51 protein-coding genes and 2 pseudogenes (1 of these 53 running past the window's edge) are annotated in these 57,671 nt (G+C 74.1%); 32 read left to right on the forward strand and 21 right to left on the reverse strand.

Annotation, left to right across the window (positions count from 1 at the left end; translation table 11 throughout):
• Positions 1–359: 359 nt before the first annotated feature.
• From nirB to ACZ402_RS19070, 6 genes are all read left to right on the forward strand, one after another.
• Positions 360–3,008, forward strand: a complete 2,649-nt coding sequence (gene nirB, locus ACZ402_RS19045; RefSeq protein WP_375825725.1) for a nitrite reductase large subunit NirB — start codon at positions 360–362, stop codon at positions 3,006–3,008.
• Positions 3,005–3,391 carry a nitrite reductase (NAD(P)H) small subunit gene (locus tag ACZ402_RS19050; RefSeq protein ID WP_375825724.1) on the forward strand — a complete coding sequence of 129 codons (387 nt, stop codon included), beginning with the start codon at positions 3,005–3,007 and terminating at the stop codon, positions 3,389–3,391. Before nirB ends, ACZ402_RS19050 begins: the two co-directional genes overlap by 4 nt.
• Before the next feature lie 155 nt (positions 3,392–3,546).
• On the forward strand, positions 3,547–4,779 hold the full coding sequence (locus tag ACZ402_RS19055; protein ID WP_375825723.1) for a glycosyltransferase: 1,233 nt from the start codon (positions 3,547–3,549) through the stop codon (positions 4,777–4,779).
• The gene (locus ACZ402_RS19060) at positions 4,769–5,443 is read left to right on the forward strand and encodes a lysophospholipid acyltransferase family protein (protein WP_375825722.1); all 675 of its coding nucleotides are present in this window, start codon (positions 4,769–4,771) and stop codon (positions 5,441–5,443) included. The genes ACZ402_RS19055 and ACZ402_RS19060 overlap by 11 nt, the downstream gene beginning before the upstream one ends.
• Positions 5,444–5,514: 71 nt before the next feature.
• Positions 5,515–6,237, forward strand: a complete 723-nt coding sequence (locus ACZ402_RS19065; RefSeq protein ID WP_375825721.1) for a lysoplasmalogenase — start codon at positions 5,515–5,517, stop codon at positions 6,235–6,237.
• Positions 6,222–6,548 (forward strand): hypothetical protein, encoded by a 327-nt coding sequence (locus ACZ402_RS19070; protein ID WP_375825719.1) that lies wholly within the window; start codon positions 6,222–6,224, stop codon positions 6,546–6,548. The genes ACZ402_RS19065 and ACZ402_RS19070 overlap by 16 nt, the downstream gene beginning before the upstream one ends.
• Before the next feature lie 3 nt (positions 6,549–6,551).
• Here ACZ402_RS19070 and ACZ402_RS19075 read toward each other — a convergent pair whose 3' ends face one another.
• The 9 genes and pseudogenes from ACZ402_RS19075 to ACZ402_RS19115 all read right to left on the reverse strand — a co-directional run bounded on the left by ACZ402_RS19075 (position 6,552) and on the right by ACZ402_RS19115 (position 13,456).
• Positions 6,552–7,121, reverse strand: a complete 570-nt coding sequence (locus ACZ402_RS19075) for a DapH/DapD/GlmU-related protein (protein ID WP_375825718.1) — start codon at positions 7,119–7,121, stop codon at positions 6,552–6,554.
• 9 nt (positions 7,122–7,130) lie between these two features.
• Positions 7,131–8,009 carry a helix-turn-helix transcriptional regulator gene (locus ACZ402_RS19080; RefSeq protein ID WP_375825717.1) on the reverse strand — a complete coding sequence of 293 codons (879 nt, stop codon included), beginning with the start codon at positions 8,007–8,009 and terminating at the stop codon, positions 7,131–7,133.
• A gap of 86 nt (positions 8,010–8,095) precedes the next feature.
• Complete coding sequence (locus ACZ402_RS19085) at positions 8,096–8,503, reverse strand: (R)-mandelonitrile lyase (protein ID WP_353709395.1); 408 nt, start codon at positions 8,501–8,503, stop codon at positions 8,096–8,098.
• A 25-nt stretch (positions 8,504–8,528) separates the two neighbouring features.
• Positions 8,529–9,119, reverse strand: a pseudogene (locus ACZ402_RS19090) (zinc-binding dehydrogenase); the annotation flags it as partial.
• 57 nt (positions 9,120–9,176) lie between these two features.
• A pseudogene (locus tag ACZ402_RS19095) lies at positions 9,177–9,572 on the reverse strand (alcohol dehydrogenase catalytic domain-containing protein); the annotation flags it as partial.
• Positions 9,573–9,736: 164 nt separating this feature from the next.
• Positions 9,737–10,162: a type II toxin-antitoxin system VapC family toxin gene (locus tag ACZ402_RS19100; protein ID WP_375825716.1), complete on the reverse strand. Its 426-nt coding sequence runs from the start codon at positions 10,160–10,162 to the stop codon at positions 9,737–9,739.
• Positions 10,159–10,386, reverse strand: a complete 228-nt coding sequence (locus tag ACZ402_RS19105; protein WP_087471891.1) for a FitA-like ribbon-helix-helix domain-containing protein — start codon at positions 10,384–10,386, stop codon at positions 10,159–10,161. The genes ACZ402_RS19100 and ACZ402_RS19105 overlap by 4 nt, the downstream gene beginning before the upstream one ends.
• Before the next feature lie 59 nt (positions 10,387–10,445).
• Positions 10,446–10,940, reverse strand: coding sequence for an endonuclease V (locus ACZ402_RS19110; protein WP_375825715.1), 495 nt, complete (start codon positions 10,938–10,940; stop codon positions 10,446–10,448).
• 65 nt (positions 10,941–11,005) lie between these two features.
• Positions 11,006–13,456, reverse strand: a complete 2,451-nt coding sequence (locus ACZ402_RS19115; RefSeq protein WP_375825714.1) for a DNA gyrase/topoisomerase IV subunit A — start codon at positions 13,454–13,456, stop codon at positions 11,006–11,008.
• Positions 13,457–13,671: 215 nt separating this feature from the next.
• On the opposite strand from ACZ402_RS19115, the gene ACZ402_RS19120 reads away from it, so the two are divergent.
• From ACZ402_RS19120 to ACZ402_RS19135, 4 genes are all read left to right on the forward strand, one after another.
• Positions 13,672–16,476, forward strand: a complete 2,805-nt coding sequence (locus tag ACZ402_RS19120; RefSeq protein ID WP_375825713.1) for a bifunctional acetate--CoA ligase family protein/GNAT family N-acetyltransferase — start codon at positions 13,672–13,674, stop codon at positions 16,474–16,476.
• A gap of 72 nt (positions 16,477–16,548) precedes the next feature.
• Positions 16,549–17,142: a DUF5998 family protein gene (locus ACZ402_RS19125; RefSeq protein WP_375807624.1), complete on the forward strand. Its 594-nt coding sequence runs from the start codon at positions 16,549–16,551 to the stop codon at positions 17,140–17,142.
• The gene (locus ACZ402_RS19130; RefSeq protein ID WP_375825712.1) at positions 17,139–18,335 is read left to right on the forward strand and encodes an alkaline phosphatase family protein; all 1,197 of its coding nucleotides are present in this window, start codon (positions 17,139–17,141) and stop codon (positions 18,333–18,335) included. Before ACZ402_RS19125 ends, ACZ402_RS19130 begins: the two co-directional genes overlap by 4 nt.
• 111 nt (positions 18,336–18,446) lie before the next feature.
• The gene (locus ACZ402_RS19135) at positions 18,447–19,088 is read left to right on the forward strand and encodes a thymidine kinase (RefSeq protein WP_375825711.1); all 642 of its coding nucleotides are present in this window, start codon (positions 18,447–18,449) and stop codon (positions 19,086–19,088) included.
• A 68-nt stretch (positions 19,089–19,156) separates the two neighbouring features.
• On the opposite strand, the gene sepH is transcribed toward ACZ402_RS19135, so the two are convergent.
• Entirely contained in the window at positions 19,157–20,278 is a 1,122-nt protein-coding gene (gene sepH, locus ACZ402_RS19140; protein ID WP_375825709.1) for a septation protein SepH, read from the reverse strand.
• A gap of 256 nt (positions 20,279–20,534) precedes the next feature.
• Between sepH and ACZ402_RS19145 the strand changes: the two genes are divergently transcribed.
• The 3 genes from ACZ402_RS19145 (at position 20,535) to ACZ402_RS19155 (ending at position 22,666) form a co-directional block, all read left to right on the forward strand.
• Positions 20,535–21,188, forward strand: a complete 654-nt coding sequence (locus tag ACZ402_RS19145) for a trimeric intracellular cation channel family protein (RefSeq protein ID WP_465272303.1) — start codon at positions 20,535–20,537, stop codon at positions 21,186–21,188.
• Positions 21,189–21,191: 3 nt separating this feature from the next.
• Positions 21,192–22,043 (forward strand): inositol monophosphatase family protein, encoded by an 852-nt coding sequence (locus ACZ402_RS19150; RefSeq protein ID WP_375825707.1) that lies wholly within the window; start codon positions 21,192–21,194, stop codon positions 22,041–22,043.
• Positions 22,044–22,366: 323 nt separating this feature from the next.
• Positions 22,367–22,666, forward strand: coding sequence for a DUF4193 domain-containing protein (locus ACZ402_RS19155; protein ID WP_047234722.1), 300 nt, complete (start codon positions 22,367–22,369; stop codon positions 22,664–22,666).
• An 82-nt stretch (positions 22,667–22,748) separates the two neighbouring features.
• Here ACZ402_RS19155 and ACZ402_RS19160 read toward each other — a convergent pair whose 3' ends face one another.
• Entirely contained in the window at positions 22,749–23,264 is a 516-nt protein-coding gene (locus ACZ402_RS19160) for a DUF3093 domain-containing protein (RefSeq protein ID WP_375825706.1), read from the reverse strand.
• Positions 23,265–23,340: 76 nt separating this feature from the next.
• Between ACZ402_RS19160 and dut the strand changes: the two genes are divergently transcribed.
• The 4 genes from dut to ACZ402_RS19180 all read left to right on the forward strand — a co-directional run bounded on the left by dut (position 23,341) and on the right by ACZ402_RS19180 (position 26,159).
• Positions 23,341–23,817, forward strand: coding sequence for a dUTP diphosphatase (gene dut, locus ACZ402_RS19165; RefSeq protein WP_375825705.1), 477 nt, complete (start codon positions 23,341–23,343; stop codon positions 23,815–23,817).
• Positions 23,818–23,977: 160 nt separating this feature from the next.
• The gene (locus ACZ402_RS19170) at positions 23,978–24,727 is read left to right on the forward strand and encodes a DUF3710 domain-containing protein (protein ID WP_375825704.1); all 750 of its coding nucleotides are present in this window, start codon (positions 23,978–23,980) and stop codon (positions 24,725–24,727) included.
• A 1-nt stretch (position 24,728) separates the two neighbouring features.
• Positions 24,729–25,103, forward strand: coding sequence for an OB-fold nucleic acid binding domain-containing protein (locus ACZ402_RS19175; protein WP_087471902.1), 375 nt, complete (start codon positions 24,729–24,731; stop codon positions 25,101–25,103).
• Between the two features lie 117 nt (positions 25,104–25,220).
• Complete coding sequence (locus ACZ402_RS19180; protein ID WP_375825703.1) at positions 25,221–26,159, forward strand: DUF3159 domain-containing protein; 939 nt, start codon at positions 25,221–25,223, stop codon at positions 26,157–26,159.
• A gap of 27 nt (positions 26,160–26,186) precedes the next feature.
• Here the strand turns inward: ACZ402_RS19180 and ACZ402_RS19185 are convergent, their stop codons facing one another.
• Both ACZ402_RS19185 and ACZ402_RS19190 read right to left on the reverse strand, forming a co-directional pair.
• Complete coding sequence (locus tag ACZ402_RS19185; protein ID WP_375825702.1) at positions 26,187–26,915, reverse strand: potassium channel family protein; 729 nt, start codon at positions 26,913–26,915, stop codon at positions 26,187–26,189.
• Positions 26,915–27,568: a potassium channel family protein gene (locus ACZ402_RS19190; protein ID WP_375825728.1), complete on the reverse strand. Its 654-nt coding sequence runs from the start codon at positions 27,566–27,568 to the stop codon at positions 26,915–26,917. Before ACZ402_RS19190 ends, ACZ402_RS19185 begins: the two co-directional genes overlap by 1 nt.
• Before the next feature lie 94 nt (positions 27,569–27,662).
• On the opposite strand from ACZ402_RS19190, the gene ACZ402_RS19195 reads away from it, so the two are divergent.
• From ACZ402_RS19195 to ACZ402_RS19215, 5 genes are all read left to right on the forward strand, one after another.
• Entirely contained in the window at positions 27,663–29,666 is a 2,004-nt protein-coding gene (locus ACZ402_RS19195; RefSeq protein WP_375825701.1) for an APC family permease, read from the forward strand.
• 106 nt (positions 29,667–29,772) lie between these two features.
• Positions 29,773–31,161, forward strand: a complete 1,389-nt coding sequence (locus tag ACZ402_RS19200; RefSeq protein WP_375825700.1) for a class I SAM-dependent RNA methyltransferase — start codon at positions 29,773–29,775, stop codon at positions 31,159–31,161.
• Positions 31,162–31,261: 100 nt separating this feature from the next.
• Positions 31,262–31,525: a hypothetical protein gene (locus ACZ402_RS19205; RefSeq protein ID WP_375825699.1), complete on the forward strand. Its 264-nt coding sequence runs from the start codon at positions 31,262–31,264 to the stop codon at positions 31,523–31,525.
• Positions 31,526–31,733: 208 nt separating this feature from the next.
• Positions 31,734–34,487: an aconitate hydratase AcnA gene (gene acnA, locus ACZ402_RS19210; protein ID WP_375825697.1), complete on the forward strand. Its 2,754-nt coding sequence runs from the start codon at positions 31,734–31,736 to the stop codon at positions 34,485–34,487.
• 208 nt (positions 34,488–34,695) lie between these two features.
• Positions 34,696–35,157, forward strand: a complete 462-nt coding sequence (locus tag ACZ402_RS19215) for a DUF1801 domain-containing protein (protein ID WP_375825696.1) — start codon at positions 34,696–34,698, stop codon at positions 35,155–35,157.
• Between the two features lie 23 nt (positions 35,158–35,180).
• On the opposite strand, the gene ACZ402_RS19220 is transcribed toward ACZ402_RS19215, so the two are convergent.
• Both ACZ402_RS19220 and guaB1 read right to left on the reverse strand, forming a co-directional pair.
• Positions 35,181–35,903, reverse strand: coding sequence for an NUDIX hydrolase (locus ACZ402_RS19220; RefSeq protein ID WP_375825695.1), 723 nt, complete (start codon positions 35,901–35,903; stop codon positions 35,181–35,183).
• Between the two features lie 29 nt (positions 35,904–35,932).
• On the reverse strand, positions 35,933–37,384 hold the full coding sequence (gene guaB1, locus ACZ402_RS19225; protein ID WP_375825694.1) for a GMP reductase: 1,452 nt from the start codon (positions 37,382–37,384) through the stop codon (positions 35,933–35,935).
• Between the two features lie 202 nt (positions 37,385–37,586).
• Here guaB1 and ACZ402_RS19230 point away from each other — a divergent pair, with 202 nt between their 5' ends.
• The 3 genes from ACZ402_RS19230 to ACZ402_RS19240 all read left to right on the forward strand — a co-directional run bounded on the left by ACZ402_RS19230 (position 37,587) and on the right by ACZ402_RS19240 (position 41,802).
• Entirely contained in the window at positions 37,587–39,062 is a 1,476-nt protein-coding gene (locus ACZ402_RS19230) for an RNA-guided endonuclease InsQ/TnpB family protein (protein ID WP_375825693.1), read from the forward strand.
• A gap of 99 nt (positions 39,063–39,161) precedes the next feature.
• On the forward strand, positions 39,162–41,075 hold the full coding sequence (gene dxs, locus ACZ402_RS19235; RefSeq protein WP_375825692.1) for a 1-deoxy-D-xylulose-5-phosphate synthase: 1,914 nt from the start codon (positions 39,162–39,164) through the stop codon (positions 41,073–41,075).
• 64 nt (positions 41,076–41,139) lie between these two features.
• Positions 41,140–41,802, forward strand: a complete 663-nt coding sequence (locus ACZ402_RS19240) for an HAD family hydrolase (protein ID WP_375825691.1) — start codon at positions 41,140–41,142, stop codon at positions 41,800–41,802.
• 42 nt (positions 41,803–41,844) lie between these two features.
• Here the strand turns inward: ACZ402_RS19240 and ACZ402_RS19245 are convergent, their stop codons facing one another.
• Complete coding sequence (locus ACZ402_RS19245; RefSeq protein WP_375825690.1) at positions 41,845–42,942, reverse strand: carboxylate-amine ligase; 1,098 nt, start codon at positions 42,940–42,942, stop codon at positions 41,845–41,847.
• A 377-nt stretch (positions 42,943–43,319) separates the two neighbouring features.
• Between ACZ402_RS19245 and pflB the strand changes: the two genes are divergently transcribed.
• The 7 genes from pflB (at position 43,320) to ACZ402_RS19280 (ending at position 51,087) form a co-directional block, all read left to right on the forward strand.
• Complete coding sequence (gene pflB, locus ACZ402_RS19250; RefSeq protein ID WP_375825689.1) at positions 43,320–45,632, forward strand: formate C-acetyltransferase; 2,313 nt, start codon at positions 43,320–43,322, stop codon at positions 45,630–45,632.
• 20 nt (positions 45,633–45,652) lie between these two features.
• Positions 45,653–46,645, forward strand: coding sequence for a pyruvate formate-lyase-activating protein (gene pflA, locus ACZ402_RS19255; RefSeq protein ID WP_375825688.1), 993 nt, complete (start codon positions 45,653–45,655; stop codon positions 46,643–46,645).
• Between the two features lie 131 nt (positions 46,646–46,776).
• Positions 46,777–47,400: a GrpB family protein gene (locus tag ACZ402_RS19260; RefSeq protein ID WP_375825687.1), complete on the forward strand. Its 624-nt coding sequence runs from the start codon at positions 46,777–46,779 to the stop codon at positions 47,398–47,400.
• 60 nt (positions 47,401–47,460) lie between these two features.
• Entirely contained in the window at positions 47,461–47,658 is a 198-nt protein-coding gene (locus ACZ402_RS19265; protein WP_108047630.1) for a CopG family transcriptional regulator, read from the forward strand.
• A 2-nt stretch (positions 47,659–47,660) separates the two neighbouring features.
• Positions 47,661–48,047 (forward strand): type II toxin-antitoxin system death-on-curing family toxin, encoded by a 387-nt coding sequence (locus tag ACZ402_RS19270; protein ID WP_175008631.1) that lies wholly within the window; start codon positions 47,661–47,663, stop codon positions 48,045–48,047.
• Positions 48,044–50,095, forward strand: coding sequence for a DEAD/DEAH box helicase (locus ACZ402_RS19275; protein WP_375825686.1), 2,052 nt, complete (start codon positions 48,044–48,046; stop codon positions 50,093–50,095). Before ACZ402_RS19270 ends, ACZ402_RS19275 begins: the two co-directional genes overlap by 4 nt.
• A gap of 221 nt (positions 50,096–50,316) precedes the next feature.
• Complete coding sequence (locus tag ACZ402_RS19280) at positions 50,317–51,087, forward strand: PIG-L deacetylase family protein (protein WP_375825685.1); 771 nt, start codon at positions 50,317–50,319, stop codon at positions 51,085–51,087.
• Between the two features lies 1 nt (position 51,088).
• On the opposite strand, the gene ACZ402_RS19285 is transcribed toward ACZ402_RS19280, so the two are convergent.
• From ACZ402_RS19285 to ACZ402_RS19305, 5 genes are all read right to left on the reverse strand, one after another.
• On the reverse strand, positions 51,089–51,661 hold the full coding sequence (locus ACZ402_RS19285) for a hypothetical protein (RefSeq protein WP_375825684.1): 573 nt from the start codon (positions 51,659–51,661) through the stop codon (positions 51,089–51,091).
• A 116-nt stretch (positions 51,662–51,777) separates the two neighbouring features.
• A complete protein-coding gene (locus tag ACZ402_RS19290; RefSeq protein ID WP_375825683.1) occupies positions 51,778–53,943 on the reverse strand; it encodes a 3-hydroxyacyl-CoA dehydrogenase NAD-binding domain-containing protein in 2,166 nt (721 codons plus the stop codon).
• Positions 53,944–53,945: 2 nt separating this feature from the next.
• Entirely contained in the window at positions 53,946–55,241 is a 1,296-nt protein-coding gene (locus tag ACZ402_RS19295) for a thiolase family protein (RefSeq protein WP_375825682.1), read from the reverse strand.
• Between the two features lie 192 nt (positions 55,242–55,433).
• Positions 55,434–56,477: a lipid II:glycine glycyltransferase FemX gene (locus ACZ402_RS19300; protein WP_313663928.1), complete on the reverse strand. Its 1,044-nt coding sequence runs from the start codon at positions 56,475–56,477 to the stop codon at positions 55,434–55,436.
• Between the two features lie 21 nt (positions 56,478–56,498).
• Positions 56,499–57,671: the 3' portion of an HRDC domain-containing protein gene (locus ACZ402_RS19305; RefSeq protein WP_375825681.1), read on the reverse strand. Its footprint extends 102 nt past the window's final position; the window shows 1,173 of its 1,275 coding nt (coding positions 103–1,275); its start codon lies off the right edge, out of view — the gene reads right to left on this strand; the stop codon is at positions 56,499–56,501.

The raw sequence follows: 57,671 nt of genomic DNA on the forward strand, positions 1-57,671 counted from the left end.
GGCAGGGCAATCTGCTCGGTAACCCACGACCTTCATAGCGAGGCCCCGCCCGCGCGACCCGGGCCGACCCGGGAGCTACTCATACCGTCTGACCCACGGCGTCGCGCCACTCGTCCGGCCACCGTGGCCGACGTCTGACGCGCCCATCGCCCGACGCCGCGCCCCCGTCCCCGGGGCGCGGCGTCGTGCCGTCCTGACCGCACCGGGGCAGCGCGTGATGGCCTTCGATGGGGGTATTGGGGACCTTGGTCCCAGACGGCCGATGTGGCCGGACCGCCTCCCCTAGGGTCGGGAGCAGGGTACCGGTCGCACCCGGACCGGGACCTCGACGCAGCCCCCGCCTCTCGAAAGTGCTCCCCGTGGCCTCCCTCTCTCACTCCCCGTCGGACGCGGACGCTCCCGCCGCCGGCGGTCCCCTGGACGGCGACCGGATCGTCGTCGTCGGCGCCGGCATGACGGCCCACCGCCTGGTCGCGGGCCTGCGCTCGCGCGACCCCGAGGGCGGCTGGTCGCTCACGGTGATCGGCGACGAGCCGCACGAGCCGTACGACCGCGTGCACCTGTCCGAGTGGTTCGACGCGCGCGACGCCCAGGCGCTCACCCTGGACCGCGGCGTGTGGGACGACCCGCGCGTCACCCTCGTCACGGGTGACGCGGTCGCGACGCTCGACCGCACGGCGAGCGTCGTGACGACGCGGTCGGGCCGCCAGGTCCACTACGACCGCGCGGTGCTCGCGACGGGCTCGTGGGCGTGGACGCCGCGCGCGGAGGGCACGGACCTGCCGGGCCTGTTCACCTACCGCACGCTGGACGACGTCGAGCGGCTGGCCGAGTGGGTGCGCCTGCGCGAGCGGACGCTGGGCCGGGCGGTGCGCGGCGTCGTCGTCGGCGGTGGCGTGCTGGGTCTCGAGGCCGCAGCGGCGCTCCAGCGGCTGGGTGCCGAGGCCACGGTCGTGGAGTTCGCCGACCGGCTCATGAGCGTCCAGCTCGACCAGGGCGGCGGCGAGATGCTGCGCCTGCTGATCGAGGACCTGGGCGTCACGGTGCGCACGGGCGCGGGCGCCCACCGGTTCCTGCCCGCGGGCGACGGGTCCGTGGGGTCCGTCGAGCTCACCGACGGGTCCGCCCTGCCGACGGACGTCGTCGTCTTCTCCGTGGGCATCCGCCCGCGCGACCGCGTGGCACGTGAGGCCGGCCTGGCCATCGGCGAGCGCGGCGGCGTCGTCGTCGGCGAGGCGTGCCAGACCTCCGACCCGGGCGTGTGGGCGATCGGCGAGTGCGCGTCGGTCGACGGCGTGTGCGCGGGCCTGGTCGCGCCGGGGAACGACATGGCGGACGTCGTCGTCGACCGCTTCCTGGGCGGCGAGCGGGTGCACCGCCGCGCCGACGACGGCACCAAGCTCAAGGGCGTGGGCGTCGAGGCGGCGTCGTTCGGCGACGTGAACGCCGTGAGCGCGGGCGCGCTGGAGGTGTCGTTCGTCGACCCGATCCACCGCCGCTACCGCAAGCTCGTGCTCTCGGACGACGCGACCACGCTGCTCGGCGGCGTGTTCGTCGGCGACATCGAGCTCTACTCCGCCCTGCGGCCCCTGCTCGGCCGCCCGCTCGGCGCCGACCCCGCCGCCGTCATCGCGCCCGACGGCGAGGGCCTGGCCGAGACCGAGCTGCCGGACGAGGCCGTCGTCTGCTCGTGCAACAACGTCGACGCCGGGACGGTCCGCTCGGCCGTGACCGAGCACGGCTGCCGGACGATCGGGCAGGTCAAGGAGTGCACGACGGCCGGCACGGTGTGCGGGTCGTGCGTGCCGGCGCTCACCAAGCTGCTGAACGCCGAGCTCTCCCGGGCGGGCGTCACGGTCTCGGACGCGCTGTGCGAGCACTTCGCGATGTCCCGCGCCACGCTGTACAGGCTCGTCCGCGAGGAGGGCCTGCGGACGTTCACCGAGGTCGTCGCGGCGCACGGGACAGGGCGCGGGTGCGCCGTCTGCCGCCCGACGGTCGCGTCGATCCTCTCGACGCTGCGTCGCGGGCACGTCCTGGAGGGCGAGCAGGCCGCGCTGCAGGACACCAACGACCACGTCATGGCGAACCTGCAGAAGAACGGCACGTACTCGGTGATCCCGCGCATGCCCGGGGGAGAGGTGCGTGCCGACCAGCTCCTGGAGTTCGCGAAGGTCGCCGACGACTTCGGGCTCTACGTGCGCGTGACCGGCGGCCAGCGCCTCGCGATGTTCGGCGCGCGGCTCGACCAGCTCCCGGAGATCTGGCGGCGCCTGACGGCCGTCGGCTTCGAGTCCGGGCACGCGTACGGGAAGTCGCTGCGCACGGTGAAGACGTGCGTCGGGCGCACGTGGTGCCGGTTCGGCGTGCAGGACTCGTCGGCGATGGCGGTCCGGCTCGAGCTGCGCTACCGCGGGCTCCGCTCGCCGCACAAGATCAAGTTCGGCGTCTCCGGCTGCGCCCGCGAGTGCGCCGAGGCGCGCGGCAAGGACGTCGGCATCATCGCCACGCACAAGGGCTGGAACCTCTACGTCGGCGGCAACGGCGGGGCCCAGCCGGCGCACGCCCAGCTCCTCGCCGAGGACCTCGACGACGAGACGCTGGTCCGCTACGTCGACCGGTTCCTCATGCTCTACGTCCAGGAGGCCGACCGCCTGCAGCGCACGGCGCCGTGGGTCGCGGAGCGCGCGGGCGGGCTGGAGGAGCTGCGGCGCGTCGTCGTCGAGGACTCGCTCGGGATCGCGGACCAGCTCGAGGCCGCGATGGCCGAGCACGTGCGCGACTACGAGGACGAGTGGGGCGCGACGCTCGCCGACCCGGCCAAGCTGCGCAAGTTCACACCGTTCGTCAACGCGCCCGAGGCGATCGACGGCGACCTCGCGTTCGTCCCCGAGCGCGGCCAGGTCCGACCCGCAGCCGAGGGCGACGCCGACGCCTACCCCGACCCGCGCGCCGCGCGCGACGTCGCGCTCGCCGCGGCCCGCGCCGAGCTGGAGGACGCCCGATGAGCACGTTCGTCGACATCTGCGCGCTCGACGACCTCGACCCCGAGCGCGGGGCCGGCGCGCTCCTGGGCGACACCCAGGTCGCCGTCTTCCGGCTCGCCGACGGCACCGTGCGCGCCGTCCAGCAGCGGGACCCGTACTCGGGCGCCAACGTCATGTCGCGCGGCCTCGTCGGCACGCACCGGGTGACCGCCGACGACGGCGCGGAGCGTGACGTCAACACGGTCACCACCCCCATGCTCAAGCAGGTGTGGGACGTCGACACCGGCGAGGTGCTCGACGCCGGTGGCAAGGACCGCAGGCCGCTGACGGTGTTCGCGGCGCAGGTGCGCGACGGTCGCGTCCTGGTCGCCGACGCGCCCGGGGCGTCCGCGCCGTCGCCCTGACCGGCGGGCACGCGGGCGGAACATCGCCCGGTGAGCACGGCACGGCGGCACGACACGCGCCCGGCGGTCCGGCCCTGGTCACCCGCGATCCCCTAGCCTGACGGCATCCCGTCAGCAGGCGCGACCACGCGCCGCGCGTCGCAAGGGAGCCGCGGGTGCGCGTCCTGCTCGTCATCGACCAGTTCGAGGATCCCACCAACGGGACCACGATCTCCGCGCGTCGCTTCGCCGTCGCCCTGCGTGAGCGCGGCCACGAGGTGCGCGTCGCGTGCTGCCGAGGCGCGGCCCGCCCAGGTGGTGCCGACCCCGAGGACCGCGCGGACGGCGTCGTGCACTACCGCCTGGAACCCCGCGGTGTCCCGGGCTTCGACCGGGTGATCGCGGGGCAGGGCTGGGTCCTCGCCAAGCCCGACGACGACGTGCTGCGCGACGCCCTGCGCTGGGCCGACGTCGCGCACGTCATGTCGCCGTTCTGGCTCGGCTCCCGGACCAAGCGGCTCGCGGACGCGCTCGGCGTCCCGTCCACCGCCGCGTTCCACGTGCAGCCGGAGAACGTCACCTACAGCCTCGGCCTGGGGCGGGTCGCGCCGCTGAACCACCTCGTGTACGCGGTGTTCCGGCCGTTCTACGACCGGTTCGGGCACGTCCACTGCCCCAGCCGGTTCATCGCCGGGGAGCTGCGCGACCACGGCTACCGGGCGGCCCTGCACGTGGTGTCCAACGGCGTCGACCCCGGGTTCGTCCCGCGCACGCTGCCCAAGAGCGCCGACCTGGCCGGCCGGTTCGTCATCACCATGACCGGGCGGCTCTCGCGCGAGAAGCGGCAGGACGTGCTCCTCGACGCCGTCGGCCGGTCCCGGCACGCCGACCGCATCCAGCTCGTGCTCGCCGGGCGCGGTCCGCTCGCGGAGAGGTACGCCCAGCAGGGCGCGAGCCTGCCGCACCCACCGCGGATCGGCTTCCTCGCCCAGGACGAGCTCCGGGACGTGCTGGCCATGAGCGACCTGTACGTGCACGCCGCCGACGCGGAGATCGAGGCCCTCGGCTGCCTCGAAGCGGTCGCCACCGGCCTCGTCCCGGTGATCTCCGACTCCCGCGCGTCGGCGACCGGGCAGTTCGCGCTCGACGAGCGCAGCCTCTTCCGCGCCGGGGACGCCGCCGACCTCGCGCGCGCGATCGACTACTGGATCGAGCACGACGACGAGCGGGCCCGCATGGGTCCGGCCTATGCCGAGGTCGGCCGGGAGCACGCGCTCGAACTGTGCGTCCCCCAGATCGAGGACATGCTGCGCCAGGCGGTCGACGACGGTCAGGACGCGGTGGCCCTCAGGGCCACCGACCGGGACGACCCCGAAGGCAGGGCGCGGGGGCGCGCGCATGGCCGCTGACCGCGCGACCAGGCGCGCGACGCCGCGGCTCTGGAGCCGCTTCGACGCGGTGTTCTTCGACGTCGCGATGGCCGTCGTGCGGGGGTACGGGTACGTCGTCCACGGGCTGCGGGTCACGGGGCGCGAGCACCTCGTCTCCGAGCGCGGTGGGGTCGTCTCGATCGCCAACCACGTGCACTACCTGGACGGCCCGTGGGTCGCCGGACAGTTCCGCGGCCGTCGCGCCGCCGTCGTCTCGCAGCCCTCGAACTTCCACCTGCCCGTGGCGGGCCTCCTGGTCAGCCACCTGCTCGCCGTCCCGCTGCCCCGCGGGCCGGGAGAGCTCTCCGCGTTCGAGGCGCGACTGCGCCGGACCGTCGACGCGGGCCAGGGCGTGCACTTCTTCCCCGAGGGCGTGCTCGTCATGTACGACACGACCCTGCGCCCGTTCCAGCGCGGCGCGTTCGTGTACGCCTGCCGGCTGGGCGTGCCCGTCGTGCCGATGGTCTTCACCTACGGCCGACGGCCCTGGTGGCGCCCCCGGCCGCCGATCCACCTGACGATCCTCCCGGCCGAGCATCCCCGCGGCGCCGCTCCCGCCGACGTCGCGGAGCTCCTCACCCGCTGCCGGTCCGCGATGGAGGCGGTCGTCGCAGGGGCTCCCGACGACGTCGCCCGCCGGTGAGGACTCCCGGGCCTACAATCGCTCGTCCCGGCAACGGTGCCGGCAGCACGACCGAAGGAGTCCCGACACCCATGCTCGCCGCGTGGGGCGCGCTCGCCCTGCTCACCCTCGTCCACCTCGCCGCGCAGCTCGCGGGCGCCTCGACGCTCGCCGACGCGTCACAGTGGTTCCTCATGCCCCTCCTCGCGGTCTGCCTGTGGCTCGCCACGCGACGACGCGACGGCGGACGACGCGACGGCGGCGGTCCCGCCCGGCGCTCGCGGCTGGTCCGCCTCACGCTCGTCGCGCTGGGCTTCTCGTGGCTCGGCGACACGGCCCCCGACCTCGCCGACGGCGACACGCCGTTTCTCGTCATGGTCGGGTTCTTCCTGTGCGCCCAGGTGACGTACACGCTCGCGTTCTGGCCCTTCCGCGCGGGGTCGGTGCTGCGTCGCCCGCTCGCGCTCGCGCCGTACCTGCTCGCCTTCGTCGCACTCGTCGTCGCGTGCACGCCCGGTGCCGGGACGCTGCTCGTCCCGGTCGTCGTGTACGGCGCGTGCCTCGTGCTGATGGCCGTGACGGCGACGGGCGTCGACCGCCTCGCGGCCGTCGGCGGGGCGGTGTTCCTCGTGTCCGACGCGCTCATCGCCCTCAACGCGTTCGCGCCGTGGTACGCCCTGCCCGCGCACGGCTTCTGGGTGATGCTCACCTACGTCGTCGGGCAGGTGCTCCTCGTCCTCGGGGTGCTGCGCCGGGAGCGCGCCGCAGCGGCTCCCGTCGAGGAGAAGGGCAGCGCCGCGTGGGCGTCGACGTGACGCTTGCGCGGATCGTCCAGGAGGGGACGAGCCCGCGACGTCGTTCGACGACGTCGATCGCCGTGGTGCTCGACGACGGCGACGTGCTGGCCCGCCTCCTTCCCGCCAGCGGGTTGCCGATGCTCGCGCGTGTCGACCCCTACGGTGACGTCGTCCTCAGCGGCTCAGAGATGGAGCAGCTCCTCGACGAGTTGCACGTCCTGAGGTCCAGATCGGATCGGTCCGAAGCCGCCGTCATCGACAAGGTCGTCGCGCTGGCCGAACGGTGTCGTGGGGAACCTGGATGGGAGCTGCGGTTCGAGGGCGACTGACCCTCAGGCCTCGAGCGAGCGGACGACGCGCGCGGGCGTGCCGACGACGACGGTGCAGGCGGGGACGTCCCGGGTGACGACGGAGCCGGCCCCGACGACGGCATCGTCCCCGATGCTGACGCCGGGGAGGACGGTCACGTTCGCCCCGAGCCACACGTTGCGGCCGAGGACGACGCGCGCGGGATGCATGTCGGCGCGTCGGGCGGGGTCGAGGTCGTGGTTGAGCGTCGTGAGGACGGCGCTGTGACCGATGAGGCAGCCGTCCCCGACGACGATGCCGCCCTGGTCCTGGAACCGGCAGCCGGAGTTGATGAAGACGTCCCGGCCGAGGGTGAGGTTCTTGCCGAAGTCGGCCGTGAAGGGCGGGAAGAGGTTCACGGACTCGTGCACGGGCCTGCCCGTCAGCTCCGCGAGCAGCTCGCGGACGCGCTCGGGCGAGCGGTAGGCGCCGTTGAGCTCGCCGGCGATGCGCAGCGCCTCCTGGCTCGTGCTGTGCATGACGGCGTGCAGCGGCGAGCCGCCGGGGATCGTCCGCCCGGCGTCGAGCTCGGCCAGCAGGTCGTCCAGGTCCACGGGTCCCTCTCAGTCGGTGCGCGACGGCGCGGCGGCCGCGGTCGCGGTGGCCGCCCACGACGCGAGCAGGCGCAGCGACTCCTCGGTCGGGGAGCCCGGCGTCGCGGTGTACACGGTCATGCCGAGCCCGGGGTCGCCGTGGAGCTCGAGCGTCTGGTAGTGCAGCTCGAGGTTCCCGACGACGGGGTGGCGGAACGTCTTCTGCCCGGCGTAGTGCCGGCGCACGTCGTGGGACGCCCACAGCTCGCGGAACCGCTCGCTCCGCGTCGAGAGCTCGCCCACGAGGGCCTGGAGGCGCCAGTCGTGCGGGCTGCGGCCGGCCTCGCGGCGCAGGATCGTGACGTTCGTCCACGCCGCGCGGTCCCAGTCGGGGTAGAAGTCGTGCGACGCGGGGTCGAGGAAGATGTGCCGCGAGAAGTTCGCCGGGCCCGCGGAGCCCGCGGTCATCGGCGCGTACATCGCGTACCCGAGCGCGTTGGCTGCGACGAGGTCCATGCGGTTGTTCTGGATGAACGCGGGCGCCGTCGTGATCGCGTCGAGCAGGTACTGCAGCTCGGGGCGCACCGGGGTGTCGCCGTGGCCGCGCTGCGGGCGGGCGCCGACGGGGTTCGCGGTGCGCGCGAGGTCGAGCAGGTGCTCGCGCTCGGCCGCGTCGAGGAGCAGGGCACGCGCCACCGACTCGAGCACGACGTCGGACACGCCCCGCAGGTTTCCGCGCTCGAGCCGCGTGTAGTAGTCCACGCTCACGCCGGCGAGCCGCGCGACCTCGTCGCGGCGTAGTCCCGCGACGCGGCGACGGCCGCCGAACGTCTCGATGCCGGCCTGCTCGGGGGTCACCCGGGCCCGGCGGCTCATGAGGAACTCGCGCACCTCGGAACGGTTGTCCATGGCCTCCACGTCTTTCACGGTACGTCGGGACGACGGCGGGCCGCGCGGGCGGGAGTGCCGTGGCCTCCCACCCGCGCGGGGGCACGTCAGCCCGGGTACTCCTCGGGGGCGAGGAGGTCGCCCCACGTCGTCTCGGGCTCGTCGACGCCGGGCGCGGGCGCCTCCCACAGCGCGAGATGGCACAGGAAGCTGTCACCGCTCGCGCCGTGCCAGTGCCACTCGCCCGGGGGCGTGTAGACGGTGTCGCCCGGCCGGAGCTCGACGACCTCCTCGCCCCGCGACTGCACGTAGCCGAACCCCTCGGTGACGTGCAGCGTCTGCCCGACGGCGTGCCGGTGCCACGCGGTGTGCGCGCCGGGGGCGAAGCGGACGAGATTCAGGCGCGCCCGCGACGGCTCCGTGCCCGCGTAGTAGGAGTTGAACCAGACGTCACCGGTGAACCACGAGGCGGGTCCCTTCACGGTCGGCGTCGTCGGTTGCCTCTCGGTGCTCATGTCTCTCCTCCTGTCAGGACGTCGTTCAGAACGCGACGAGCGTCTTGAGGGACTCGCGGCGGTCCATCGCGGCGTAGCCCTCGGCGATGTCGTCGATCGCGACGGTCTTGTCGAACACCCGGCCGGGGTCGATCTCGCCGCGGAGCACCTGCGGGATCGCATCCTCGAGGTACGCGCGGACGGGTGCGGGCCCGCCGGTGAGCGTGATGTTGCGGCCGAAGAGCGAGCCGAACCCGACCGGTGCGTCCTCGTACTGCTGGACGCCGACGCGGCTGATCACGCCCCCCGCGCGCACGACGCCGTAGGACTGCTCGTAGGCGGGCATGTGCCCGACGGCCTCCAGCACGACGTGGCTGCCCAGGCCGCCGGTGAGGTCACGGACCCGCTGGATCCCCTCGGCGCCCCGCTCGGCGACGACGTCGGTCGCGCCCCACTCGCGCCCCAGGTCGGTCCGCGACGTGTGGCGGCCCATGAGGATGATGCGCTCGGCGCCCATCTGCCGTGCGGCGAGCACGGCGGACAGCCCGACGGCGCCGTCGCCGATGACGGTGACGGTCGTCCGCGCGGAGACGCGTGCCATGTGCGCCGCGTGGTAGCCGGTGAGGTACACGTCCGAGAGGGTGAGCAGCGAGGGGAGGAGCGGGCTCGTCTCGTCGACGTCCGGCACGGCGACGAGGCTGCCGTCCGCGAGCGGGATGCGCGCGAGCTCGGCCTGCTGGCCACCGACGTCTCCGGGGTTGCCGTAGAACCCGCCGTGCGGGCACGCGGTCTGGAAGCCGTCGCGGCACACGGGGCACGTGTTGTCCGACCACGCGAACGGCGCGATGACGAGGTCGCCCGTGCGGACGGTCGTGACGGCTGACCCGGTCTCCTCGACGACGCCGAGGAGCTCGTGCCCGATCGGGACGCCCTGGTCGGTGTGCGCCATGGAACGGTAGGGGTGCAGGTCGGACCCGCAGACGCACGCGCGCACCGTGCGCACGATCGCGTCGGTCGGCTCGACGATCGTCGGGTCGGGGCGGGTCTCGACGCGGACGTCGCCCGCGCCGTAGATGACGGTGGCCTTCAAGGAGCTCTCCGTTGCCGGTGGGGATCAGGTGCGATCACCATTCGACACCCGGTGCGCGACCACCTGGGAGTCCCGCTCCAACAGGGTCCTGGCAGTACCTGGTTCGGGATCGGTGACGAGGATCCCGAGCGGCGCCTCGCCGCGGCCCGGATGTCAGACAGGCCTCAGCGCCAGGTCGTCGGATCCCACGGGTTGACGGTCTCGACCTCGAGCGGAGCGAAGTGCCTGACGTTGCGTGTGGCGACCACCGCTTCCCGGGATCGTGCGGTCGCGGCGATGACGGCGTCGTCGAGAGGGGCGTGCTCCGGCACGCGGAAGGTGGCGAGGACTCGTGCCGCGGCGAGATCAAAGGGTGCGACGCGCTCTGCGAAGGCGGGGAGGACGTTCTCCTCGAACCATCGGCGCAGGATCATGCCCTGAGCGGCGTCCTCCCGTCCCTTGGCAACGATCCCGCGCTCGATCTCGGCGATCGTCGGTGCAGCGACGTACTGGTCGCGGACCGGGATCGAGGACGCCCAACGCTCGACGGTGGGATGGCGTCCTCGAACGCGCAGCGCCGACACGACGTTGGTGTCGAGGAGATACCTCACAGGTCGACGTCGCGCGACGTCAGGCCGACGCGCTGCGGCTCGAACTCGATGTCGGCGCCCTCGTCCGTCCCGAGCAGGTCGACCATGGTCACCGGGTCGCGGGCAAGTGCCGTCGTGAGCAGACTCCGGGCCTCTGCCTCCACTGAACGGTGGTGCTGCTTCGCGCGTGCGCGGAGGGCTGCTTTGGTGCCGGCAGGGAGATTGCGGATGAGGACCTGTTCCATGGATCACCTCCGATATCATTGACACGATATCACCCGCGGCCCACGGGCTTGACAAGGCCTCAGGCGCGAGCAGGGGCGGAGCGCGCGATCCGGTCGACGAGCTGCAGCGGGTCAGGGATGCGCCCGCCGCCGGGGAGGTCCGTGACCAGTCGTGCCGCGGAGCCCAGGTCGATCCCCGTCGCGGTGACGTGGAGCGGACGGGCACTCGCGCCGCGCAGGACGTCAACGGCGTGCGCCGCGGACCGGAACGGCGTCTTCGCGACACCGATCACCGTCGGAGCAGCACCCGACCGCGCCACGTGTGCCCCCAGGCCCGGAGTTCCGTCCGCGTCGAGCGTCACGTAGCCGTCGATGATCAGCAGGTCGAGAGCAGGGACCTGCGAGAGTACGGCGAGCAGCGGCGGGAGCTCGCGCTCGAAGAACCGTCCGGGCACGTACGGCGCGACGGTGGGTACCCAGACCGTCCGTGTCTCCAGCACGTTCCGGAACGTCGGGTCCGCGGCGACGACGACCGCGGCGTTCGCCCCGCCGTCGGGCGGGTAGTGGACGTCCACCGCCGCCGAGAGTCCGTGCCGGAGGGAGGCGCGGTCCGACGGCGGCGGGCGCATCGGCTCGTGCCTCAGCCGACGGCCGTGACCGGCGAGGCGAGCGGCGTGCCCGACCCGTCGCGGCGCTGGTCGACCTCGGGCAGGTCGACGGCCTGGCCGCCGGAGCCCGTGGCACGGGCGGGGCCCTGCCCCACCCACGCGAGGATCAGCGCGTCCTCGCCCTTGAGGAACCGCTGGGCACGGACGCCGCCGGTGCCGCGGCCCTTGCCGGGGTAGAGCTCGTACGGCGTGACCTTGCCGGCCCCGGTCTGGGTGCCCGCGAGGGCGCCCGACGACCCGGCGACGGTGACGACGACCCCGAGGTCGCGCACGTCGGCCGGTACGACGCCGAAGAACGCGACGCGGTGGCCGTCGGCGAGCCGGATCCCGGCCATGCCGCCGGCCGCGCGTCCCTGCGGTCGCACGGCCGACGCGTCGAAGTGCAGCAGCGACGCGTCGGTGCTGATGAACACGACCTCGTCCGCGTCGGTCGCGGGCGCCGCGCCGACGACGGTGTCGCCGTCCTTGAGGCCGATGACCTCCCAGTCGTCGCGGTTGTTCGGCACGTCGCCCGGGGTGACGCGCTTGACGACGCCCTGCGCCGTGCCGAGGGCGAGCGGGGGAGCGTCCGCGTCGAGCGACGCGATCGTCACGGCCTCCTCGCCGGGATCGAGCGCGACGACCTCGCTGAGCGGCACGCCGCCGGACAGGCTCGGCGCGTTGTCGGTGGGCGGCAGCGCGGGCAGGTCGAGCACGGACACGCGGACCATGCGCCCGCGGCTCGTCACGAGGCCGACCTCGCCGCGCGCCGTCGTGCGCACGACGGCCCGCAGCACGTCGTGGGCGGCGCGGGGCCCGCTGCGCGCGGGCTCCGTCTCGTCGCTCGTGCGCGCGAGCAGACCGGTGGCCGAGAACAGCGCCCAGCAGGGCGTGTCCGCGACCTCGAGCGGCACGGCCGCGGTCGTGGTCGGCGCAGCGCCGGCGGACTCCAGGAGGATGGTGCGGCGCGGCGTCCCGTACGTCTTGGCGACGTCCGCCATCTCGCCCGAGACCACGGCCCGGAGCTTCGCGTCGCTGCCGAGGATCTCCTGCAGCTCCTCGATCTCGCGGCGCAGCGTCTCCTGCTCCTTCTCGAGCTCGATGCGGGAGAACTTGGTGAGGCGGCGCAGCTGGAGCTCGAGGATGTACTCCGCCTGCGGCTCGGACAGGTCGAACACGGTCTGGAGGCGTCCGCGGGCCGTCGCGGTGTCGTCCGAGGACCGGATCACCTGGATGACCTCGTCGATGTCGACGATGGCGATGAGCAGGCCGTCCACGAGGTGGAGCCGCTCGGACCGCTTGCGCAGCCGGTGGGCCGAGCGCCGGCGGACCACGTCGATCCGGTGGTTCACCCACACCGTGAGCATCTCGCGCAGGCCGAGCGTGCGCGGCTGCCCGTCGACGAGCGCGACGTTGTTCATGCCGAACGAGTCCTCGAGCGGCGTGAACTTGTAGAGCTGCTCCAGCACCGCCTCGGGGTTGAAGCCCGTCTTCACCTCGACGACGATCCGCAGCCCGTGCTCGCGGTCCGTGAGGTCGGTCGCGGCGGTGATGCCCTGGATCTTCTTGGTCTTGACGCCCTCGGCGATCTTCTCGATCACCTTCTCCGGCCCGACGAGGTAGGGCAGCTCGGTGATGACGATGCCCTTGCGGCGCGGGGTGAGGTTCTCCACCCGCGCGGTGGCGCGCGTGCGGAAGGTGCCGCGGCCGGTGCGGTAGGCGTCGCGCACGCCGTCGAGCCCGACGATCTTGCCGCCCGTCGGCAGGTCGGGGCCGGGGACGAACCGCATGAGCGCGTCGAGGTCGGCGTCCGGGTGCGCGACGAGGTGGCGTGCCGCGGCGACGACCTCGACGAGGTTGTGCGGCGCCATGTTGGTCGCCATGCCGACCGCGATGCCCGACGCCCCGTTGACGAGCAGGTTGGGGATCGCCGCCGGCAGCACCTCCGGCTGCTGGAGCTTGTTGTCGTAGTTCGGGACGAAGTCGACGACGTCCTCGTCCAGCCCGGCCGTCATCGCGAGCGACGGGGGAGCGAGGCGCGCCTCGGTGTACCGGGACGCGGCGGGGCCGTCGTCGAGCGTGCCGAAGTTGCCGTGCCCGTCGACGAGCGGGAGGCGCAGCGAGAAGTCCTGCGAGAGGCGCACGAGCGCGTCGTAGATCGCGGCGTCCCCGTGCGGGTGCAGCTTGCCCATGACCTCGCCGACGACACGCGCGGACTTCACGTGCGCGCGGTCGGGGCGCAGCCCCATGTCGGCCATCATGTAGAGGATGCGGCGCTGGACGGGCTTGAGGCCGTCACGAGCGTCGGGCAGCGCGCGGGAGTAGATGACGGAGTAGGCGTACTCGAGGAACGACGTCTCCATCTCCGCCTGGACGTCGACGTCGACGATCTTCTCGTTCACCTCGGCCGGGTCGAGCGAGGGGGTCGAGGACTTGCGCGCCATGTGCCTGCGGGCTCCTGCCGTTCGGTGCGCCGCGAGGGCGCGGGATCTGTGCCGGCGTGCGCCGGGGGTGGCGTGCTGCGGTTGCGCGCCGCACGCGAGGGTACGCCAACCGTCCGACACGCCGCGTCGCGATGTCTGTCGAGGGACCATTGTCCTCCCAGGTCGGGCCGGGGTGGCGCAGGCGCACCGCGCCGGGGACCGCATAGCCTGGGGGCGTGAGCGACGGCGGCGCAGCCGGGCGGGGCCCGGACCGGTACCCGGTGGAGTGGGAGGCGGACGTCGTCCTGCGCGACGGGACGACGACGCACGTGCGCCCCATCCGTCCCGAGGACGCCGACGCGCTGCAGCGGTTCCACGTGGGCCAGTCCGAGCGCTCGACCTACCTGCGCTTCTTCGCCCCCATGGAGCGGCTGTCGGAGCGCGACCTGGACCGGTTCACGCGCGTCGACCACGTCGACCGCGTCGCGCTCGTCGCCGTCCGTCCGCGCGACGGCGCGGACGGCGGTGCCTCGGACCCGGCAGCCGAGGAGCGGGCCGACGACGTCGGCGAGGACATCATCGGCGTCGCGCGCTTCGACCGCACGGGCACGAGCGAGGCCGAGGTCGCCTTCAACATCGCCGACTCGGCCCAGGGCCGGGGGCTGGGCTCCGTGCTGCTCGAGCACGTCGCGGCGGCCGCGCGCGAGCGCGGCGTGCGGCGCTTCACCGCCGAGGTGCTGCCGCAGAACGGCAAGATGCTTGCCGTCTTCCGTGAGGCCGGGTACGACGTGCGCCAGCAGATGGACGACGGGTTCGTCCAGGTGAGCGTCGACCTCGACCCGACGGAACGGTCCCGGGCCGTCATGGCGGACCGCGAGCACCGCGCGGAGGCGCGGAGCATGCAGGGGCTGCTCGGGGCGACGAGCGTCGTGCTCGTGGGGCCCGGCGTGCCGCCGGGCGAAGGGCCGGACCACGCCGGCGCACCTCTCGACCGCGTCCTCGCGCACCGTGCCCTGGCCGCGCTCGTGCGCAGCCCGGACGTGACCGTCCACGTGGTGGGGGGCGCGGGCGTGCCCGACGGCGGGGCGGCGGCCCGTGCCCACGCCACCCTCGCCGACGTCCCCGGCCCGGTGGACCTCGCGGTCGTCGCGCTGCCGCCGCCGGACGCGATCGAGGCGGTCCGCCAGCTCGCGCGCCTCGAGGTGCGCGGCGTCGTCGTGCTGTCCGCCGGGTTCGCCGAGACCGGGCCGGACGGGCTCGCGCTCCAGCGCGAGCTCCTGCGCGTCGCCCACACGGCGGGGCTGCGCGTCGTCGGGCCTGCGAGCTACGGCCTGCTGCGCACGGGCGAGACCCGCGAGCGGCCCGCGCTCGCGGCGACGCTCGCCGAGGACCTGCCGCTGCCTGGCGTCGTCGGGCTGTTCAGCCAGTCCGCGCCCATGGCCGTCACGCTGCTCGCCACGACGGCGCGACGCGGGCTGGGCGTGTCGTCGTTCCTGTCCGCGGGCCACCGCGCGGACGTGTCGGGCAACGACCTCATGCAGTACTGGCAGGACGACGCCGCGACGCAGGTGGTCTGCCTGTACCTCGAGTCGATCGGCAACCCGCGCAAGTTCTCGCGCATCGCGCGCCGCCTCGCGTCGGTCAAGCCCGTCGTGGTCGTCACGGCCGGGCGCTCGGGCCAGGTCGTGCCGCCGGGCCACGCCGTGCGGTCGACGCGCGCGCCCCGCCGCACGCTCGAGGAGATGCTGCGCCAGTCGGGCGTGATCCGGGCCGAGAACACGCACCACATGATCGACATCGCCCAGCTCCTCGCGCACCAGCCGCTCCCGGGCGGGCGCCGCGTCGGCATCCTCGCCAGCTCGGCGTCGCTCGCCGCGCTCGTCGCGGAGGCGTCGTCGTCGGCGGGCCTCGTCGTCGCGCGGTCGGACTTCCTGCCCGAGGACGCGTCGTCGGACGAGCTCGCCGCCACGGTCGACGCGCTCTACGCGCCGGACGCGTGCGACGTCGTCGTGGTGGTCCAGGTCCCCGTGGTGCACCCCCGCCGCGCGGACCTCTCCCGGGCCGTCGCGCTCGCGGCAGCGCGCACCGGCCGCACGACCGTCGCGAGCATGCTGGGGCTCCACGGCCTCACCGACGAGCTCTCGGCCCCGGCACCCGACGGCGGCGCGTCCGACACCCTGCTGCGGGTCCCCGCCTACTCCACGCCCGAGGACGCGGTCGCCGCGCTCGGCGCCGTCGTGCGCTACGCCCGCTGGCGCGAGGCGGACCACGGGACGCCCGTGCGCCCCGCGGGCGTCGACGCGGGCCGCGCCCGCGCCCTCGTCGAGGGCGCCCTGGCGGGCCGGGACGCCGTCGACCTCGACCCGGCGACGACCGCCGACCTGCTCGCGTGCTACGGCGTCCGCGTGTGGCCCGCCCGCCGCGTCCGGACCGCCGACGAGGCCGTCGCGGCCGCGCGCGAGATCGGCTGGCCCGTCGCGCTCAAGAGCACGGCGGCCGGGCTGCGCCACCGGGCGGACCTCGGCGGCGTGCGCCTCGACATCGCGGACGAGACGGAGCTGCGGTCCGACGTCGCGCAGATGCGCGAGGCGCTCGCGGCCGTGCTGCCGGGCGCGGCCGACCAGCCGTTCGAGGTGCAGGCGATGGCCGACGCGGGCGTCGCGTGCGTGGTGCGCTCGACGGAGGACCAGCTCTTCGGGCCCGTCGTGTCGTTCGGCCTCGCGGGCGACGCGGTCGACCTCCTGGGCGACGTCGCGTACGGGGTGCCGCCGCTGACCGACGTGGACGTCGCGGCCATGGTGCGCTCGGTGCGCGCGGCACCGCGGCTCTTCGGGTACATGGGCACGCACGTCGTGGCCACGGCCGCGCTCGAGGACGTCCTGGCGCGGGTGTCCGTGCTCGCGGACGACCTGCCCGAGGTGCGCAGCCTCGAGCTGTACCCCGTCGTGGTGTCCGAGCACGAGGCCGCGGTCCTCAGCGCGCGCGTCACGCTCGCAGACGCCCAGCGCGCCGACGCGCTGCGCCGCGCCCTGCCCGGCTGAGGTCCGCCCCGGCCGTCCACAGGTGGCGAGGGCGGGTGGCCGCAGTCGCTCCCCGGATGGGAGAATGCGCGGGTGCCCTCAGCAACCTCGAACCCCTGGACCGACCTGACGACCCAGCTCCACCGCGCCGGCTACTACCCGGAGCTCGTCGCGGACGTCCTCGACCTCGCGGTCGCGGGGGAGGAGATCGTCTCGCACCTCGTGCTCCCGGAGACGACGTTCGACGCGTCGGAGGTACGGCGTCACCTCACCGTGCTCGTCCTGACCCCCACGCGGCTCGTCACGGCGCACGTCGACGACCACCCGGCGGACAGCGAGAACCCATCCGCGTCCGCCGCCGCCACGACCGAGTCGGTGCCGCTGGCCGAGGTGCGGTCGGTCTCGCTCACGCACGTCGTGGCCGAGCCGCACGAGCACCGCGCGGGCACCGCGCCGCTCGAGGTGACGCTCGCCCTCGGCTGGGGCGCGGTCTCGCGCGTCGACCTCGAACCGGCCGGGTGCGCGGACCCGAACTGTGACGCCGACCACGGGCTCACAGGGCAGATCACGCCGGACGACGTCGTCGTCCGGGTGAGCGCAGAGGCGGAGGGCCGCGACGCCGTGCGCGCCGCGGTCGACTTCGCGCGCGCCCTCTCGCGCGCCACCGCGAGGCACAGCGCCCGGTGAGCGAGGCACGCACGGACGAGGCCCCTGCCACCCCCGCGCTCCCCGCGGGCCTGCTCGCGCCCGACCTCGGGCTCGGCGGCCTCGCCGCCGTGCTCCCCGGGGCGGCGGGCGCGCTCGGCGCCCGGTTCACGACCGCCACGGGCATCGGCAGCGAGGAAGCGCGCGCGGCGCTCGACCTGCCGCGCGCCGAGCGCGTGTGCGTCGTCCTCGTCGACGGGCTGGGGCACGTCAACCTGGCCGAGCGCGCCGGGCACGCGCCGTTCCTGCGCTCGCTCCTGCCCGACGCGCGGGCTCTCACCTCGACCTTCCCCAGCACGACGGCCGCCGCGATCGGCGCGTTCGGCACCGGCACCGCCCCCGGGCGCACGGGCATGCTCGGGTACACGCAGCGCAACCCCGCGACGGGCGGGCTCGCCAACATGGTGTCGTGGGACGGCGCCCCGCCACCCGCGGAGCTCCAGCGCGAGGCGCCCGTGCTCGAGCGGCTCGCCGGAGCGGGCGTCGCGGTGACCTCGACGGGCCCGGCGCGGTTCGCCGGGTCCGGCATGACGGTCGCGGCCCTGCGCGGCGGGTCGTACGCCGCCGCCGAAGGCCTCGGGGCGCGCGTCGACGCCGCCGTGCGGACCCTCAAGCGGCCGGGCCTCGTCTACCTGTACTGGGGCGAGGTGGACAAGGCGGGTCACCATCACGGCAGCACGTCCTGGCAGTGGGGCGACGAGCTCGAGGCGCTCGACCGCGAGCTCGCCCGGCTCGCCCGGTCGGTCCCGCGGGGCACCCTCGTGCTCGTCACCGCCGACCACGGGATGGTCGACGTCGACCCGGGTCTGCGCCGCGACGTCGCCACCGACCCGGTGCTCGCACGGGGCATCGCGCTCGTCGGCGGCGAGCCGCGCGCGGTGCACGTCTACACGGAGCCGGGGGAGACGACCGCCGTCGCGGCCCGCTGGCGCGACGTCCTGGGCGACGACGCGCTCGTCCTCGAGCGCGAGGACGTGCTCGCCCGCGGCCTCCTCGGGCCCGACCCGCGGCCGGAGGCGGTCGCGGCGGCGGGCGACGTGATCGTCGCGCTGCGCGGCCGCGCCACCGTCGTCGACTCGCGCACCCAGACGCCCGCGTCCCTCGCGCTCGTCGGCGTGCACGGCTCGCTCACGGAGCGCGAGATGCGCGTCCCGCTGCTCGTCGCCGGTACCTGACCACCCGCGACGCCCGGCGCCACGACGCGGCCCGCCCGCGACCCCGCACCGACCGACCGCGCACCGACCGACCGCGCACCGACCGCGCACCGACCTCGCGAAGGAACGCCGATGGCCGAGCTCGTCTTCTTCTCCGGGACCATGGACTGCGGCAAGTCCACCCTCGCCCTGCAGCTCGACCACAACCACGCCGCTCGTGGCCGCCGGGGGCTCATCTTCTCCCGCAACGACCGGGCCGGGTCCGACCGGCTCTCGTCGCGGCTCGGGCTCGAGGTCGTCGCGCGCGAGGTGGGGGACGACACGGACTTCTGGTCGCTCGTCACGGCCGAGCCGGACCCGGTGGACTACCTGGTCTGCGACGAGGCGCAGTTCTACTCCCCGGCGCAGGTCGAGCAGCTCGCACGGCTCGTCGACGAGACCGAGATCGACGTCTTCGCGTTCGGCATCACGGCCGACTTCCGCACCCGGCTCTTCCCCGGCTCGGCCCGGCTGATCGAGCTCGCCGACCGGGTCGAGGTGCTGCAGGTCGAGTCGCTGTGCTGGTGCGGCCGGCGCGCGACGCACAACGCCCGCACCGTCGACGGCAGCATGGTCGTCGAGGGCGACCAGGTCGTCGTCGGGGACGTCGGCGCAGGCTCGGGGGAGGTCGGGTACGAGGTGCTCTGCCGTCGCCACCACATGCGCCGCATGACCACGGCCGTCGCGCGCCGCCAGGCCGCGGCCGACGGGCTGCCGTTCGACCTGCCGCACTGAGCCGGCGCGCCGGGACGGTGCGTCAGGACGGTGCGCCCGGTCGGCGCCCTCGGTTCGGCGCGCGGCGCCTACTCCGGGCGAGCCCCGAACACGATCTCGTCCCAGCTCGGGACCTTCGCGCGCGAGCGGTTCTTGCCCTTGCGGGGCTCGCGCGCGGCCTGGGGCGGCGCCGCGCGCGGCGGCTCGTCCGCGTCCGCGGAGCCGGTGCCGTCCGAGCGTTCCTCGCGCGGCGGACGGCCGGCCGGGCCGTCCTCGGAGCCTGGGTCGTCCGGGGCGTCGTCGGGCGTCGGGTCCGGGAGACGCACCGCGTCGAGCGGACGGACGGTCGGGAGGTGGACGACGGTCGCCCCCGCGGGCGCGATCGTGTCGTCCGGGGAGCCCTGCGACTCGTCCTCGTGCCTGGCCCCCACCTGCGGGCCGAACCCCTCGAACGGCTCCTGCCCCTCGACCTCGACGGGACCCGCAGGGGCCTTGCGCGGGCGCACGCCACGGCGCTGGCTCAGGTCGTCGAGGAGCTCGGCCGTCCCGTCGTCGGGCGGGGTCGGGGGAGCGGCACGGAGCGCCCGGCCCCGCCCCGTCGCGTCGACGTCGAACACCGCGACGGCGCCGGGCGTCGGGTCGCGCGGGGCGTCGGTCCCCGAGAGCCAGCGGGCCTCGTCGTCGAGCGCCTGGAGCGCCCGCGTCACCGCGTCGTACTCCCAGCGGGCCGTCCGGCTGCCCGTCCCGACCTCGAACGCCGCCGTCACGACCCACGACGCCCCGGGCTGGCGAGCGGCGCTCCACTCCACGGCGTCGGGCTCGACGTCGCGCGCGGCGAGCCGCTGCGCGACGAGCTCCCCGACGGTCGGCGAGTCCTCTTCGTGCCCCTGACGGGAGGCGCGGACCCGGTCGACGACGTACTCCTGCTCGGCGACGACCGGGCCCGCGAAGCGGCGCACGTGCTCGACCCCGAGGCCGGCGGCCTCGGCGACCGCCTCCACGGACTCCCCGGCGCGCAACCGGGCCTGGATCTCGCGCGGGGCGAGGTTGCGCTCGCCCTCCGCGCGCAGGTGCTCCAGGTGCGGGCGGTCGCGGCGCACGGCCGCGCGCAGCGCCTCGGTGATCGGCAGCGTGAACTGCGTGCCGCCCGTCGCGCGCAGGACGAGGTGCTCCCCGTCCTCGTGCAGTCTCACCAGCTCCAGCTCGTCCATGGACCCTCCCGTGTCGCCGCGCCCGGTGGCGCTCGCGGTGCCGCTCCCGGAGCCGCCCGGTCGCCCGATGCCGCTCCGGTCGCCGGTGCCGTGCCGCGAGCCCGTCTCCCGGGCCGGCGGACCGCGACGACCGCGTCACCGCTCCCTCGAGGGTGCCATCGTCCCACCCGCGAGCCGCGCAGCACGCGCGGTGTGCCGCGGACTCGGCGCGCGCTCGTCCGCGCCCCGGGTGCGGGCGGCTGGGATGATGCCGGGTGTGATCCTCGACCTCGTGCCCGGCGACGCCCTCGAGCTCGGCGGCGTCTTCTTCGCGGCGCTCTCGGGCGGGCTCGCCGCCGTGCGCAAGCGGTTCGACCTCGTGGGCGTCCTGGTCCTCGCCTGGGTCGCCGGCCTCGGCGGCGGTCTGCTGCGCGACGTCCTCATCGGCGCGATCCCCCCGGTCGGGATCTCCGACTGGCGGCTCGTCGCGGTCGCGGTGCTCGCGGGCGTCGTGACCTTCTTCTGGCACCCGCGCCTCGAGCGGCTCCGGCGGGGCATCATCGTGCTCGACGCGGGCGCGCTCGCGCTCTTCGTGCTCTCCGGCACGATGAAGGGCCTCGACTACGGGGTGGGCCCGCTCGCGGCGATCTTCGTGGGCGTCATCACGGGCGTCGGCGGCGGGATCCTGCGCGACCTGCTGACCAACGAGGCGCCGCTCCTGTTCCAGGACAAGCAGCTCTACGCGATCCCGGCGCTCGCGGGCGCCGCGCTCACCGCCGGGCTCGCGGAGGCAGGCGCGCTCGGGCTGCTGTCCCAGGCCGCGGTCCTCGCGCTCGTGTTCGGCTTCCGTCTCCTCTCCCTCCGCCTCGGCTGGTCCGCCCCCGGCCCGTGGGAGGGTCGCACCGCACGCCGCGGGTCGGGCAGGATGTGATCCGTGCGCCTCTTCATCGACGACCCCCGACAGCCCGACGACGTGACCGTGGCCGACCTGCGTGACCTCGCCGAGCGCCTCGCGCGCGAGGCCGGCGACCTGGTCCGCTCCGGCCGCCCCGACCGCGTCGAGGTGGCCGCCACGAAGTCGACGGCCACGGACGTCGTGACGCGCATGGACGCCGACTCCGAGGCGCTCCTGCGACGCGGCATCGCGGCGGCCCGCCCGGACGACGCGATCCTCGGCGAGGAGGAGGGCGCGTCGGCGGGCACGTCCGGCATCACGTGGGTGATCGACCCCGTCGACGGCACGGTCAACTACCTCTACGGGATCGCGTCGTACGCGGTGTCCGTCGCCGCCGTGGTGGGCCCGCCGGACCCGCTCGAGTGGACCGTCCTCGCCGGCGCGGTGCACTCCGTCGTCGACGGCCGCACCTGGACCGCGGGCCTCGGGGCCGGGGCGACGGTGGACGGCCGTCCGGTCCGCGTGAACGCCGAGACCGACCTGGGGCAGTGCCTCGTGGGCACGGGCTTCGGGTACGACGCGGAGCGGCGCCGCGCGCAGGCGCGCGTGCTGGTCGACGTGCTGCCCCAGGTCCGGGACATCCGTCGCCTCGGCTCCGCGGCGATCGACCTGTGCCTCGTCGCCTCGGGCGAGCTCGACCTCTACTACGAGCGTGGCCTCAACCCGTGGGACATGGCCGCGGGCGCGCTCGTCGCGCACGAGGCGGGTGCGCGCGTGACGGGTCTGCGCGGCCGCGCCGCGGACCGCGAGATGACCGTCGCGGGGCCGCCCGAGGCGGTCGCACGGCTCGTCCGGATCCTCGAGGACGCGGACGCCGACACCGGCGCCTGATCGCGCCCGACGGGGCTGGGAGCGTTCCCGCGTCCCCGGGCCGGACGACCCCGTGTTCGCCCGTGACGAACGACACCGGGCGGGCGGGGCGCCACAGGGTGCATCCCTCCCGGAAATGGTGCAGAATCCGGTGGCCCGCCGGGAACAATTCCGGTGCGCCGTGCATTGACCAGCGTGCAACGCCTCGACGACCTCGGGGCACGACACGTCACGGGGTGCCCCCCGCGCCCCGCACCTGTGCCGCCCGGCACGACCGGCCATCGCCGGTGGTCCCGGACGGGCACTGTCGCGATCGACGAATACTCCGGAGAGTGACCCCACAGATGGCAACAGACTACGACGCCCCCCGCAAGAGTGAAGAGGAGCTCAGCGAGGACTCGCTCCAGGAGCTCCAGGCTCGTCGCTCCGACAAGAGCTCGGGCGTCGTTGACGAGGACGAGACCGAGGCGGCGGAAGGTTTCGAGCTGCCCGGTGCCGACCTGTCCGGCGAGGAGCTCTCCGTCCGGGTCCTGCCTCGTCAGGCCGACGAGTTCACGTGCTCGAGCTGCTTCCTCGTGCACCACCGCAGCCAGCTCGCGTACGAGAAGAACGGGCAGCAGATCTGCTCGGAGTGCGCCGCCTGACCTGCACGACGCCCGAAGGCCGCCGCCCCCTCCCCGGGGCGGCGGCCTTCGCCGTTCCTGGTGGCGCGTCGCGCCGCACCCGTCAGGACGCGCGTGCGGCCCGGACCGCGTCCGCGAGGCGCTGCGGGTGGCGCGTGGAGACGAGCCAGTACGGCGTCGGGTCCTGCGGGTCGTCGAGCACCACGTGCACGCCGGTGCGGGCCCACGCGCGCAGGCACACGTAGGCACGGGCGTCGAGCCGCGGGCCGAGCTGGACGCGCATCGCCTCCGCGTCGAGGGTCGTGACCTGACCGAGCAGCGACGCCGGGACGTGCGCGCGGCCGGCGCGGAGCTCGCCGTCCGCCACGGCGACGACCGGGGAGCTCCACCAGAGACCGACGACGCCCGCCACCGCGGCGAGCGCGCCCACGCCGAGCGCGATGGCGTGGCTCGCGGGCCACAGCGCGATCCCGAGCACCAGGGCGAAGCCGAGGGCCGCGGCCCAGCCGCCGACGCCCGGGACGAGCCGCTCGCGGTACGGCGTCATGCCCTCCGCGCGGGGTGCCCCGGCGGTGCCCGGGGTCGAGGAGGGCGTGCTGCGGTCGGCGGGGTCCGTCATGGGTCCATCATCCCAGCAGTCGGGGCGTCGCCCGACGTGCTCGCCCGGCCCGCCCCGGACCATTAGGCTCTGCCGGGTGCCGAACCACCACCAGCCCGAGACCGGGGACGTCGACGTCCTCATCACGCTCCTCGACGACGTCCCGGTGCCGTCCTACGCCCACCCGGGCGACGCCGGCGCCGACCTCGTGACGACCGTCGACGTCGAGCTGGCACCGGGGGAGCGCGTCGTCGTCCCGACGGGCGTCTCGATCGCGCTGCCCGACGGCTACGCCGCGTTCGTGCACCCGCGCTCCGGCCTCGCCGCGAAGCACGGCCTGACGGTCGTCAACGCGCCGGGCACCGTCGACGCGGGCTACCGCGGCGAGATCAAGGTGACGCTGCTCAACACCGACGCGCGGGAGGCCGTCGTCCTGCGCCGCGGCGACCGCGTCGCGCAGCTCGTCGTGCAGAAGGTCGAGCGCGCGCGGTTCGTGCAGGCCGAGCGGCTGCCCGGGTCGCACCGGGGCGAGGGCGGCTTCGGGTCGAGCGGCGGGTGGGGCGCCGCGACCTGACAGGTCGCGGACGGGCGCCGGCGCAGGAGCCGCACGCCCGTCGTCGCACAGCGAACGTCGCACCACGACCGTCGCTGCGCGGGCTAGTGTGGAAGCAGCGCGGGGCGAGCGCCCCGCGAGGAGTCCCGGCCGAGGGCCGGGCAGGTGAAGGAGTTCCTCCGTGGGTCTGTTCCGTCGCTCCAGGTCGTCCGAGCCGACCGAGTCGCCCGAGCCGTCGGCGCCGTCGGGCACGACGTCCGAGCAGGTCGACGACGGCGCTCCCGTCGTCGAGGCGACCGACGCGAAGCCCGCCCGCGGCCCCTACGACTCCTCCCAGGTGCCCGAGCGCGGGCCCCGCCTCGACCTGGGCGCCGTGTGGCTGCCCGGCGTGCCCGGCATGGAGCTGCGCATGGAGGTCGACAAGAAGACCCAGCGCATCACCGGCGTCGCGTGCGCCGTCGCGGGCTCCGGGCTGCAGGTGCAGGCCTTCGCCGCGCCGCGCACGGACGGCATCTGGGACGAGATCCGCGGCGAGATCGCCGCGTCGGTGACCAAGCAGGGCGGCACGGTCGACGACCTCCCCGGCCCGTTCGGCCGCGAGCTGCTCGCCCGCATCCCCGCGCAGACGCCGGACGGGCGCCCGGGCGTGCGCCCCGCCCGGTTCGTCGGGTTCGACGGCCCGCGCTGGTTCCTCCGCGGCGTCCTCACGGGCAAGGCGGCGGTCGACCCCGCCGAGGCCCGGCTGCTCGAGTCCGTGTTCGCCAACATCGTCGTCGTGCGCGACCAGAGCCCGCGCCCGCCGCGCGACCTCCTCGCCCTGCACCTGCCGGGCAAGGGGCCGGCAGCGGCGGCACCGGCGCCCGCCGGTGCGGCGGAGACGCCCTCGTTCGACCCGCTGACGCGTGGGCCGGAGATCACGGAGATCCGCTGACATGGCCCCCACCCTGCGGGACGCCTGGCGCACCGCCCTCGCCTCCCAGGAGGAGCTCGCCGCCGACGAGGAGCGCTCCGAGGCCGCACGGCAGAAGGGCTGCCGCGCCGTGTCCGAGCTGCCCAACCGCCGCCGGGCCAAGATCTCCGGCGTCCTGCGGTCGGTCGTGCTGCGTCCCCGCGAGGGCGTCCCGACGGTGGAGGTGGAGCTGTTCGACGGCTCCGGCGTCGTGGACCTCGTGTGGCTGGGCCGTCGTCGCATCGCCGGGATCGAGCCCGGTCGTCGTGCCCTCGTCGAGGGCCTGGTGTGCGACGTCGACGGGCGCCGCACCATCTTCAACCCGCGCTACGAGCTCCTCGCCAAGCCGGGGGAGTGACCTCGCGCCCGCCGACGCGCGGCGGTGCCGTACGATCCTGCGGACCCGCAGCGGCCGACCCGGGCCGCGCGCCCGGACCGTGACCGACCGACCCCGAGCCACCGAGGACGCCACGAGATGACGAGCAGCAGCGACGCGACCGGCGGCCCCGCGGACGGCCGGCCCGGCCCCGGGCACGCGCCGGAGGGGCTCGCGCACGACGCCGAGGTCGCGGAGACCGTCGTCGACGACGTCGCCGCGCCCGAGGACGGCCGCGCCCGCGGGGTCCGCGCGCTCGCCGGGCAGGACTTCTCCGTGGCCGACGCCATCGGGGGCGTGCGCGGGCTCGTCGAGTCGGTCGCCCCGGGTCTCGTCTTCGTCGTCGTCTACGTCGCCACGACGAACCTGCAGTGGGCGCTCGTGACCTCGGTCGCGGCGGCCCTGGTCGCCGTCGCGGCGCGACTGGTCCAGCGCACCCCCGTCACGCAGGCGTTCGGCGGCCTCCTGGGCGTCGGCATCGGCGTGATCTGGGCGTGGCGCTCGGGCGAGGCGCAGGACTACTTCGCGTGGGGCCTGTGGACGAACGCCGCGTACCTCGTCGCGCTCCTCGTCTCCGTCCTGGCCCGCTGGCCGCTCGTCGGGCTCGTGGTCGAGGGCTTCCGCAGCGGCTTCGGCGCGGGCGGCGCATCGGGGTCGGCCGGAGCGACCGCGGAGGGGTCGCCCGACGCGGTCGACGCCCCGGACGTCTCGGCCGAGCAGCCCGTCGTGGCCGCGGCGCAGGCCGGCGCACCTGCCGACGCGCGCGCCGGCGAGCCCGGCGCGTTCGCCCGCTGGGCCCGCACCTGGCGGTCCGACCGGGCGCTGATGCGCCGGTACACTGCCGCGACGTGGCTCTGGATCGGCCTGTTCGCCGCCCGGCTCGCGGTCCAGGTCCCGCTCTACCTCGACGGCGACGTCGGCTGGCTCGGCACGGCGCGCCTCGTCATGGGCATCCCGCTGTGGGCCCTCGTCCTGTGGCTCACGTGGATCCTGGTGCGCCGGCCGCACGGCGCGCCAGCCTCGCAGCCGTCGGCGTAGGCCCGCCGACCGCGGGGGCGTGCCCCGTCAGAGGACGGTGTCGTCGGCCTCGGGCGCCTCGACGGGCGTGTCCGGCGAGGTCGGCTCGACCTCGCCCTGGCCGGCGAGGAGCCGGCCGAGGGCACCCTCGTCCGCCTCGTCGCCCGTGACGAGCAGGAGCTCGTCCCCGGCCTCGAGCGTGTCGTCCTGGCTGGGCGCGATCGGTCGCGTGCCGCGGACGATCGCCGCGAGCACCGTGTCCGCGGGCCAGCTCACCTCGCCGACCCGGTGGCCGACGAGCGGCGAGGTCGGCGGCAGCGTGACCTCGAGGATGTCCGCGCCGGACTGGTGGAACGTGAAGATGCGGACGAGGTCGCCGACGGCGACGGCCTCCTCGACCATCGCGGTCATGATGCGGGGCGTCGAGACGGCGACGTCCACGCCCCACGACTCGTCGAACATCCACTCGTTCTTCGGGTTGTTCACGCGCGCGACCGTGCGGGGCACCCCGAACTCGGTCTTGGCGAGGAGCGACACGACGAGGTTCACCTTGTCGTCGCCCGTGGCCGCCACGATGACGTCGCACTCCTCGACCTTGGCCTCGGCGAGCGTCGAGAGCTCGCACGCGTCGGCGAGCAGCCAGTCCGCCTCCGCCACCTGCGCGACCCGCATGGCCGCCGGCTGCTTGTCGATGAGCATGACCTCGTGGTCGTGGCTCAGGAGCTCCCGGGCGATCGAGCGGCCGACCGAGCCCGCCCCGGCGATGACGACGCGCATCACTCGGCCTCGACCTTCGGTGCGTGGGTGAGCTTGCGTTCGACGACGGCGGCCTGCTCGTCGTCCATGAGCACGTGCAGCACGTCGTTCTCCTGCAGGACGGTGCGGTCCGTGACGAGGACCCCGTCGCCGAAGCGGCTGACGAACGCGACGCGCGCGCCGGTGGCGTCCTCGATGGCGCGGACGGTGCGCCCGACCCAGTCGGGGTGGAAGTCGACCTGCGCGAGCCGCACGTGCCCGGACGGGTCGCGGTACTCGTCGGTCGCGCCGAACGGGAGCATGCGGCGCAGCACCTGGTCCGCGGTCCACCGCACGGTCGCGACCGTGGGGATCCCGAGGCGCTGGTAGATCTCCGCGCGCTGGGGGTCGTAGATGCGGGCCACGACCTTCTCGACGCCGAACGTCTCCCGCACGACGCGCGCGGAGAGGATGTTCGAGTTGTCGCCGTCGGAGACCGCGGCGAACGCGTAGGCCTCCTCGATGCCGGCCTGCACGAGCGTGTCGCGGTCGAACCCGACCCCGGTCACCTTCTTGCCCGTGAACTCGGCCGGGAGGCGCCGGAACGCGTCGGGGTTCTGGTCGACGACGGCGACGGAGTGGCCGCTCGACTCGAGAGACTGGGCGAGCGTCGCGCCGACGCGGCCGCAGCCCATGATGACGAAGTGCACGCACCGAACGCTACCGCTCGCGGGGCCGCCGGGCGCGCACCAGCGCGACCGGGCGCCGTCGGGCATAGCATGAGGCCTCGTGTCGGAGATCGCTGATGCCGCGAAGCGGCTGCTGCTCGGGCGGCCGGTCCGCAGCGAGCACCTGGGGCACACGCTGCTCCCCAAGCGTGTGGCCCTGCCCGTGTTCGCGTCCGACGCCCTGTCGTCGGTCGCGTACGCCCCGGACGAGATCCTCCTGACGCTCGCCATCGCGGGCCTCAGCGCGACGATGATCTCGCCGTGGGTGGGCCTCGCGGTCGTGGTCGTGCTGCTGACGGTCGTCGCGTCGTACCGCCAGAACGTGCGCGCCTACCCGTCGGGCGGCGGCGACTACGAGGTCGCCACGGTCAACCTGGGCCCGTCGGCGGGCGTCGGTGTCGCGTCGGCGCTCATGGTCGACTACGTGCTCACGGTCGCGGTCTCGATCTCGTCGGGTGCGCAGTACGCGGCCAGCGCGATCCCCGCGCTGCGCGACCACGAGGCCGCGTTCGCGATCGGGCTCGTCGTCGTCCTCACGCTCGTCAACCTGCGCGGGGTCAAGGAGTCGGGGACGTTCTTCGCCATCCCCGTCTACCTCTTCATGCTGGCCATCGGCACGACGGCGGTCGTCGGGTTCTTCCAGTACGTCACGGGCAACCTCGGCCCGGCGGAGAGCGCGGAGTTCGAGCTCACGGCGGAGAGCGGGTTCGACCAGGGCCTCATCGGCATCGCGGGCGCGTTCCTCGTGGCGCGCGCGTTCGCGTCCGGGTGCGCCGCCCTCACGGGCGTCGAGGCCATCAGCAACGGCGTCCCCGCGTTCCGCAAGCCCAAGTCGCGCAACGCCGCCACGACGCTCGCCCTGCTGGGCGGCATCTCGGCCGTGATGATGCTGTCGATCCTCTTCCTCGCGCGCGCGACCGGCGTGCACTACGCCGAGGACCCGCACACCCAGCTCTCCCTGAACGGGGAGCCCCTCCCCGCGGACTACGTGCAGCACCCGGTGATCGGGCAGCTCGCCGAGACCGTGTTCAGCGGGGCCCCCGTGCTCTTCTACGTGGTGTCCGCGGTGACGGGGCTCATCCTCGTGCTCGCGGCGAACACCGCGTTCAACGGCTTCCCGGTGCTCGGCTCGATCCTCGCGAAGGACGGCTACCTGCCACGCCAGCTCCACACGCGCGGCGACCGGCTCGCGTTCTCGAACGGCATCATCACGCTGGCCGTCGCGGCGATCGTGCTCATCTGGGCGTTCGACGCGCAGGTCACGCGCCTCATCCAACTCTACATCGTGGGCGTCTTCGTGTCGTTCACGCTGTCCCAGCTCGGGATGGTGCGGCACTGGACGCGCGCGCTGCGGACCGAGCACCAGCCCCGCGAGCGGGCGCGCATGCGCCGCTCGCGCGTGGTCAACACGGTCGGCCTGGCCATGACCGGGACCGTGCTCGTCATCGTCCTCGTCACGAAGTTCACGCACGGCGCCTGGATCGCGATCCTCGCGATGGCGCTCGTCTTCGTGCTCATGAAGTCGATCCGCAAGCACTACGACCGGGTGCGCGACGAGCTCGCGCTCGGCGACGAGGCCGCCGCGGCCCGCGCGCTGCCCAGCCGGGTGCACGCCATCGTCCTCGTGTCCAAGATCCACCGGCCGACGATGCGGGCGCTCGCGTACGCGCGCGCGTCGCGCCCGTCCGTCCTGGAGGCGGTCACCGTCGGCGTGGACTCCGAGGACGTCGAGGACCTCATGCGGCAGTGGGAGACGCTCGACCTCCCCGTCCCGCTGCGCGTCCTGGACTCGCCCTTCCGCGAGATCACACGCCCCGTGCTGTCGTACGTGCGCTCGGTCCGTCGCGAGTCGCCGCGCGACCTCGTGGTCGTCTACATCCCCGAGTACGTCGTGGGGCACTGGTGGGAGCAGCTCCTGCACAACCAGAGCGCGCTGCGCCTCAAGGGTCGTCTGCTCTTCACGCCGGGCGTCGTCGTGGCGTCGGTACCGTGGCAGCTCTCCTCGACCGCGGGCCAGACCGGCCTCGAGGGCGAGGGCTTCCGCCAGCGCTTCACGGGCTACTGATCCGGGACCGGTTGTGGGCGTGGAATGGGCCCGGTTCTTCGACGAGGACCGGGCCCATTTCACGCCCACAACCGGTGTGGCGGCGCGAGTCCGGGATACTGGGGGCATGCCGTCCTCCTCGCGCGGTCCCGCCGTGCCCTCCGACCGATCGTCCGACCCCTTCGCGGACCGTCGTGCCGCGCGCGGCGGACGCCGCACGACCCGTCGGCAGGGCGGTCGAGCGACGCGGCAGTCGGCCCGCGTCGACCCTCGACCTGAGGTCGAGGTCGAGCTCGAGGTCGGCCCGGTCGCGCACGGCGGCCACTGCGTCGCGCGGTACGACGGCCGCGTCGTCTTCGTCCGTCACACGCTGCCCGGGGAGCGGGTGCGCGCCCGGGTCACGGAGGGCGGGGACGCCGCGAAGTTCTGGCGCGCCGACGCCGTCGAGATCCTCGAGGCGTCGCCCGACCGCGTCCCCTCGGTGTGGCCGGAGGCCGGTCCCGGGGGCGTCGGCGGCGGCGAGCTGGCGCACGTCGCGCTCGACGCGCAGCGCCGCTGGAAGCGGGACGTGCTGGCCGAGCAGCTCCGCCGGCTCGGGAAGGTCGACCTCGACGAGGTTGACCCTCAGGTAGAGGTCGAGGGTTTGCCGGGCGACGCCGAGCGCGGCGGCCTCGGCTACCGCACGCGCGTGGACCTCGTGGCCGACGGCACGGGCCGCGCGGGCATGCACCGCTTCCGGTCGCACGACGTCGTCGCGCTGAACGGCATGCCGCTCGCGACCGAGGACGTCGCGGAGCTCGCGGCGCGCGAGAAGGTCTTCACGCGCACCTGGCGTCCGGGCACGCGGATCGAGCTCGTCGCCCCCGTGGGCTCGGCGCCGGTCCTCCTCGTGGACGGCGAGCCGTGGCGGTCGGGCTCGCCCGACCAGCGCCCCAACGCGCGCCGCAGCGTGACCGAGCGCGTCGTGCTCGGCGACCGGGAGCACGAGTACCGGGTCGCGGCGGGCGGGTTCTGGCAGGTGCACCGCGAGGCGCCCGCCACGCTGGCGCGCGCGGTGCTCGACGGCGTGGGGGACGTCGACGGCGCGCGCGTGCTCGACCTCTACGCGGGTGCCGGGCTGTTCACCTCGCCCCTGGCAGCGGCCGTGGGGGCGACCGGCTCGGTGGTCGCCGTGGAGGGCGACGAGCGGGCCGTGCGCGACGCGCGCCGCAACGCGCACGGGCTCGACCGGGTGGAGCTGCACCACGGTCCCGTCGAGCAAATGCTCGCCGACGACCCCACCGGTGCGGACGTCGTCGTGCTCGACCCGCCGCGCGTCGGCGCCGGACGCGGCGTGGTCGAGGCGATCGCCTCCCGGCAGCCGTCCCGGGTCGTGTACGTCGCGTGCGACCCGGCCGCGCTCGCGCGCGACGTCGCCTACCTCGCCGGCCACGGCTACGGGCTCGCGTCCCTGCGCGCGTTCGACCTCTTCCCGCACACGCACCACCTCGAGGCCGTCGCGGTCCTCACGCGCTGACGTCGCCGGGCGCGCTCGGCCGTGCGCGAACCCGGGTGCGCCGGGGCGCGCGCCGGGAGGACGATGAGAAGACGGTCGGACGAGCGGGACGGTGAGGGACGTGACGAGCACCAGCACGACGAACGGGACCACCGCGAGCGGGACCACGGCGAGCGGGACGACGGCGGTGACGGCTCCGGCGGCGGACCAGGCGTTCCCCGTGCCCGACGACGTGCGCGACGTCGTCGGCGTCGGCGTCCTGCTGCCGAACGGACGGCTCGCCGGGCGGAGCTTCGCGTCGCGCGCCGAGGCGGAGGCGTGGGCGCGCCCCGACGAGGGGGAGCAGGTCGTCGAGCTCAACCTGCTGTGCGACTGCGACCTCTGAGCGGGTAGGACGGCCATATATCTTGACGTCAAGATATATGGGGTATGCTGGTCGCGGTGCAGGTCGCAGCGGGTCGTGGACGAGCCGCCGACCACCGCCAGAGCGGTCCTCCGGGCCCGGCTGAGCGGCGCGCCGGCCCGGCGTAGGCTGGGCGAAGCCCCCTGAACCATGGCATCCGTGCCACCGTCTCGCCACGAAGGAGCTACGAGTGAGCAGCGTCGACACGTTCGGGTCGAAGGGAACGCTGGAGGTCGGTGAGAACTCGTACGAGATCTTCCGCCTGTCCGCCGTCGAGGGTGTCGAGCGCCTCCCGTACAGCCTGAAGATCCTTGCCGAGAACCTCCTGCGCACGGAGGACGGCGCCAACATCACGGCCGACCACGTGCGCGCGCTCGCGTCCTGGGACCCGGACGCGCAGCCCGACACCGAGATCCAGTTCACGCCCGCGCGCGTGATCATGCAGGACTTCACGGGCGTGCCCTGCGTCGTCGACCTCGCGACCATGCGCGAGGCCGTCGCGGAGCTCGGCGGCGACCCGTCGCGCATCAACCCGCTCGCGCCGGCCGAGATGGTCATCGACCACTCCGTGCAGATCGACGTCGCGGGCCGCTCGGACGCGTTCGAGCGCAACGTCGAGTTCGAGTACCAGCGCAACCACGAGCGCTACCAGTTCCTGCGCTGGGGCCAGACGGCGTTCGACGACTTCAAGGTCGTCCCCCCGGGTACCGGCATCGTGCACCAGGTCAACATCGAGTTCCTGGCGCGCACGATCATGACGCGCGAGGTGGGTGGCACCCTGCGCGCGTACCCCGACACGTGCGTCGGCACCGACTCGCACACGACGATGGTCAACGGCCTCGGCGTGCTCGGCTGGGGCGTCGGCGGCATCGAGGCCGAGGCGGCCATGCTCGGCCAGCCCGTGTCGATGCTCATCCCGCGCGTCGTCGGCTTCAAGCTCAACGGCTCGATCCCCGCGGGCGTCACCGCGACCGACGTCGTGCTCACCATCACCCAGATGCTGCGCCAGCACGGCGTCGTCGGGAAGTTCGTCGAGTTCTACGGCGCCGGCGTGGCCCAGGTGCCGCTCGCGAACCGCGCCACGATCGGCAACATGAGCCCCGAGTTCGGCTCGACGGCCGCGATCTTCCCGATCGACGGCGTGACGATCGACTACCTGCGCCTCACGGGCCGCAGCGACGAGCAGCTCGCGCTCGTCGAGGCGTACGCCAAGGAGCAGGGCCTGTGGCTGGACCCCGCCTCCGACAGCTACGTCGAGCCGGTGTTCTCCGAGTACCTCGAGCTCGACCTCTCGACGGTCGTGCCGTCGATCGCCGGGCCGAAGCGCCCGCAGGACCGCATCGAGCTGTCGAACGCGAAGTCGGCGTTCGAGCGCGACCTGCCCACCTACGCGCCCGAGGTCCGCGACCTCGTCGACGAGGCGGAGAAGGAGTCGTTCCCGGCGTCCGACTCGCCCGCGATCACGCCCAACGGCCGCAAGACCGTGAGCGTGACGGACTCGGACGGCAGGTCGTTCGAGCTGTTCCACGGCGCCGTCGCGATCGCGTCGATCACGAGCTGCACCAACACGTCCAACCCGTCGGTCATGCTCGCCGCCGCGCTCCTCGCGAAGAAGGCGGTCGAGAAGGGCCTCGAGGCCAAGCCGTGGGTCAAGACCTCGATGGCCCCGGGCTCGCAGGTCGTGACGAACTACTACGAGAAGGCCGGCCTGTGGCCGTACCTCGAGAAGCTCGGCTTCCACCTCGTGGGCTACGGCTGCGCGACGTGCATCGGCAACTCGGGCCCGCTCGACGAGAAGATCTCCGAGGCGGTCAACGAGCACGACCTCGCCGTGGTGTCGGTCCTCTCGGGCAACCGCAACTTCGAGGGCCGCATCAACCCCGACGTGAAGATGAACTACCTCGCGTCGCCGCCGCTGGTCATCGCGTACGCCCTCGCGGGCACGATGGAGTTCGACTTCGACCACGACCCGCTGGGCCGTGACGAGGCGGGCCACCCGATCTTCCTGCGGGACATCTGGCCCACGCCGGACGAGGTCCAGGCGACGATCGACGCGTCGATCGACCGCGACATGTTCACCAAGGACTACGCGGACGTCTTCACCGGCGACGACCGGTGGCGCGCGCTCGAGACGCCCGAGGGCGACACGTTCGCGTGGGACACCGAGTCGACCTACGTGCGCAAGCCCCCGTACTTCGACGGCATGGGCATGGAGCCGTCCCCTGTCGCGGACATCTCCGGTGCGCGCGTGCTCGCCAAGCTGGGTGACTCTGTCACGACCGACCACATCAGCCCCGCGGGCGCCATCAAGGTGGACTCGCCGGCCGGGAAGTACCTCGCCGAGCACGGCGTCGCGCGTCGCGACTTCAACTCCTACGGCTCGCGCCGCGGGAACCACGAGGTCATGATCCGCGGCACGTTCGCGAACATCCGCCTGCGCAACCAGCTCCTCGACAACGTCGAGGGCGGCTACACCTTCAACTTCGTCAAGGGCGCGCAGGACACGATCTACGACGCCGCGCAGGACTACGCCGCGCAGGGCACGCCGCTCGTCATCCTGGGCGGCAAGGAGTACGGCTCCGGCTCGTCGCGCGACTGGGCGGCCAAGGGCACGGCGCTCCTGGGCGTCAAGGCCGTCATCACCGAGAGCTTCGAGCGCATCCACCGCTCGAACCTCATCGGCATGGGCGTCCTGCCGCTGCAGTTCCCGGCGGGCGAGGACGCGGGGTCGCTCGGCCTCGACGGCACCGAGACGTTCGACATCGCCGGCATCACGGCGCTGAACGACGGCTCCACGCCCTCGACCGTGAAGGTCACCGCGACCAAGGCCGACGGTACGACGGTCGAGTTCGACGCCGTCGTGCGCATCGACACCCCCGGCGAGGCGGACTACTACCGCAACGGCGGCATCCTGCAGTACGTGCTGCGCTCCCTGGTGGCGTGAGCCACCGCTAGCGCTACGGGCTTGCCCGACGGCGCACGCGCACCCCGGCGGGGCGCCCACCTCTCGAGGTGGGCGCCCCGCCGTCGTCCCCGGCGAGAGCGACGGCGGCGAGCTCGGCACGTCCTGCTGAGATCGGCGGTCGTGGCTGCCGAACCTGCGCGGGCGTGCCGATCTCGCGCGCCGCCGCCGTGCCGCGAGAGACTGGGGCATGGCGAGCGAGAACACGACCCGGCCCACCGGCGCGGACGTCGAGACGTTCCTCGCGGCGGTGGAGCACCCCGTCCGGCGCCGCGACGCGTACCGGCTCGTCGAGCTGATGGGACGGGTCACGGGGGAGCCCGCGCGGATGTGGGGCTCGTCGATCGTCGGGTTCGGCACCTACCACTACCGCTACGCCGGCGGTCGCGAGGGCGACATGGCGGCGGCAGGATTCTCGCCGCGCAAGGCCGCGACGACCGTGTACCTCATGGACGGCGTCGACGCCCACGCCGCGCTGCTGGACCGTCTGGGACCCCACTCGGTCGGCAAGGGCTGCGTCTACGTCAAGGACCTCGACGCCGTCGACCTCGACGTGCTCGAGGAGATCGTGCGCCGCTCCTCCACGACGCTCACGGACGACCCCGAGTTCGGCCGGCGGCTCTCCGGGCCGTCGGCACAGGAGCCCGGCTAGCTGACCGCGACCGGGTCGACCGGTCAGAGCGGGGCGTCGAGCGTGCGGGTCCGGTCCCAGGGCTCGGTCCAGCCGAGCCGGTCGAACAGCGCGTCGAGGATGCCGCCCGTGAACCCCCAGACGAGGTGCTCGCGCCCGTCCGCCTCGACGAGGAACCCGGGGCTCTTGTGCACGCGGCGGTCGCGCCGGACGGTCACGGTGCGACGGCGGGCGGGGTCGAGCAGGTTCGCGACCGGGACGCGGAAGACGTGCGCGGACTCCGCGGCGTCGACGGCGCGCACGGGTGTCGGGTGCGACCACCACCCGAGCACCGGGGTGACGACGTGGTTGCTCACGGGCACGGGGAGCTCGCCGAGCGTGCCGAGCACGTCGACGCCCGAGCGGTCGAGACCCGTCTCCTCCACGGCCTCGCGCAGCGCGGCGTCGACCGGCCCGTCGTCCCCCGGGTCGATCCGGCCGCCGGGGAAGGCCACCTGGCCGGGGTGGTGGCCGAGCGTCGCGGCGCGGGCGAGCAGGAGCACGTCCAGGTCACGCGGAACGGTGCGGGCCCGGTGCTCGGACGGCACGGCGTCGAGGGCGCCGAACAGCAGGAGCACGGCGGCGGGCCGGGCACGCTCGTCGAGCGAGCCGATCGCGAGCCGCCATGGCGACGGCCAGGCCCCGCCGTCCACGGCGAGCGCGGCGAGCTGGTCGCGCGCGAGTGCCTCGGCACCGGCGGACGCCCGGGGATCGGTAGGGGCCGTCACGGCAGGATCCCGCCCGGCCTCGCGGCTCGTCACCAGCTCACCGGGAGCGGGCGGCCCTCCTCGTAGCCCGCGGCGGACTGGATCCCGACGACGGCGCGGTCGGCGAACTCCGCGAGGCTCGACGCGCCCGCGTAGGTCGCGGAGCTGCGCAGCCCCGACGTGATCTGGTCGAGGAGGTCCTCAACGCCCGGGCGCTGCGGGTCGAGGAACATGCGCCCCGAGCTGATGCCCTCCTCGTAGAGCCCCTTGCGCGCGCGGTCGAACGGCGAGCCGCCCGCGGTGCGCGCGGCCACGGCCCGCGCCGAGGCCATGCCGAAGCTCTCCTTGTAGAGCCGGCCGGTGCCGTCGTCGTGCAGGTCGCCGGGCGACTCGTACGTGCCCGCGAACCACGAGCCGATCATCACCTGCGAGGCGCCCGCGGCGAGCGCGAGGGCGACGTCGCGGGGGTGGCGCACGCCGCCGTCGGCCCAGACGTGCTTGCCGAGCTCGCGCGCCGCGGCGGCGCACTCGAGGACGGCGGAGAACTGCGGTCGCCCGACGGCCGTCATCATGCGGGTCGTGCACATCGCGCCCGGGCCGACGCCCACCTTGACGATGTCCGCGCCCGCGGCGACGAGGTCGCGCACGCCGTCGGCCGTGACGACGTTGCCCGCGACCACGGGGACGTCCGGACCGACCGAGCGGACGGCGTCGAGCGCCTGGAGCATCTTGGCCTGGTGGCCGTGCGCCGTGTCGACGACGAGCACGTCGACGCCCGCCGCCAGGAGCTCCTTGGCCTTGGCCGCGACGTCGCCGTTGATCCCGACCGCGGCGCCGACCCGCAGGCGGCCCGCCGCGTCGAGCGCGGGCGCGTAGACGGACGAGCGCAGCGCGCCCTTGCGCGTGAGGACGCCGACGAGGGCCCCGTCGCGCGTCACGGGCGCGACCTTGAGGCGCGCGGTGTGGAGCTGGTCGTAGGCCGCCTCGAGCCCGGCGCGGCCGCCGTCGAGGACGGACGCGTCGAGGACCAGGGGGTCGGTCGTCATGACCTGGTGGACCTGGGTGAAGCGGTCGACGTCGGCGCAGTCGGCCTCCGTGACCACGCCCACGGGCCGGCCGTCGTCCACGACGACCGCCGCACCGTGCGAGCGCTTGCCGATGAGGGTGAGCGCCGTGTGGACGGTGTCGTGCGGGCCGACCACCACGGGCGTCTCGATGACGGGGTCCTTGGACTTCACGTCGGCGACCACGTCGGCGACGACGTCGGTCGGCACGTCCTGCGGGATGATCGCGACGCCGCCGCGGCGCGAGACCGTCTCCGCCATGCGGCGGCCCGCGACGGCGGTCATGTTCGCGACGACGACGGGGATCGTGGTCCCCGTCCCGTCCGCGGAGGAGAGGTCGACGTCGAAGCGCGAGGCGACCTCGGACCGCGACGGGACGAGGAAGACGTCGCCGTACGTGAGGTCGGTCGCGGGGGACTGGCCGGGCAGGAAGCGCATACCCCCCATCCTACGAGGTCGCGGCCCCCCGATGTCCGCAGGGCGGAAGTGACATTCCATGCGCGCTTGGTCTTTGCATCGCGCAACCCTCGCAGGCGCGGGGTCCGTGGGTGGGTCGGGGTGTCGTCGGACTTCCGTTCGGCCGCCTTGGTTGCCGTGAAAGTGCCACCTGTCGGCGTGATTCCCGGCTCGGGGATTTGGCGTGGTCCCCAGCCTGTCGGTGCTCGGCGGTAGCGTGCTCGTCGTGTCCCGGCATACGACGTTCCAGTGGGTTGTTGAGCCCACCGTGGAACAAGCGCGTGCCATGGCCAGGCACGAGGGTGCTGCGCGGTTCGCGTTCAATCAGGGCCTACGCCTGCATCTGAGCGCCCGCGACGCGTCCGAGAATGCCGATGACGGCATCGTGTCGGTGCCGTGGACGGGGTTTGACCTGATCAACGCGTTCAACGCGTGGAAGCGCTCGGGGGCCGCCGGTCGCCGGTTCATCGTCGATGGCTCGGGCGTCGTCGAGGCCGAAGTCACAGGCCTGGCCTGGCGGACCGAGGTGAGCGCGCAGGTCTTCGAGGAAGCTGTCGTCGACCTCGGCAGAGCGCTCAAGGCATGGACCGACTCCCGGCGTGGCAAGCGGACCGGTCGGGCGGTCGGGCATCCGCGGTTCAAGAAGAAGAACCACGAGCGTGGCTCGTTCCGCATGCGCAACAAGACCTCGAGGACGAAGACCGGTGAGCGGTCCACGATCCGCGTCGGTGAGGCTGGGCCGCGCTCGGTCACCCTGCCCGGGATCGGCGCGATCAAGGTCCATGACGACACCCGGAAGCTGCGCCGCATGCTCGCCGCGGGGAGGGCTCGGATCTTGTTCGTGACCGTGTCGCGGCGTGGCGGGCGGTGGCGCATCAGCGTGAACGTCGAGGCCAGCGACCTGCACCCTGCTGCCCGGCACCTGCCGAATGAGGACACCGATCACGGTGGATGGGTCGGCGTGGACCGCGGCCTGCACGCGCCCGTCGTCGCTGCCACCAGCGACGGAGCCGAAGTGCTGCGCGCAAGCACGGCACCCAAGGCGTTACGAGCCGCGCAGTCGGTCACTCGCCGGTTGCAGAAGTCCGTATCCCGGAAGGTCAAGGGCTCGGCGAAACGGCGTTCCGCAGTGCGTCGGCTGGCTCGGCACCACGAGCGGGTTCGCGCCCGCCGCCATCATTTCCTGCACCAGGTCTCCAGCGCGCTGGTCAAGACCCACGACCGGCTCGTCATCGAGGATCTGAACATCACCGGCATGCTCGCCAACCACCGGCTCGCCGCAGCGATCTCGGACGCGGCCTGGGGAGAGCTCGCCCGCCAGGTCGCCTACAAGCAGTCCTGGCGTGGCGGGCAGGTCCTGGTCGCGGATCGATGGTTTCCCTCCTCGAAGACCTGCTCGGCCTGCGGCGACGTCACCACGACGCTCACCCTCGCCGACCGCGTCTTCGTCTGCGACACGTGCGGGCACACCATCGACCGCGACCTGAACGCCGCGGTCAACCTCGCCACCTGGGGCGAGAAGCACCACTCCCAGGTCCTGGACCCCGAAGCACGAGGCCAGGTCACCAACGCCCACCGACCGGACGGCTCTGGCCGACGCCCTCGCGTCGACGAAACCAGCCGGGATGACGTGGGAACCCTCACCGCGCCAGCGGCATAGGGACGTCCGAGAAGGACGCTGCCGAACACCTCAGCGGGGAGGTTCGACAGGCTTTAGAGTTGTCGGGCTGGTCGCACGGGAACGGAACGGAGCATCTGCATGAGCCTGCTTGGCACGATCACCTCGCCCGAGGACGTGCAACGGCTGACCCTCGAGCAGACGCGGGAGCTCGCCGGCGAGATCCGTGCGTTCCTCGTCGACTCGGTCTCGCGCACCGGCGGGCACCTCGGTCCGAACCTCGGGGTCGTCGAGCTCACGATCGCGATGCACCGCGTGTTCTCGTCGCCGACCGACACGTTCGTGTTCGACACGGGCCACCAGTCCTACGTGCACAAGCTCCTCACGGGTCGCCAGGACTTCTCGGCGCTGCGCAAGCAGGGCGGAATGTCGGGCTACCCGTCGCGCGCCGAGTCCGACCACGACGTCGTCGAGAACTCGCACGCGTCGACCGCGCTCTCGTGGGGCGACGGCATCGCGAAGGCGAACGTCGTGCGCGGCCTGACCGACCGGCACGTCGTCGCGGTCATCGGCGACGGCGCGCTCACGGGCGGCATGGCCTGGGAGGCGCTCAACAACATCGCGGAGAGCCAGGACCGGCGGCTCGTGGTCGTCGTCAACGACAACGGGCGCTCGTACTCGCCCACGATCGGCGGCCTCGCGCACCACCTGTCGACGCTGCGCACGACGCACGGCTACGAGAGCTTCCTGCAGTGGGGCAAACGCACCCTCAACCGGTCCGGCGCGCCGGGGCGGTTCGCCTACGAGTGGCTGCACGGCCTGAAGAAGGGTCTCAAGGACGTCGTCGCCCCGCAGGGGATGTTCGAGGACCTCGGCATCAAGTACGTCGGCCCGGTCGACGGGCACGACGTCGAGGCCATGGAGCACGCGCTGCGCCGGGCCAAGGCGTACGGCGCGCCCGTGATCGTGCACACCATCACCGAGAAGGGCCGCGGGTACACGCCCGCCGAGCAGGACGTCGCCGACCGCTTCCACGCCGTCGGGAAGATCCACCCCGAGACCGGTCTGCCGGTCGCGCCGTCGCGCTTCGGCTGGACGAGCGTCTTCGCGGACGAGATCGTGCAGATCGGGCGGCGCCGGTCCGACGTCGTCGCGATCACCGCGGCGATGCTCGAGCCCGTGGGGCTCAAGCCGTTCGCGCAGGCGTTCCCCGAGCGCACGTTCGACGTCGGGATCGCCGAGCAGCACGCCGCCACGTCCGCCGCGGGCATGGCGTTCGCGGGCCTGCACCCCGTCGTCGCCGTCTACGCGACGTTCCTCAACCGCGCGTTCGACCAGGTCCTCATGGACGTCGCCCTGCACAAGGCCGGCGTGACGTTCGTGCTCGACCGTGCCGGCATCACGGGCGACGACGGCGCGAGCCACAACGGCATGTGGGACATGGCGATGCTGCGCATCGTGCCCGGCCTGCGGCTCGCCGCGCCGCGCGACGAGGAGACGCTGCGGACGGCGCTGCGCGAGGCCGTGGACGTGGACGACGCACCGACGGTCGTGCGCTACCCCAAGGGGGCGCTCGGGGACCCGCTGCCCGCCGTCGACACCGTGGACGGCGTGGACCTGCTCGCCGTGCCGGGCGAGGCGCCGAGGACCGCCCCGCAGGGCGCGGCACCCCGCGCTCGGGTCCTGCTCGTCGGCCCCGGGTCCATGGCGCGCGTCGCGCTCGACGCGGCGGAGTCGCTCACGGCCCACGGCGTCGACGTCACCGTCGCGTCGCCGACGTGGGTCCTGCCGATGCCGAGCGCGCTCGTCAAGCTCGCGGGCGAGCACGACCTCGTCGTGAGCGTCGAGGACGGCGTCGCCGACGGCGGCGTGGGCGCGCTCCTCGCGCAGCGCTCGCTCGAGGGCGGCGTCCGCACGCCGGTGCACGCGCTCGGCCTGCCCGCGCAGTTCCTCGACCACGCGACCCGGGACCAGGTGGCCTCGGCGTACCGGCTCACGCCGGCCGACGTCGCGCGCGACGTGCTGGACGCGCTCGCGGCGCTCGCCCGCGGCTGACCGTCCCGGACGCCCGCCGCGGACGCCTCGGCGCCGCGCGGGTCGTCCGGGCTAGGGTCCAGGCGTGATCTGGCTCCTCGACCTCGACAACACGCTCGTCGGCCGCGACGCCGCGTTCGCCGCCTGGGCGGCCGACGCCGTCGCGCGCGCCGGGCGTGACGCCTCCGACCTCGCCGCGATCGTCGCCGCCGACCAGGGCGGGTTCGCGGTCAAGACGGAGGTGGCGCGCGTCATCGTCGACCGCCTCGGCTGGGACGAGGATCTGCCCACCGCGGTCGACCGCTTCCGCGCCGGCATCCTCGACCACGTGCGCGCGTACGACGGCGTGCTCGACCTGCTCGACGCGCTGCGTGCCGACGGCGACGTGGTCGTCGTGGTGACGAACGGGACGTCCGCCCAGCAGCGCGGCAAGCTCGCCCGCTGCCGGGTCGGGGTGCACGTCGACGCCGTCGTCGTGTCCGGCGAGGAGGGCGTGGACAAGCCGGACCCGCGGCTCCTCGAGATCGCGCTGGAGCGCGTCGGCGCGACCGACGTGGACCGTGCGGAGGTCTGGATGGTCGGGGACGCGGCGCACGCCGACGTCGCCGCGGGCCGGGCCGCCGGCACCCGCACCGGCTGGGTCTCCCACGGGCGCGCGTGGGCGGACGGCCCGCGGCCGGACGTCCTGGGACCGACCGTGCACGACGTCGTCGCCCGCGCCCGCGAGGCGGCCCTCACCGCGCCGTAGCGCGCAGCGCGTCCTGTCAGCGGCGCGCCGGCGGCCGGGGCGTCAGGAGTGCGTGACCTCCACGGCCTGCTCGACGACGGCGCGCAGATCCCCGCCGGACGCTGCGTGCCACGCGCGCTGGCGCTGCGCGCCGTTCCCGCCGGACCAGAGGCGTCCGAGGAGCTCCGTCACGGCGTCGAGGTCGCCCGCGTCGACGAGCGCGTCCCGCACGTGCGCGACGAGCAGCCCAACGACGTCGTGCGCCGGGGCGGGGCGCCACGTGAGCGGCGAGACCAGGTCCTCCTCGAGGCCCGAGCGCCCGGCGCGCCACGAGGCGGTCCGCAGGATCTCGGGGCGGAGCTCCGGTGCCGCGACGCCGTCCGCGGCCTCGCGCGCCGCCGTCTCGACGAGGCCGCGGCTGAGGGCCGCGAGGAGCGTCGCCGTGTCGGGGTCGAGGCACACGTCGGCGACGCGGATCTCGACCGTCGGGTAGCGCGACGACAGCCGGGCGTCGAAGTAGACCATGTTCTCGTCGAGGATCGTGCCGGTCGCGACGAGGGTGTCGACCGCGTCGCGGTACGCCTCGGGCGAGCCGAACGCCCGGGTGGGCCCCGACGTCGGCCAGCGGGACCAGACCTGGGACCGGAAGCTGGCGTACCCGCTGTCCTGGCCCTGCCAGAACGGGGAGTTGGTGCTCAGCGCGAGGAGCGTGGAGAGCCACGGCCCGATGCGGTCGAGGACGGCGACCCCCTCGGTGTCGTCCGCGACGGCGACGTGCACGTGGCACCCGCTCGTGAGCTGCTCGCGCGCCGTGAGCCCGAACGCGGCGCGGGCCTCGAGGTAGCGCAGGCGCGAGACGGTGGTGCCCTCGAAGGGCAGGGGCGAGGTGGAGAGCGCGGCGACCCGGGCGCCGACGCGGTCCGCGGCCTCCTGGGCGCGCTGCCGGCCCGCGCGGATCTCCGTCGCGAGGTCGTCGAGCTCGCGCCGCGGGTGGGTCGCGGTCTCGAGCTGCTCCTCCATGAACTCCGACTCGAGCGAGCCGGTCCCGCCGCCCTTCTCGTCGGTCCCCGACGCCTCCAGGGCCTCCGCGGCCCGGGCGACCGGGTGGCCGTCGTCGCCGACGAGCAGGAACTCTTCCTCGACCCCTACGGTGCGCTTCACCCGGGCAGTCTCACACGGAAGCCGCGACCACGTCGGGCGGGCGTGTGACGTGCGTCCGTGTCGTGCGTCACGGGGGTGCGCTGCCGGGGTCGCAGCCAGCTTCCGAGGGCTTGTGAAGGTCATCACAAGAGGTGGTCGCGACGGGGTGTAAGCGGTGAGGAAACGGCGAGATCCCGCGGTTCCCGCGGGGTCCCGCCCGGCTCGGGACCTAGGTCCCCGGACGGCCCGAAACCCCTCCGCGCGACGCCGCGTGAACCTAGCCTGGAGGTGGCGAAGGAGCCCGTCGGACCTCCCACGAGGGCCTCCACCCGAGGCCGGGGAGACCGGCGGGTCCGGCCGGCGCGCGGACCCGCGCGTCAGGCACGAGGGAGGTCCAGATGACCAGCGTTTCCGAGGCACCCGGCACGACGAGCGGCGGCCGTGCGGTGGAGGGCGGCGTCGACGCGCAGCACGACACCGCGCACGTCCCCGCGTGGGAGGGCTTCACCGACGGCCCGTGGCGCGACACGGTCGACGTGCGCGACTTCATCCAGCGCAACTACCGCCCGTACACGGGCGACGCGTCGTTCCTCGCCGGGCCCACGGAGCGCACGACGGGGATCTGGGACACGCTGTCCGCGATGTTCCCCGAGGAGCGCGAGATGGGGATCTACGACGTCGACCCCCACACGCCCGCGGGGATCACGGCGCACGCGCCCGGCTACATCGACAAGGCGCACGAGGTGATCGTCGGCCTGCAGACCGATGCCCCGCTCAAGCGCGCGATCATGCCGAACGGCGGCTGGCGCATGGTCGAGGGCGCGCTGCAGACCTACGGCTACGAGGTCGACGAGACCCTGAAGAAGGTCTTCACCGAGTACCGCAAGACCCACAACCAGGGCGTGTTCGACGTCTACCCGCCGAACGTGCGCGCGGCCCGCAGCTCGCACATCATCACCGGCCTGCCCGACGCCTACGGCCGCGGCCGGATCATCGGCGACTACCGCCGCGTCGCGCTCTACGGGGTCGACGCGCTGATCGCCGCGAAGAAGCTCGACAAGCTCGGCCTCGACGCGCAGCCGTTCAGCGAGCAGGTCGTGCGCGAGCGCGAGGAGCACGCCGAGCAGATCCGCGCGCTCGGCGAGCTCAAGGAGATGGCCGCCGAGTACGGCTACGACATCTCGGGCCCGGCGACCACCGCCCGCGAGGCAGTGCAGTGGCTCTACTTCGCCTACCTCGCCGCGGTGAAGGAGCAGAACGGCGCCGCGATGTCGCTCGGCCGCACGTCGACCTTCCTCGACGTGTTCATCGACCGCGACCTCGAGGCCGGCCGCATCACGGAGTCCGAGGCGCAGGAGATCATCGACGACTTCGTCATCAAGCTGCGCATCGTGCGGTTCCTGCGCACCCCCGAGTACGACGCCCTGTTCTCCGGCGACCCGACGTGGGTCACCGAGACCATCGGCGGCATGGGCGAGGACGGGCGCCCGCTCGTCACCAAGAACTCGTTCCGCTTCCTCCAGACCCTCTACAACCTCGGCCCGGCCCCCGAGCCGAACATGACGGTCTTCTGGAGCCCGGAGCTGCCGCAGGGCTTCAAGGACTACTGCGCGCAGGTCTCGATCGACACCTCGGCCGTGCAGTACGAGTCGGACGAGCTCATCCGCCAGCACTGGGGCGACGACGCGGCGATCGCGTGCTGCGTGTCCCCGATGCGGGTCGGCAAGCAGATGCAGTTCTTCGGTGCTCGCGTGAACCTCGCCAAGACGCTGCTCTACGCGATCAACGGCGGCCGCGACGAGATCTCCGGCAAGCAGGTCTCGCCCGTGGCGGCGCCCGTCGAGGGCGACGTGCTCGACTTCGACGACGTCATGGCGAAGTTCGACGCGACCATGGACTGGCTCGCCGAGACCTACGTCGAGGCGCTCAACTGCATCCACTGGTCGCACGACAAGTACGCGTACGAGCGCATCGAGATGGCGCTGCACGACAAGGACGTGCTGCGGACCATGGCGTGCGGCATCGCGGGCCTGTCCGTCGCGGCGGACTCGCTCTCGGCGATCAAGCACGCGAAGGTCTCCGTCGTGCGCGACGAGCGCGGCCTCGTCGTCGACTACGTGACCGAGGGCGAGTTCCCCACGTACGGCAACGACGACGACCGGGCCGACGCGATCGCCGTCGACCTCGTCGAGCGGTTCATGGCGAAGGTGCGCACGCACCCGACCTACCGCGACGCGGTGCCGACGCAGTCGGTCCTGACGATCACGTCGAACGTCGTGTACGGCAAGGCGACGGGCAACACGCCCGACGGCCGCCGCGCCGGCGAGCCGTTCGCCCCGGGCGCCAACCCGATGAACGGGCGCGACACCCACGGCATGCTCGCCTCGGCGCTCTCGGTGGCCAAGCTGCCGTACGACGAGGCGCAGGACGGCATCTCGCTGACCAACACGGTCGTGCCGAGCGGCCTCGGGCGCACCAAGGAGGAGCAGGTCACCAACCTCGCCGGCCTCCTGGACGCCTACATCGGGTCCGAGGGGTACCACATGAACGTCAACGTGCTGAACCGCGAGACGCTCCTGGACGCCATGGACCACCCGGAGAACTACCCGCAGCTGACGATCCGCGTGTCCGGGTACGCGGTGAACTTCGTCCGCCTCACGCGCGAGCAGCAGCTCGACGTGCTCTCGCGCACCTTCCACGGCGCGCTCTGACGAGCGCTGAGGAGCCCGCCATGACCGTCACCCTTCCCGGCCCCGCCGTCCGCCCGTCGCGCGGGTGCGGCGTCGCCGGGGGCACCCTGCCCGACGACGCCACGCGCCTCGACGTCCCGGGTGCCCCGACCTCCGCGGTCGAGCCCGCCGCGTCGGGCACGCCCGTGGGCCACGCCCGCCGGGCGGGCGCGGGCCTGGACGGGCTGACGGTCGCGGACGTGGACCGGGCCGACAAGCTCGCGGCGATGCGCGCAGGCGAGCTCGGCTCGGTCCACTCCTGGGAGCTCGTCACCGCCGTGGACGGCCCGGGGACCCGGCTCACGGTGTTCCTCAACGGGTGCCCGCTGCGGTGCCTGTACTGCCACAACCCCGACACGTTCGCCATGAAGGACGGTCGGCCCGTCACGGCGGACGAGCTCCTGGGGCGGGTCAAGCGCTACCTGCCGGTCTTCCGAGCCACCCACGGCGGGCTCACGCTCTCCGGCGGCGAGGTGCTCATGCAGCCCGCGTTCGCGGCCCGCGTGCTGCGCGGCGCCAAGGCGATGGACGTGCACACCGCGCTCGACACGTCGGGCTTCCTCGGCGCCAACGCGACCGACGCCATGCTCGACGACACAGACCTCGTGCTGCTCGACGTGAAGTCGGGCGACCCCGACACCTACAAGAAGGTCACGAGCCGCGACCTCGAGCCGACCCTGAGGTTCGGACGACGGATCGCCGAGCGCGGCCTCACCGGCCACGCGCCCGAGGTGTGGGTGCGCTTCGTCCTCGTCCCGGGCCTCACCGACGACGTGGACAACGTGGAGAAGGTCGCGGAGTACGCGGCCTCGCTCAACGCGATCCGCCCCGGCACGGTGACACGCGTCGAGGTGCTGCCCTTCCACCAGATGGGCCGCGACAAGTGGGACGCCCTCGGGCGCACCTACGAGCTCGACGACACGCCCGCTCCGTCGGCCGAGCTCACCGAGCGCGTGCGCGACCAGTTCCGCGCTCACGGCCTGACGACGTACTGACCCGACCTGCCGACGAGCGCCCGCTCGCCGAGACCCGAGAAGTGGCCCCGGACCGCCATGGTCCCGGGGCCACTTCTCACGTCTCGGTGGGCCTGCGCTCCCGAGGCGGGGCCGGGTCGTAGGGTTCACGGGTGCCCGCAGCGACCGTCGACATCCACGACCCCCGATGGGCCGACACCGGGAGGCGGTGGACGGAGCGCGTCGCCGGCGCGCTCGCCGACCTCGCGAGCCCCGACGGCACGAGCCCGGTCGTCGTCGAGCACATCGGGTCGACGGCCGTCCCCGGGCTCGCGGCGAAGCCGATCATCGACCTCCAGGTGCGCATCGCGCCGCTGCCCTCCGAAGCGGCGCTCGAATCCGCGCTCGGGCCGCTCGGGTTCTCGATCGAGCGCGGGGCGCGCCCCGACTCGCCCGGCGTGTACCGGGACGTCCCGCGCCCGGGCGCCGACCCCGCCCCCGAGCTCTACGCCAAGCGACTGCTCACCCGCCCCGGCGACGAGGACGAGCCGCCCGTGATCCTGCACGTCCGGCGCCTCGGCTCGCCGTTCGCGGCGTACGTCGTCGCGTTCCGCGACTGGCTGCGCGCCGTCTCCGCCGAGGCCGCGGCGTACGAGGCGACGAAGCGCAGCCTCGCCGCACGCCACGCGGACGCCGACGACTACGACGACTACACGGGTGACAAGACGGCGTTCCTCGACGCGGCGCAGTCCCGGATGGAGCGCTGGCTCGCCGAGCGCGCGAACGCTCCTGCCTGATCCCTGCACGGCGCCGCCCGAGCACTGATACCGTGGTGGTACCAAATGAGAGGAGCTCACGTGGCTATGACCTTGCGGCTCGACGACGACGCGCAGGCGGCGCTGGAGCGTATCGCCCGCCGCGAGGGCGTCTCCGCGAACACCGCCGTCGCGCGCGCCGTCGTGGAGTACGACGCGAAGCGGCGCGAGATGCGTGACCGGCTGCTCGCCGACATCGTGGCGGAGGACCAGGAGCTGCTCGACCGGCTCGCGCAGTAGCCGTGGTCGTCTACCTCGACGAGGACGACCTCGTCGCCGCCGCCACGGCGTTCCTCGGGCACCCGCCCGCCGTCCGCGACTACGGGCTCCTGTCGTCCGCACTGGCGCGTCCGGCCGCGTCGATGTACGGCGTCGAGGCCTACCCCGCCCTCGACGAGAAGGCAGCGGCGCTGCTTCTCTCCGTCACGAAGAACCACGCGCTGATCGACGGGAACAAGCGACTGGGCTGGGTCGCGGTGAGACTCTTCTACGCGCTCAACGGGGTGCGGCTCGTCATGCCGCAGGACACCGCGTACGCCCTCGTCGTCGGTGTCGCAGCCGGCGAGATCGACGACGTCGAGACCGTGGCGCAGAAGCTCGCGGAGCACGTCGTGCGCCGCGAGTCGTGACCGCCGCGAGCGGCGCGCTGCCCGACGTCGCCACCGCTCGGACGGTCGTCGCGGATGCGGACGCCCTCGCCGCGCTGCTCGCGGCGCTCGCCGCGGCACCCGGGACGGCGCGCGAGCAGGTGCGCGCCGCGTTCGGCGACAGCCGCGAGGAGAAGGTCCTGGCGCGACTCGACACCGTCGACGTCGCGTCGCTGCGCGACGTCACGCGCGAGCGGCTGCGGCTCGGGGCGCTCGCCGGCGCAGGCGTGCGGACGGTCGGGGAGGTCGCGCGGCTCGGGCGCGAGGGCCTGGAGACGATCCCCGACATCGGGCCGCAGACCGCGACGCACCTGCTCGCCGCCGCCGAACAGGTCGCGCGCGCGGTGCGCGAGAGCCTGCGCTTCCGGATCGACCTCACCCCGACGGAACCGGTCGCGACCGCTCTCGTCCAGACGTTGCACACGCTCGACCAGGCCGACGCCGCACTCGCCCGGTACGGCGACCAGGTGCGCGCCGCGCTCGCGACGCACGAGCTCGTGCGCGACGACGCACGGGTCGCCGCGAGCGGGCCGCGCCGCCTGTTCGCCTGGGGCGAGCGGCGTCGTCGGGTTCTCGCGGCGGTGGCGACGCTCGCCGGGGTCGCGGAGCGGGCCCGCGAGACGGGGCTGGCCGAGGAGGCCCGCCGCGTCACCGCGCTCCTCACGGAGCCCGCGCGCCCCTACGACGCCTGGGCGGACTTCCGGCGCCGGTCCGCGGCGTACTACGCGCTGCTCGACGGCGTCGCCCCCACCGGCCGAGACGTCGCCGCCGCGGCGGGCCACCTGCCCGCGGAGCTCGTGGACCGCGTGCAGACGCAGACGCTCAACGAGACTCTGCTGCGGGTCTCGCTGCGCGGGTACCAGGCGTTCGGGGCGCGCTTCGCGCTCGCGCAGCGGCGCGTCGTCCTCGGCGACGAGATGGGGCTCGGCAAGACCGTCCAGGCGATCGCCGTCGTCGCGCACCTCCTCGCGCGCGGCGCGACGCACGCGCTCGTCGTGTGCCCTGCGAGCGTCCTGGAGAACTGGGTGCGCGAGCTGCGCGCGCACGCGGACCTCCCGGTCCACGCCGTGCACGGCGAGGAGCGCGACGAGGCCGCCGAGGCGTGGCGCGCGACCGGTGGCGTCGCGGTCGTGACGTTCGCGGGCCTGCGCCGCGCCGGGACCGAGGCCTTCGTGACGGCCGGGTCCGTCGGCCCCGCCGTGCTCGTCGTGGACGAGGCGCACTACGTGAAGAACCCGCTCGCGAAGCGCTCGGTCGCCGTCGCGGCGCTCGCGGCCAGGACGCAGCACGTGCTGCTCCTCACCGGGACGCCGATGGAGAACCGGGTCGCCGAGTTCCGCACCCTGGTCGGCTACCTCCAGCCCGCGCTCGCCGAGCGTCTCGATGCCGCGCACGGCGCGGCGGGCCCCGACGCGTTCCGGCACGCCGTGGCGCCCGCCTACCTGCGGCGCAACGCCGAGGACGTGCTCGAGGAGCTGCCCGAGCTGGTGCAGGTCGACGAGTGGGAGCGGCTCGGGGCGGTCGACGGCGCGGCGTACCGCGAGGCGGTCGCGGCGGGGTCCTTCATGGCGATGCGGCGGGCGGCGTTCGCGGTCGACCACCCCGAGGACTCGGCGAAGCTGCGCCGGCTCGTGGAGCTCGCGCGCGAGGCGGCCGAGAACGGGCGCAAGGTCGTGGTGTTCTCGTACTTCCGGGACGTCGTGGACGTCGTCGTGCGCGCGCTCGGCGACCTCGCGCTCGCTCCGTTGACCGGCTCCGTGGCCGCCCGGACGCGCCAGACGATCGTCGACGACTTCACCGCGGCCGAGGAGCCGCGCGTGCTCGTGAGCCAGATCGACGTCGGGGGAGTGGGCCTCAACCTCCAGGCCGCCTCCGTGGTGATCCTGTGCGAGCCCCAGACTAAGCCCACGACCGAGGCCCAGGCCGTCGCCCGCGCCCACCGCATGGGTCAGGTCGAGACCGTCCAGGTGCACCGTCTGCTCACGGTCGACAGCGTCGACGAGCACCTCGTGCGCCTGCTCGGGACGTAGGCGCGGCTGTTCGACGCGTACGCGCGGCGCAGCGCGCTCGCCGAGGAGGTCGCGGGCGCGGTCGACGTGTCCGAGGCGTCGCTCGCGCGCGCGGTGGTCGACGCCGAGCGGGAGCGGCTCTTCGTCGACCCGGCGGTCACCTCGGTCGAGGACGCCGTCGTCGAGGACTGAGCGACGGTCCGGGCGCGACGGCGCGCGCCTGACGGCCTAGCGTCTGTCGTATGAGCGACGACACCGGCACCTCCGCGACCCCCGCCGCGCCCCTGACCCCGCTGCCCGAGGACTGGTCCACTGCGCTCGCGGTCGTCGCCCATCCCGACGACATGGAGTTCGGCGCCGCCGCTGCCGTCGCGCGATGGACGGGGCAGGGCAAGCGGGTCGTGTACTGCATGGTCACGAGCGGCGAGGCCGGCATCGACGGCATGGACCCGGACGAGGCGCGACGCGTGCGCGAGGCGGAGGAGATCGAGTCCGGGCGGATCGTCGGCGTCGAGGAGGTCGAGTTCCTCGGGCTGCCGGACGGCGTGCTCGAGTACGGCCTGCCGCTGCGCCGTGCGATCGCGGGCGCGATCCGGCGCCACCGGCCCGACGTCGTGATCACCGGGAACTACCGCGAGACGTTCCCGGGCGGGATGCTCAACCAGGCGGACCACATCGCGACGGGACGGGCCGTCGTCGACGCCGTGCGCGACGCGGGGAACCGGTGGGTGTTCCGTGAGCAGGTCGAGACGGACGGGGTCGAGCCCTGGGGCGGCGTGCGCCAGGTCTGGGTCGCGGCCTCGCCCGATAGCGCGCACGGCGTCGACGTGAGCGCGACGTTCGACGCGGGGGTCGCGTCGCTGCGCGCGCACGCCGCCTACCTCGACGGGCTGGGGTGGGAGGACTTCGACCCCGCGGCGTTCCTCGCGTCCATGAGCGCGCCCACGGGCGAGCGCATGGGCGTCCCGCACGCGGTCGCGTTCGAGGTGCTGCGCATGGGCTGGGAGGACTGACTCAGGCCGGGTCGGGCTGGTCCTCGACCTCCACGACCTTGAGCTCGGGCGCGAACCCGAAGAGCCTGCCGTCCTGCGCGCCGACCCACCACTTCCCGCACATCGCGGTGGCGCCCTGCTCCGTGCCCTCCTCCCACCACGACGCCCTGAGCGTCGCCGACGTGCGGTAGTCCGCCGCGGTCAGGTCGCCACGCTCGGGTCGAGGCTCCAGCGGGTGCTCCGCCGAGACGGGCGTGCAGCTCTCGGGCAGGGCGCCGAGGTCGGCCGTCATCGTGAGGATCCGCTCGTCGCCCGTCGTGCGGACCACCTCGCGCACGTCGGTGGCCGAGTCGGGGACCCAGTCGGGGAGCACGGCCTCGGCCTTGCCCGTCTTCCCGGTCGCGAACGCGTAGGTCTTGGTGTGGCCGGCACGGTTCTCGGCGACCGCCTCGCCGATGCTGCCGCACGCGGAGAGCAGGAGGGCAGCGCCGGCGGCCAGCGTGAGGGCGCCGAGCATCCGGCGCTCGGTCGTGCCGCGCGGCGTCGTGGTCAGGGGGAGGTCGGTGGCGGGCTGGGCGGGGGTGCGGTCTGTCATGGCCACGACGCTACGGAGCGCGTGGCGCCAGCGGATCGGGCCGCGAGCGGAACCTCCGCGCGGTCGTCGTACGACCACGGGAGGGCGCTCGCGGCCCGGCGTCCGACCCCGGTCGCTCAGGCGCGCGACGCCGCCGGGACGTTCGCGACGCCGTCGGGCAGGAAGCGGCGGCCCAGGACCTTCTCGCTGTAGCCCGTGCGGTCGAGGTACGGCGTGATGCCGCCGAGGTGGAAGCCCCACCCGGCGCCGAGGATCATGCACAGGTCGATCTGCGACGGGCTCGCGACCACGCCCTCGTCGAGCATGAGCCCGATCTCCTGCGTGAGTGCCGTGAGCACGGAGTCGAGGACGCCCGCCTCGTCGAGCGCCCCCGGGCCGCCCGCCTCGCCGGTCCCGAAGACCCGCTGGATCGCCGGGTCGACCGGCTTGGGCAGGCCCTTCGGCGCGTCGAGCACGACGGGGATCTGCTCGTCGACGATGCGCTGGAGGCCGGGGGACTCGGGGAACCGGTCGCCCAGGTCCTCGCGCAGCGACGTGAGGACGTGCAGGCCGACCGCCGGGCCGACGAGGTCGAACAGCGCGAACGGCGGCATCGGCAGGCCGAGCGGCGCGACGGCGCGGTCCGCGACCTCGACCGACGTGCCGTTCTCGACCGCCTCGACGATCTTGCCCATGAGCAGGATGAGGAGGCGGTTGACGACGAACCCGGGGCGGTCGGCGACGAGCACCGCCGTCTTGCGGAGCTTCTTCGTCATGGCGAACGCCGTCGCGAGCGCGGCGTCGTCGGTCTTCGCGGCCTGGATGATCTCGACGAGCGGCATCTGCGCGACGGGGTTGAAGAAGTGCATCCCGACGACGCGCTCGGGGTGCTGCAGGTCGGCCGCCATCTCCGTGATGGACAGCGCGGAGGTGTTGGTCAGCAGCACGGCCTCGGGCGAGAGGACACCCTCCAGCTCGGCGAAGACCTTCTTCTTGAGGCCGAGGATCTCCGTGACCGCCTCGATGACGACGTCGCAGCCCGCGAAGTCGCCGAGCTCGGTCGTGCCGTGCACGGAGCCGACGATGCGCGCGCCCGTGTCCGCGGACATGCGGCCCGAGCCGACGAGCTTCTCGACCGTCGCACGGACGTAGCCGAGGCCCTTGTCGACGCGCTCCTGGTCGAGGTCGCGCATGACGACGGGCACCTGGAGGCGCTGGGCGAACAGCAGCGCGATCTGCGCGGCCATGAGCCCCGCGCCCACGATCCCCACGCGGGTGACGGGGCGGGCGAGCTTCGCGTCGGGCGCGCCCTGGGGCCGCTTGCCCTTCGAGACGAGCTGGAACGCGTAGACGCTCGCGCGCATCTCGTCGCTCATGATGAGGTCCGCGAGGGCCTCGTCCTCGGCGGCGAACGCCTCCTCGCGCGACGCGGTACGCGCGGCGGCGACCAGGTCGAGCGCGCGGTAGGGGGCGGGGCGCGAGCCCGCGACCACGGCGTCGAGGCGCTGACGCGTCCCCGCGACGACGGCGTCCCACACGGGCTGCGGGTCGAGCTCGCGCCGCTCGACGACGATCTCGCCGCGCAGCACGGCCCCGGCCCAGCGCAGCGAGGACTCGAGGAAGTCGGGTGCCTCGAAGAGCGCGTCGACGAGGCCGATCTCGTACGCCTCCTTGGCCTTGAACGGCTTGTTCGCGGCCGGGCGGGCGAGGATGACGTCCATCGCCTTCTCGACGCCGAGCAGGCGCGGCACGAGGTAGGCGCCGCCCCAGCCGGGGACCAGGCCCAGGCCGACCTCGGGCAGCGCGAGCGCGCCCGCGTCGGACGCCACGGTGCGGTACGTGCAGTTCAGCGCGACCTCGAGGCCGCCGCCGAGCGCGACGCCGTTGACGAACGCGAACGTCGGCACGCCCATGTCCTGGAGCAGCGTGTAGGCGGCGTGCCCGGCGCGCCCGAGGGCGAGCGCGTCGTCGCGCACCTGGACGGCCGCGGCCTGCGTGAGGTCCGCGCCCGCGGCGAGGAAGTACGGCTTGCCGGTGATCGCGACGGCGACGATCTCGCCGTCCGCGGCCCGGCGCCGCAGCGTCTCGAGGGTCGCGTGCAGCTCCGCGAGGCCCTCGGGGCCGAGCGTCGTCGGCTTCGTGTGGTCGAGCCCGTTGTCGAGCGTGACCAGGGCGAGCGTGCCCGTGCCGCCGGGGAGCGCGACGTCGCGCACGCGCGAGTGCGTGACGCGCTCGCCGCGGGAGGCGTCCTTCGTCGCGTCCTGGGAGGCCGCGGGGGTCTGGGTGTCGGTGGGTGCGCTCATCGTCAGTTCTCCGCGGTCTCGAAGGTGTGGCCGGAGTAGTCGGCGTGGTGCGGGTTCTCCCAGATGACGGTGCCGCCCATGCCGAGGCCGACGCACATGGTCGTCATGCCGTAGCGCACCTCGGGGTGCTGCTCGAACTGGCGCGCGAGCTGCGTCATGAGGCGCACGCCCGACGACGCGAGCGGGTGGCCCATGGCGATGGCGCCCCCGTACTGGTTGACGCGCTCGTCGTCGTCGGCGATGCCGAAGTGGTCGAGGAACGCGAGCACCTGGACCGCGAACGCCTCGTTGATCTCGAACAGGCCGATGTCGTCGATCGTCAGCCCGGCGGACGCGAGCGCGCGCTCGGTCGCGGGGACCGGCCCGATGCCCATGACCTCGGGGTCGACGCCCGCGTACGCGTACGCGACGAGGCGCATGCGCGCCGGGAGCCCGAGCTCGTCGGCGACGTCGCCCGCGGCGAGCAGGCACGCCGTCGCGCCGTCGGTCAGCGGCGAGGCGTTGCCCGCGGTGACCTTCCCGCCGGGGCGGAACGGGGTCTTGAGGTCGCGGATCGAGTCGACCGTGGTGCCGGGGCGGGGGAGCTCGTCGGCCGTGGCCAGGCCCCACCCGAGCTCGGTCGACCGGGTCGCGACCGGCACGAGGTCGGGGGAGATGTCGCCGTTCGCCAGCGCCTTGGCGTACTTGGCCTGGCTCGCGACGGCGTACGCGTCGGCACGCTCCTTGGTGAGGTGCGGGTACCGGTCGTGCAGGTTCTCGGCCGTCGCGCCCATGACGAGCGCGGAGGAGTCGACGAGGCGCTCGGCGACGAACCGCGGGTTCGGGTCCGACCCTTCGCCCATGGGGTGGTGGCCCATGTGCTCCACGCCGCCCGCCACCACGACGTCCTGCGCGCCCACGGCGACGTTCGCCGCGGTCGTCGTGACCGCCGTCATCGCGCCCGCGCACATGCGGTCGATCGCGAAGCCGGGCACCGACTTGGGCAGCCCGGCCAGCACGGCGACGCTGCGGCCGAGGGTGAGGCCCTGGTCGCCGGTCTGCGTCGTCGCGGCGAGCGCGAGCTCGTCGATCCGCTCGGCGGGCAGCTCGGGGCGGCGGCGCAGGAGCTCGCGGATCGTCTTCACGGCGAGGTCGTCGGCGCGCGTCTCGGCGTAGATCCCGTCGGGGCGCGCCTTGCCGAACGGGCTGCGCACGCCCTCCACGAAGACGACGTCGCGCACGGGGCGGTGACGCGATCGCTGGCTGGCCGCCGGGGTGGGTGCCGAGGTGGGAGAGGGGGCCTCGTTGGCCACGGTCATGGCATCTCCATCCGATGCAGATGGTCGGGACGGCGGTGTCCGGGAGCGGCACCGCTCGGGGGTCGTACGTGCGATACACGCTACCGCGAGTATCGGTAAAGCACGAGACCGATGCTACGACATGAAGAGACCCGGTATCGCATCGGGCGATACCGGGTCTCTGAGGGCTGTCGAGGAGGCCGAGCGGAGGGGTCAGCGGCTCCCGCGGAGCTTGCGCACGACCTTCTTCGCGGTCGGCAGGCCCTTGTTCCAGGCGGAGTACCACATCGAGAACGGCACGTCGACGCTGTGGACCAGCTCGTCGTCGTGCTGGGCGAAGCTGCGCTTGAACTCGCTGATCCCGTCGTTGAGCAGCCCGTTCATGTCGTACCGGACCAGGCCGGCCTGCTGCGCGAGCGTGATCGCGTGCCACTTCACCGGCGCGTTCGCGCGAAGCTTGCGCCCCGCGTCGTTGATGCCGCCGTAGAGCTCGAACGACGTCGTCGCCGACGACACGCACCACACGAACGACACCGGCGCGCCCTCGGAGAACGCGGCGACGAGCACCGAGTGCTCGCCGAGCTCGCGGTGGATCGCGAGGTAGTACTCGTCGTCGTGCAGCGCGAAGCCCGCGCGCTCGGCGGTCTCGTGGTAGACGTCGAGCACCTGGCGCACCTCGGCCTCGTCCGTCACGCGGCGCACCTCGAGCCCGGTGCGCGCCGCCTTGCGGATGTCGTACCGCGTCGACTTGCCCATGGCCTTCGTCAGCTCGTCCTCGGACTTCGTGAGGTCGAGGATCAGCGTCACCGGGTAGAGGATCGGGTTCGCCGCGGGGCGGGCGTCGGGCAGCGCGAGGTGCGTCCCGACCGGCCAGTCGGGCTCGATCGTGACGCCCACGCCGCCCACCGTCGTCTTGCACCACGCGACGACCGCACGGGTCACGGCGTCGCGCGTCGCGTCGTCGCCCACGCCCGGGCCGGCGCCCCAGCCGTCTCCCGCCGGCGCGATCACGGGCCCGCGGGGCACGTGGCACAGCGCCTTGAACTGCGCCGGGAGCGAGCGCACGAGCACCTGGGCCAGGCCGCGGACGCGGCCGTCGGCGTCCACCGCCTCCACCCGGTGCGGGGTCCACGCTCCCGTGGCCTTGACCTCGCCCCAGCCCCAGAGCTGGAGGGGGTGGCCGCCGAGCTCGTTCACCCGGGCGTCCCAGGAGGCGCGGTCGGTGACTGTCCGGATCGTCAGGTTCGCGTCGTGCACGCGGACGACCCTACCCGCTCGCTACGCCCGCCCGATGCTCGCGAACGCCTGCGCGAGGGGCTCGGCGACGAGCGCCACCTGCCAGTCGCGCGCGCCGCGCCCGTGCAGGAACGCGGCGATCCCCGCCGCATCGAGCGGGTCCGGCGGCGTCCAGCACAGGCGCCGCAGCGCGTCGGGCTGGAGCACGTTCTCCACCGGGAGCGCGAACCGTTCCGAGATCCCCTGCACGACGCCGCGCGCCGCTTCGAGGCGGGCCGCGGCGCCGGGGTCGCGGTCGGCCCACGCGCGCGGCGGCGGTGGGGCGTCCGTGCGCGGCCCCCGTGTCGTGGGGAGGGCGCTCGCGGGCAGCGCGAGCGCGGCGTCGATCGCGCGCTGCCAGTACGCCGCCCGGCGGCGTGTGCCCTTGCCCGCGAACGGGGGGAGCTCGACGAGCTGGCCGGCCGTGCGGGGCAGCGCCTCGGCGGCGGCGACGATCGCGCGGTCGGGCAGCACGCGGCCGGGCGCGATGTCCCGCGCGCGAGCGGTCGCGTCGCGGGCCTCCCACAGGCTCCGCACGACCGCCAGCCGACGCGGGTCGCGCAGCGTGTGCGTGCCGGACGTGCGCCGCCACGGCTCGGGGCGCGGCGGCGGCGGACCGGCGGTCCGCACCGCCTCGAACTCTTCCGCCGCCCAGCCGGCCTTGCCCGCCTCCTCGAGCCGCTCGCCGAGGGCCCGGCGCAGCGGGACGAGCACCTCGACGTCGAGCGCGGCGTACCGCAGCCAGTCGTCCGGGAGCGGGCGGGTCGACCAGTCGACCGCCGAGTGCTCCTTCGCGAGGCCGAGGCCGAGCACGTCCGCGACGACGGCCGCGAGGCCGACGCGCTCCATGCCGAGCAGGCGGGCCGCGAGCTCGGTGTCGAACACGCTCGCGGGGACCACGCCGTGCTCGGCGAGGCCCGGCAGGTCCTGGGACGCGGCGTGCAGCACCCACTCCGCGTCCCCGACCGCCTCGCGCAGCGGCGACAGGTCGGGCACGGCGACGGGGTCGACGAGCGCCGTCCCTGCACCCTCGCGACGGACCTGGACGAGGTAGGTGCGCTGACCGTAGCGGTAGCCCGAGGCGCGCTCCGCGTCGGCGGCGACCGGGCCGCTCGCGGCGGCGAACGCGTCGACGACGCGCGCGAACGCGGCAGGGGTGTCCACGACGCGGCCGAG

The organism is Cellulosimicrobium sp. NPDC030954 (assembly GCF_055571305.1).

Coding starts and splice junctions, on each gene's coding strand:
- ACZ402_RS19215 (WP_375825696.1), top strand. CDS start 34,696: ATGGCGAGCGAGAACACGACCCGGCCCACCGGCGCGGACGTCGAGACG.
- dxs (WP_375825692.1), top strand. CDS start 39,162: ATGAGCCTGCTTGGCACGATCACCTCGCCCGAGGACGTGCAACGGCTG.
- guaB1 (WP_375825694.1), bottom strand. CDS start 37,384: ATGCGCTTCCTGCCCGGCCAGTCCCCCGCGACCGACCTCACGTACGGC.
- ACZ402_RS19180 (WP_375825703.1), top strand. CDS start 25,221: ATGACGAGCAGCAGCGACGCGACCGGCGGCCCCGCGGACGGCCGGCCC.
- ACZ402_RS19050 (WP_375825724.1), top strand. CDS start 3,005: ATGAGCACGTTCGTCGACATCTGCGCGCTCGACGACCTCGACCCCGAG.
- ACZ402_RS19295 (WP_375825682.1), bottom strand. CDS start 55,241: ATGACCGTGGCCAACGAGGCCCCCTCTCCCACCTCGGCACCCACCCCG.
- ACZ402_RS19185 (WP_375825702.1), bottom strand. CDS start 26,915: ATGCGCGTCGTCATCGCCGGGGCGGGCTCGGTCGGCCGCTCGATCGCC.
- sepH (WP_375825709.1), bottom strand. CDS start 20,278: ATGGACGAGCTGGAGCTGGTGAGACTGCACGAGGACGGGGAGCACCTC.
- ACZ402_RS19160 (WP_375825706.1), bottom strand. CDS start 23,264: ATGACGGACCCCGCCGACCGCAGCACGCCCTCCTCGACCCCGGGCACC.
- ACZ402_RS19285 (WP_375825684.1), bottom strand. CDS start 51,661: ATGACAGACCGCACCCCCGCCCAGCCCGCCACCGACCTCCCCCTGACC.
- ACZ402_RS19105 (WP_087471891.1), bottom strand. CDS start 10,386: ATGGAACAGGTCCTCATCCGCAATCTCCCTGCCGGCACCAAAGCAGCC.
- ACZ402_RS19155 (WP_047234722.1), top strand. CDS start 22,367: ATGGCAACAGACTACGACGCCCCCCGCAAGAGTGAAGAGGAGCTCAGC.
- ACZ402_RS19065 (WP_375825721.1), top strand. CDS start 5,515: ATGCTCGCCGCGTGGGGCGCGCTCGCCCTGCTCACCCTCGTCCACCTC.
- ACZ402_RS19200 (WP_375825700.1), top strand. CDS start 29,773: ATGCCGTCCTCCTCGCGCGGTCCCGCCGTGCCCTCCGACCGATCGTCC.
- ACZ402_RS19290 (WP_375825683.1), bottom strand. CDS start 53,943: ATGAGCGCACCCACCGACACCCAGACCCCCGCGGCCTCCCAGGACGCG.
- ACZ402_RS19175 (WP_087471902.1), top strand. CDS start 24,729: ATGGCCCCCACCCTGCGGGACGCCTGGCGCACCGCCCTCGCCTCCCAG.
- ACZ402_RS19080 (WP_375825717.1), bottom strand. CDS start 8,009: ATGGACAACCGTTCCGAGGTGCGCGAGTTCCTCATGAGCCGCCGGGCC.
- pflB (WP_375825689.1), top strand. CDS start 43,320: ATGACCAGCGTTTCCGAGGCACCCGGCACGACGAGCGGCGGCCGTGCG.
- ACZ402_RS19060 (WP_375825722.1), top strand. CDS start 4,769: ATGGCCGCTGACCGCGCGACCAGGCGCGCGACGCCGCGGCTCTGGAGC.
- pflA (WP_375825688.1), top strand. CDS start 45,653: ATGACCGTCACCCTTCCCGGCCCCGCCGTCCGCCCGTCGCGCGGGTGC.
- ACZ402_RS19190 (WP_375825728.1), bottom strand. CDS start 27,568: ATGGGCTGCGGCCGCGTCGGCGCGACGCTCGCCCAGTCTCTCGAGTCG.
- ACZ402_RS19085 (WP_353709395.1), bottom strand. CDS start 8,503: ATGAGCACCGAGAGGCAACCGACGACGCCGACCGTGAAGGGACCCGCC.
- ACZ402_RS19135 (WP_375825711.1), top strand. CDS start 18,447: ATGGCCGAGCTCGTCTTCTTCTCCGGGACCATGGACTGCGGCAAGTCC.
- ACZ402_RS19280 (WP_375825685.1), top strand. CDS start 50,317: ATGAGCGACGACACCGGCACCTCCGCGACCCCCGCCGCGCCCCTGACC.
- ACZ402_RS19115 (WP_375825714.1), bottom strand. CDS start 13,456: ATGGCGCGCAAGTCCTCGACCCCCTCGCTCGACCCGGCCGAGGTGAAC.